The sequence below is a fragment of the Streptomyces sp. NPDC004284 genome (assembly GCF_042874035.1).
In the GTDB taxonomy this organism is placed as follows: Bacteria; Actinomycetota; Actinomycetes; order Streptomycetales; family Streptomycetaceae; genus Streptomyces.
Map to the genome: position 1 here is coordinate 418,128 of NZ_JBIAMJ010000003.1, position 57,357 is coordinate 475,484.

Here is a 57,357-nt window from a genome sequence, read left to right on the forward strand (position 1 = left end):
GGTTGGGCCGGCCGGGGCCGCGGGCCGCCGGCGGGGGCGCCCCCCGGGGGGGGGCCCCCCCCCCCGCCGGGCCGGGGGGGCACGGGCCCCTCTCTCCTGTGCGCTGTGGCTCCTACCGCTGCTTCTCGAAGGGGCTCGGCACCGGGAAGTACGCCTCCAGGAAGGGGGTGATCAGGTCCTTCTGCTCGGTCACGTCCTGCCCGGTCGAGACCGTGTCGTTGACGCAGAAGACCGCCCTGTCGCGGTTGGCGAGCAGCCGGCCCAGCCGGGTCTCCGTCCACGGGTGCGTCAGGTCCAGGTAGGCGTAGGGCAGCTGGGACGGCACCGCGCGGCGGGTGTGGAAGGCGTAGTAGTGGTGCAGCGAGGACGCGATGGAGATGTCGTCGATGCTGCGGAAACGACTCGCCTCCGTGTGGCGGTACTCGCTTTCGAACTCGGTCTCGATCTCCGTCAGCACGCTGCGGCGCAGTGCGTGAGGCATGTGCTTCATCTTCTGGACGAGGACCGCGCCGTAGCGTTCCTCGATCAGCCGGCGGTTGTTCTTGCCGGCCGCGGCCACCGGCGGGTCGTCGACGGTCTTCTCGCCGAGCGGCACCAGGGCCGGGGAGGGGAAGTACTTGGTGAGGCCGCTGGAGTGGAAGAAGTCGTTCGGCGTCACCTCGTTGCCGAGCATCACGTCGTCGTTGAAGTAGAGGAAGTGCTCGGAGAGGCCCTCGATGTGGTGCAGCTGGGACTCGATGGCATGCGAGTTGAAGGTGGGCAGCAGTTCGGGGGAGCGGAAGATCTCCTCGTGGGAGACCACCTTGATCCCGGGTGCCTCGGTGTCCAGCCAGTCGGGGGTCTGGTCGGCGGTGACCAGGTAGATGTTGCGCACCCACGGCGCGTACATGTGCAGGGAGCGCAGCGAGTAGCGCAGTTCGTCGCGGCTGAGGTAGCGGGCGGCGTTGGCCGCCTCCGCGTGGTAGCCCTCGCCGGAGTGCTCGGCGCGGCGCCGCAGCCAGGAGGGGTCGGCGCCGTCCACCCACGTGTAGACGACGTCGATGGGGAAGGTGACATCGCCGGTGGCCACCACGGCGGCCTCGGCGCGGGCGGGCACGCGGGGCGCATCGGCCGACTCGCGGGGCGCGAGGCTGGTGAAGTACGACTCCGGCACCGTGACGGTCTCGCCCCGGAGCGGCAGGGCCGTGGCGATCCTGCCGGACCGCGGGGCCGTCAGCTCGCCGTCCTCCTCCTGCCAGAACTCGACGTCACAGCCGTACCGGCCGTCCAGCTTCAGCAGGTGGGTGGGGTCGGTGCGGTACCAGGTGAGGCGCAGGATCCGGGTCTTCTGGAAGCGCTGCCAGGTGGCCGCCTCGAAGCCCGGCAGGGAATCCTTCTGCACGGGGCCGTTCCCGCTGACCGGGGTGACGTAGCCGGGCAGTCGGCGGCAGGCGTCGGCGAGCGCGGTGAGGACGGCGGCGCGGTCCTCCTCGCGTACGGCCACGGCGGCGGCGGTGTCCGACTGGCTCCGTATGCAGAAGTGCTCGATCCCCGCCCCCGCCAGGGCCTCGAGTACGACGTCCAGGTTCTCGCGGCGGGCCCGCAGCGGGGTGATCCCCTCGGAGACCAGGGCGACCTTCGGCTCCCTGCCGATGTTGATCACCGTGCGGTCGGGGCCGGTGGTGAGCGTCTCGTAGCGCCTGGCGACCCGGCCGCTGCGCAGGCGCTCGGCGGTGGCCGTGCCGTTGGCTATGCGCATCTTGAGGCGCCGGCGGACGTCGGCGTCGACCTGCGAAACGATGGCCCGCCTCACGCGTTCCGGTACGGCTCGGCGGTAGACCCCAAGCAGCCGGGGTGCCTCGGGATTTCGCACAGCAGTCGACTCCTTGAACGTGTTCGAACGTAAATGTGAACACGTCCAGTATGCCGGGTGAGGCGGAGGCCATTCGGGTGGCGAAGGTCCCGTAACATCCTCGATGTGAGTAGTGTCACTTCCCAACGAATGGCAGGAAAGCTCGGCGTTGTGGTAATCGCACACAATGACGAGGTACTGGTGGGCGAAGCCATTCGGTCCGTGCTCGCCCAGGGTCCCGTGGTCGCGGAGGTCGTGGCCGTCGACGACGGATCGAGCGACGGCACGGCCCGGGTCCTGGACGAACTGGCCGCCGTCCACCCCCGGCTGCGCGTCCTGCACCGCACCGAGAACAGCGGCGGCTGCGGCACTCCCCGCAACGACGGCGTCCGGGCCGTCACCGCCCCCGTCGTGATATTCCTCGACAGCGACGACGTGCTGCCCGAGGGCGCCGCCGAGGCCCTGGTCACGGCGGCCGAGCGGCACGGGGCCCCCGTCGCGGTCGGCGCCTGCGTACGGCGCGAACTGCCCGAAGGCCGCGACGTGCGATGGCAGCCGACGCTCTATCAGGAGCCGGCCCTCCTGGAGACGGCGGCGGACCTCATGCCCCTGGTGCACGACACGCTCTGCGTCAACAAGGTCTACGACCGGGCCTTTCTCGCCGAGCACGGCATCCGGTTCCCCGACGGCCGCTGCGTCTACGAGGACTTCCTCTTCACCGCGCGCGTCCTGGCCGCCGCGCCCCGCGTCGCGGTCGTCCCCGACACCGTCTACATCTGGAACGTGCGCCGGGCCACCGCACACCTCTCGATCTCCCTCGACCGGGACGGCATCGCCAACTGGCAGGCGCGGATCGCCGCCCACCGCATGGCCGTGGAGACCTTCGAGGCGGCCGGCCGCAAGGAGCTGGCCACCGCCTGCCGCACCAAGTTCCTCGAACACGACCTGCGCCTGTACGCCCGCGAGCTGAGGCTGCGCGACCCCGCCTACCGGAGCGCGTGGTGGGCGCTGGCCCGGGAGCACATCGGGACCTTCGGGGAAGGCGCGATCGCCGCCGCGGCCGCCCCCGCCCGCTGGGCCGCCCGCTTCGTCCTGGCCGCCGAGGAGCCCCGGGACCTGGAGCGGCTCTCCCGGCTCGCCGCCGCCCCCGCCCGGCTGCTCCCGCCCTTCGCCCGCAGCGGGGGAGCGGCCGTCTGGTCCGAGGACCTGCCCGTCGAGCTGGACGGCATGGACGGTCTGCCCCTCGCGGACCTCCCGCTGCTCGTCGACGGCGAGCTGCGCACGGGGGCGGGCGGCGGCGAACTGCGGTTCACGGTGCGGGACCTGTACGGACGGCTGCGCGGGGCCCTGCCCCGTACCGCCGTGATCGACGTCCTGCCCAGGGGCGGCGACACGCCCGTCCGCACCGAGCGGTCCGAGCTGTCCGAGGTGGCCGGCGGCTGGTCCGGACGGGTCCCGGCGCGGCTCACCGGCCTGGCCCGCGAGGGCCGCCGCAGGGGCGCCCGGGGCGTGCAGCTCTGGGACGTCCGGGCCACGGTGACATGCGCGGACGGCAGCACGTTCACGACGGCGCTCCGGCTGCCGGAGGACCGGCAGCGACGCTCGGTCGTACCGAGCAGCCGGTACGGTGTACTGCTGGCGCGGCAGTACACGACGGCGAACGGCTCGCTGGCGGTACGGCTCGCACCCGGTGCCCGCGACGGGCTCCAGGCGGTCGGAGCCAGGCTCCACAGGCTCGCCCGTAGATCACAGCGAAAGGGGTTTGGGGCATGACTTACCTGATCACCGGCGGTGCCGGCTACATCGGCTCCCATGTGGTCCGTGCCATGACGCAGGCGGGCGAGCGGGTCGTCGTCCTCGACGACCTGTCCACGGGATACGAGTCGCGGGTCCCCGAGGGCGTGCCCCTGGTGGTCGGCTCCACCCTCGACCGCGAGGTCCTGGACCGCACGATCGCCGAGCACGGGGTGACGGGCGTCGTCCACCTCGCCGCGAAGAAGCAGGTCGGCGAGTCCGTCGAGCTGCCGCTGCACTACTACCGCGAGAACGTCATCGGCCTCACCGTCCTCCTGGAGGCCGTCGCCGCCGCCGGTGTGCGCAACTTCCTCTTCTCCTCCTCCGCCGCCGTCTACGGCATGCCGGACGTCGACCTCGTCACCGAGGAGACCCCCTGCCTGCCGATGAGCCCGTACGGCGAGACCAAGCTCGCCGGCGAGTGGCTGGTCCGCGCCGCGGGCGCGGCGCACGGCATCTCGACGGCCTGCCTGCGCTACTTCAACGTGGCCGGCGCGGCGACCCCCGAGCTGGCCGACACCGGGGTCTTCAACCTGGTCCCGATGGTCTTCGAGCGCCTCGACGCGGGGGAGTCCCCGCGGGTCTTCGGCGACGACTACGACACGCCCGACGGCACCTGCATCCGCGACTACATCCACGTCGAGGACCTGGCCGACGCGCACCTCGTCGCCGCGCGCAAGCTCACGGAGTGGGCCGAGGCGGGCGAGCCGCGCGACCTGACGGTCAACATCGGCCGTGGCGAGGGCGTCTCCGTCACCGAGATGGTCCGGCTGATCAACGAGGTCACCGGCCACACCACCGAGCCCCTGGTCACCCCGCGCCGCGCCGGCGACCCCGCCCGGGTCGTCGCCGCCGCCGACCGCATCGAGGCGGAGCTGGGCTGGAAGGCCCGTCACGACGTGCGCGACATGATCGAGTCGGCCTGGGCCGGCTGGGTCGCCCGCCGGGGCGCGACCGTCTGACCGTCCAGGAGACACGAGGAGGGCCGGGGAGCACGACTCCCCGGCCCTCCCTTCGTGTGTCCCTCAGCGCTCCAGGAAGGCGAAGAGCGCCTCCCAGCGGTCGGTGATCTCGTCGGCCGCGTACCGCTTCACGTTCTCGAAGGCCGCGTCGCCCATCCGGTTCCGCAGCTCCGCGTCGGTGATGAGGGCGCTGATGTGGCCGCCGAGCTCGACGGTGTTGCCGAGCCGGGCGAGCAGTCCGTCCTCGCCGTCCCGGATGATCTCCCGTACCCCCGGCGCGCAGTCGAAGGCCGCGCACGGCAGGCCCGCGGCCATCGCTTCGAGCAGGGTGATCGGGAAGCCCTCGGCGCGTGAGGCCTGGGCGAAGACCGAGGCCCCGGAGAGCGCCCCGAGGACGTCGCCGGTGCGGCCCATCCACTCCACGGACCCGTCGAGACCGAGCTCGGTCGTCCGGGCGCGCAGCCGCTGCTCCTCGTCCCCGGTGCCGTAGATCCGCAGCTTCCAGTCGGGGTGGCGGGAGGTGGTCTCGGCCCAGCTGTCGAGCAGCATGTCCACGCCCTTCTCGTGCGAGAGGCGGCCGATGGAGACGACGACCTTCTCGTCGCGGGGCGCCGGGACCTCGGGCATGAACGGCAGGGCGTTGGGCATGTGGCCGACGTTGTCCATGCCGGCCCGGATCCAGCGGTCCGCGTCGCCGGGGGTGAGGGTGAGCAGCCGGTCGACGTCCTTGTAGTGCCGCTTCGCCCGGGTGAGCCGGGAGGTGGCGGCGCTGGCGGCGTACGACTCGTGGCTCATGCCGATGACGAGGAGCCCCTGGGTGTCGGCGAGGGCCACCCACTCCATCGCCCACACCTGGGTGACGATCAGGACGGCGCCGGGCCGGGCGGCGGCGAACAGCGCCGTCATCCGGTCCGCCCGCCTGCGCATGCCGGCGGCGCGGGCCGCGTGCCGTCGGCGTTCGACGGCGTTCAGCCTGCCCTTGATGCCGCGCAGCGGCCGTACCTGCGGGGGATGCTCGTCGTACAGGGTGGTGGTGGCGTACGGCAGCGGCTCGGGGAACTCGTGCTCACGGCCCGCGGGGGCGGGGGTGATGCCGATGACGTGGACGCGGTGGCCCCGGTCGGTGAACTCCCGGGCCATCTGGTGCGTCCAGGTGGTCACGCCGCCCATCTCGTCCACGCTGTTGGAGACGATGAAGATGTCGCGGCCGCCGGACGGGGTGGTCTGCTCGGTCACTTTCCGCTCCTCGTGCAGCAGCTCGGTCACTTCCCGCCCCCGGTGAAGAACGTGGCGACGATCCGACGGGCCGCGTCGCCCCGGTCGTACTCGCTGAACTCGGCGTTGAACCGCTGGCGGGCCGCCGCGTACTTGACGTCGGCCTCGTCCCGGAAGTTGTCGATCACCCCGAAGAACTCCTCCTCCGTGGCCACGACGGGACCGGGGGCGCGTTCCTTCAGGTCGAAGTAGGTGCCCCGGTTCTCCCTGGCGTACTCCTCGTAGTCGTACGTGAGGAAGACCATCGGGCGGTCGAGGAGCCCGTAGTCGAACATCACGGAGGAGTAGTCGGTGATCAGCCCGTCCGCGAGCGCGAGGAGCGGGGTGACGTCGTGGCGGCGGGAGACGTCGACGACCCGGCCCCGGACCGACGGCGGGAGCGACACGCTGTTCAGGTAGTGCGTCCTGATCAGCAGGGTGTGGGTGTCGCCGAAGCGGTCCGCGAACTCCTCGACGTCGAAGGGGAGTTGGAAGGGGCGCACCTTGCCGCCGGGGGAGGAGCGGAAGGTCGGCGCGTACAGCAGCACCGTCTTCTCCGGGTCGATGCCCAGTTCGGCCGCGAGCGGACCGCGCTCCCGCCGGCCGGTCGCGGCCTCCTGCCGCTGCGCCGCGACGAGTCCGTCGTTGCGCGGGTAGCCGACGGGCAGCAGCACCTCCTCGCGGAGCCGGAAGGCCTTCGCCAGGGTGCGCCGGTCGTGCTCGCCGCGGATCAGGAAGTGGTCGAAGCGGTCCAGCGCCTTCTGGAAGGTCTGCTGGGCGGCCAGGCCGCGGGACTTGGTGTGGGGCTCGTCGAAGCCCATGCGCTTGAGCGCCGTGCCGTGCCAGGTCTGGATGTAGGTGGTGCCGGGGCGTTTGGTGAGGCGCAGCGGGAAGCCCTGGTTGTCGATCCAGAACTCGGCCTGGGCGAGCGCCCGGAGGTACTGCCGGCTCCAGCGCTTGACGAGGACGGCGTCCTCGGGGAAGCCGGTCGGCCTGGCCCCGGCGTAGGACCAGACGCCCTCGAAGGCGATGCCCTGGCGGCGCATCTCCTCGTAGATGGCCTTCGGGCTGTCGCTGTACTGCTTGCCGAGGTGGCTCTCGAAGACGACGAGCCCCTTGCGGATCGGCAGCCTGCTGTAGAGCCGGTGGTAGAGGCGGACCTTGGTCTCGCCGGAGTTCAGATTGCGTTTGGCGTGCAGCAGCCGCTTGAGGCCGGTCTTCGCGAGGCCGGCGGCGTGCCCGTGCATGGCGCCCTCGATCATCGCCGAGGTGCGCACGGCCGCCCTGCCCTCGGCCGCGAGGACGTACGAGAGGTTGCCCTTCCTGGTGACCTCCGGGAGGAAGCGGTCGGAGACCAGGCGGGTCAGCCGGGGGCGGATGCGGACGGGGGCGGCCTCGTCGATGGGGGTGCCGCCGACGGAGACCCGGGTCCTGAGCTTCTGGCCGTCGGCGGTGAGGACCAGCCGGACGTCCCAGACCGCGTCGATGACGCCGAGCGGGCGGACGGCACGGGCGATGTCCACCCGGGCCTTCCACTCGATCCAGGCGCCGGCGTGCCGGACCGAGGTGACCGGGACGCGCGCGGCCCCGCCGCTGACGCTGCGGCGGGCCGAGATCTCCAGGACGGCGCCGAGCTCCGCGTCGGGTCCGATCCGGCCCAGCGGGTTGACGACGCGGCCGGCCAGTTCGACGACGCCGCCGGAGCCCGCGTACGAGGTCAGCCGGTTGCCCAGGGCGAGCGAGGTGAGCGGGCGGGTGTCGTAGCCGGCGGCGGTGACGTCCAGGATGCGGCGGCCCTGCTCGGTGTCCAGGTGCTCGGCGCACCAGTAGACGTGCCCGTCCCGCTCGGCGAGCGGGACGGTGAGGCGGCCGGGGTTGGTGAGCGCGTCGGTGGCCGGGAGGAGGTGGGGCCAGTCCTCCTTGCTCAGCAGGTAGGCGCAGAGGGCGTGCAGGGGCTGCACCTCCTCGTACGCCCGGGGGTCGATGTCGGCGAGGTAGCCGTTGGCCAGCTCGGCGAACTCGCGCCGGTAGTCGTCGCCGAGCAGCGGCAGGTCGCGCAGGTGGAGGACGAGGTCGTGCTTGAGGAACTTGATGTCCTTGCGGTACTTGAGCTCGTCGTAGCCCTTGCTCTCGAGGAGCGCGTCCACGCGGCGGTGGATCTCCATGCGGTGGACGAAGTTGGCGATCTCGTGGCGCCGGTTGCTGATCGACTTGGCCGACGCCTTCTCCTGCACGTTCCAGTAGTAGACGTGGTTCGGGATGAGGGTGATGCGGCGCGCGGCGACATAGGCCTGGGCGGAGAAGAGCAGGTCCTCGTAGTGGATGCCGACGGGGAACTCGAGGCCCTGTTCGAGGAGGAACGCGCGCCGGTAGCACTTGTTCGTCGACAGCGTGTCGAAGACCAGCAGGTCGGACAGCTCGGTGATCGAGTCGATCGTCCGGGTCCCGGAGTAGAGCCAGGGGTACCACTCGGTGGTCTTCTTCCTGCGGCTGTCCAGGTGGACGCGGACGCACAGGCCGGAGACGAGGTCGGAGCCGGTGCTCTCGGCGGCGGCGAGCATGTTGCGGCAGGCGTTGCGCTCCAGCACGTCGTCGCTGTCGAGGAACATGACGTACGTGCCGGTGGCCTGCTGGATGCCGAAGTTGCGGGGCGCGCCGCAGCCGCCGCTGTTCCGCGGCAGCTGGAACGCCTTGACCCGGTCCGGGTGTGCGGCGGCGAGCGCCTGGGCGACCGCGAAGGTGTCGTCCTTGCTGCAGTCGTCGACGATCACGACGTCGACGGAGCGCAGGGTCTGCTCCAGGACCGATCGAACGGCCGTGGGCAGACGTTCTGCGTCGTTGTAGGCGATGACGACCACGGAGACGTCAGGCACGTGCACCTCGATTCACTTGTCTTTGCTGCACCTGTCTTTGCTGCATCCGGAACTCAAACACCCTGGCGTTCACCATCCGTTACGGCCTGTCACCCTTCGCAGAGATGTACGAATCAAGGGCGGCTCAGTCGGTCCACGCCGTAGTACCTCGCGGCGCACTGGGCCGCCCAGTCCCGCGCGTACACCGTCGTGAAGAAGGGCTCCGCGAGGTTGCCGATGTGCAGGGGGCGGTACGTCACGTCCGTGCGGCCGGCCGCCGCCTCCGCACGGATCCGGGCGTCCTGTCGGTCCCAGGCCAGGCTGCGCGCCACCGTGCTCGTGGTCAGCGCCCGCGTCGGGGTCACCAGGGCCGCCGTACCCGCCACGGCGACGACCCCCGCGACCCCCGCCGCGAGCGCCGTGAGGAAGGACCGGAAGCCGAGCCGCCGCCCGATCCGGTGGCCGAGCCAGACCCCGTAACCGCAGAGCGCGATCAGGAACGGCACGAGGAAGCTGGTCCACGTGCGCGCGTACGTCCAGCCGCCCGCCCCGTAACCGCTGCGCAGCCCGTACGTGGCCACCAGGCTCCCCAGTGCGATCAGCGGGACCGGCAGGACGCTGATGGCGAGGAGGGTGCCGCGCGCCGGACGGGAGGTCCGGGGGGCCGGGTCCGAGGGGCGGTGGCGGGCCCCGAGCGTCACCGCCAGGCCGAGGAGCACCCCGGCGGCGAGGGCGCCCGCGTACGCCCACTGGCCGCCGATCGTCTCCCAGACCCGGGACCAGTCCTGGAACGTCGCCCCGATCTCCGACAGGGACAGCGGCCGCTTCGGCTGCTGGGCCCGCCGCCAGCGGGCCCCGGGGGACGTGGTCAGCAGGACCGTGCCGATCAGGAGGCCCAGGCACCAGGCGGCGCACCACGTCGACGCGAAGCGGTCGCGGGCGAGGCCCAGCCGGGGCAGACAGAGCACCCCGGCCGCCGCGGCGATCAGCCCCGACATCGCGACGAACGGCTCGCTGAGGGTGCCGACCGCCGTGCCGAGCAGCACCGCCGAGCCGACGGCGACGGGCCGGGCCCAGGGCCGCCGGCCGCGGGCCGCCCACACCGCGGAGAGGACCGCCCAGACGCCGATGACGCTCGGGAGCGTGTGGGAGAGGGTGGCCGGCGCCCAGAGCAGCACCTGGTACGAGCGGGTCCCCGCGAGGAACAGCAGCGCTTCGAGCATCAGCACCGCCGTCGCGGTCGCCACCACCGGGAACGGCAGGCGCAGGGCGCGCAGCACCTCCCGGGCGAGGAGGAAGAGGCCCGCGCCCAGCGCGAGGACCAGGAAGGCGGGCAGCAGCTTCGGCCCCCGCATGCCGTCGGAGTAGAGGACGCCGGTGAGGAAGGCGTTCGTGATCCGCCCGTTCTGGGTGCGGTAGAAGTCCGAGGTGATCCCCATGACCCCCAGGTCGCGGGCCTTCCAGAGGGCGCACCAGTCGTCGGACGTGGGGCGTACGTAGACGCCGAGGAAGGCGCCGACCGAGAGCAGCGCCCCGGCGCCGCCGGCGACGAGGAGCGCGGTCCAGGTCAGCGCCCGCCCGAGGCCCTCCCGGACCCCGGTCCCGTCCTTCGTCGTGCCGGCCTCCGCCGTGTCGGTGCCGGTCCCTGCCGTGTCGGTGCCGTCCGTGTCCTTCCCGTCCTGCCCGCCGTTCCCCCTGCGCGCGTCATCGTTCTCCGTGATGGTCGTCCCGCTCACCGGTCATCGCTCCAACTGGCCGAGTTCCGTGGCGTGTCGCCCCTACGAGTGACAAACGGGCGAAAACACCACGTACACCAATATCTTCCTCACATGCTTTGCCCCGTGGACGACATGCCGACCGAGGGCGGTCACTCGCACGACGCCGGGCGGTCACCGCCACGCCGTACCGTGGCCGCGCTGCTCGAAGGAGAGTCCGGTGGCGGTCCTTCCAGTCCTTCAGGACGCAAACTCGCCCATCCCTCTGGAGTGACCGTTCCATGACCAGGCTTTCCGTCGTCGTCCCCTGCTTCAACGAGGAGGACGTCATCGAGCGGTTCGACACGCGAATGCGACACGTGCTCGACGCGCTCCCGGTCGGATACGAGATCTGCTACGTGGACGACGGAAGCTCCGACGGAACCCTCGGCAAACTGCGCGAGCTCGCCGCCCGGCACCCCCAGCACACCCAGTACGCCTCCTTCAGCCGCAACTTCGGCAAGGAGGCCGCCATGCTCGCCGGCCTGCGCAAATCCACCGGCGACGCCGTGGTCATCATGGACGCCGACCTCCAGCACCCGCCCGAGCTCCTCGCGCGCATGCTCGACCTCTACCACCAGGGCCACGACCAGGTGATGGCGCGGCGCACCCGCGAAGGCGACAAGAAGGTCCGTACGGCACTCAGCCGTGTGTACTACCGGGCCGTCAACCGTTGGGTCGACGTCGAACTCACGGACGGGGTCGGCGACTTCCGTCTGCTCTCCCGCCCCGCCGTCGACGCGCTCCTCTCGCTGCCCGAGTACAACCGCTTCTCCAAGGGCCTCTTCTCCTGGATCGGCTTCGACACCGTCACCTTCGACTACCAGAACGCCGCGCGCGAGGGCGGCGAGACGAAGTGGAAGTTCAGCTCCCTGCTCAACTACGGCATGGACGGGCTGATCTCCTTCAACAACCGCCCGCTGCGCATCGCCCTCTGGCTCGGCATGACGCTCACCGGCCTCGCCGCCCTCTACGCGGTGTGGGTGACCGTCGCCGCGATCACCCACGGCGTCACCGCCCCCGGTTACGTCACCCTGGTCGCGATCATCGTGGGGCTCGGGGGGGTCCAGATGGTGATGCTGGGACTGATCGGCGAGTACATCGGCCGCATCTACTACGAGACCAAGCGCCGCCCGCACTTCCTCGTCAAGGAGACCCACCGCTCCTTCGGCCGCGCGGCCGCCGAACGCGCCGCCGCCGAACGCATCCGCATCGTGACCGCCGAGCGGGAGCGCTGATGGGGCCGGAGGGCGGCCGGGGCTCAGGGGGCGGCCGGGGTTCATCAGGGGGTGGCCGGGGTCCAGAAGGCGGCCGGGGTCCATCAGAGGGTGGCCGGGGTTCAGAGAGCGGCCAGGGCTCAGGGGGCGGCCAGGGGCCAGAGGGCGGTCAGGGCTCAGGCGGCGGCCGGGGCTCGCGGCGGGCGCGGCTCGCCGAGATCTTCCGCTTCGCGCTGGTCGGCGGCGTCAACACCGGTACCTTCTTCGGCTGTTACCTGCTCCTGCACCCGTGGATGCCCTACTTCGCCGCGTACTCCCTCGCCTTCCTCCTCAGCATGATCGGCTCCTTCTTCCTCAACACCTACTTCACCTACCGCACCCGGCCGACGTGGAAGAAGTTCGCCCTCTTCCCGCTCACCAACGTCACCAACTACCTGGTGCAGAGCGTCGGTCTCTACGCGCTCGTCACCTGGGCCGGAATGGACGACAGAATCGCGCCACTCGTCGCGGCCGTCGTCGCGATCCCGTTCACCTACCTGATCTCCCAGCGGATCCTGGTGCCCCGCGGCACCGGCCGGCCCTCCGGCGACCCCGGTCCGTCCGATCCGCCCGGTCCGTCCGGTCCAGGGAGCGAAACGGACGAGCGGCACCCCTCCCGGCTCGCGTAGATTGCCTGGCAGCCGCGGCGGGGAGCGCGCGGCGCGCAGCACAGCCGAGTGAGGACGACGCAGGTGACGACGCAGGTGACCGGAGAGACGGACGTGGCAAGGCAGTACGTGACGGAGGCCCGCAGGATCGTCGTCAAGGTCGGCTCCTCCTCGCTCACCACCGCCTCCGGAGGCCTCGACGCCGACCGCGTCGACGCCCTCGTCGACGTGCTCGCCAAGGTCCGCAGCGGCGGCGAGAAGGAGATCGTCCTCGTCTCCTCCGGCGCCATCGCCGCGGGACTCGCACCGCTCGGCCTCACCCGCCGCCCCAAGGACCTCGCCCGCCAGCAGGCCGCCGCCAGCGTCGGCCAGGGCCTCCTCGTCGCCCGCTACACCGCCTCCTTCGCCCGCTACGGCGTCCGCGTCGGCCAGGTCCTCCTCACCACCGACGACACCAGCCGGCGCGCCCACTACCGCAACGCGTACCGCACCCTGGACCAGCTCCTCGCCATGGGCGCGATGCCCGTCGTCAACGAGAACGACACGGTCGCCACGGACGAGATCCGCTTCGGCGACAACGACCGGCTCGCCGCCCTCGTCGCCCACCTCGTCCGCGCCGACCTGCTCGTGCTGCTCTCCGACGTCGACGGGCTGTACGACGGCGACCCGTCCAAGCCCGGCACCTCCCGGATCGCGCAGGTCGCAGGACCCGCGGACATCGCCCACGTCGAGATCGGCTCGGCCGGCAAGGCGGGCGTCGGCACCGGCGGCATGGTCACCAAGGTCGAGGCCGCCCGGATCGCCGCCGCCGCGGGCATCCCCGTGGTCCTCACCTCCGCGAGCCGAGCCGCCGACGCCCTCGCCGGCCGGGACACCGGCACCTACTTCCACCGCACCGGCCGCCGCTCCGCCGACCGGCTGCTCTGGCTCGCCCACGCCTCCACCCCGCAGGGCCACCTCAGCCTCGACGACGGAGCCGTACGAGCCGTCGTCGAGGGCAAGAAGTCCCTGCTCGCGGCCGGTGTCGCGGCCGTCGAGGGCGACTTCGTGGCCGGCGACCCCGTCGAGCTCCGCGACGCCTCCGGCCGTGCCGTCGCCCGCGGCCTCGTCAACTTCGACGCCAAGGAGCTGCCCCGGATGCTCGGCCGGTCCACCCCCGAGCTCGCCAGGGAGCTCGGACCCGAGTACGAGCGCGAGGTCGTCCACCGCGACGACCTGGTCGTCATCCGCTGACGCCCCGACGCCGAAACGGCTGAAACTCTGGCCATCCGGAAGGGACGTTTACCAAAACCGCCCCATGTCCCGCCTCGGACTGGTCAACTTTCTCTCGGGGGTAAGACAAGGCGGGGTACAGCACCACACGCATCACACAGGAGGCCGCCGGTGAGACGAGCGCGCCCAGGGGCACCGCCCCGCGGGACTGCCGAACGCGCCCTGACCAGTGTCGAGGCCGGAGCCGACTTCGACGAGGCACGGGACAGGTCGGACAGGTCGGACCTGCCCACGGACAGGAAGACCGAGACCACCACCGAGACACGTGAGGAACGGCCGGTGTCCAAGCTCTGGCACATCACTCTCAGTGTGTCGGGCGTGGAGTCACCGCTGAAGGAGGTGCGACGCGGGCTCGAACAGCTGGCCCACGACCACCCCTTCCTGCTGACCAGCCGCTACGCCAACGACCACGCCGAGATCCGGTACTGGGAGGAGGCCCGCGACCTGCACGACGCGGCGGCCGTGGCCCTGCGCCTGTGGGGCGAGCACCGGCAGACCGCCAAGCTGCCGCCCTGGGAGATCGTGGGTCTCGAGGTCATCGACCGCGAGACCTACCACCAGCGGATCGCGGAGGGCTACGGCCCACCGCCCGCCGCCCCGGTCGGCGTCCACCCCTACTGACGACCGGATCTCCACCCGGGGGCACGTAACGGGGCCGGGATGGATCTCCGCCCGGCGATACGTCTCGGGGCGGCGCGGGCTCCCGCCCAGGGACACGGCTGGGGGGGCGGGGCAGGCTCCCGTTCAGAGACACGTCTCGGGGGCGGGGCGGGCTCCCGCCCAGGGATACGTCTCGGGGGCGGGGCGGGCTCCCGCCCAGGGATACGTCTCGGAGTGCGGGATACGTGAGGGATGTCCGCAGGGGTGCCAGTACCCTGCGGGCATGACCTCGCTCACGCCCCTCGACAACCTCTCCCCGGTCACCCGGGCCGCCTACCGGGCCCGTGGCGCCGCCGCCGAAATCGCGCCACTCCCGCGCGCGGCCAAGGACGACGCGCTCCTCGCGATCGCGGACGCCCTCGAAGTCCGCACCGCCGAGATCGTCGAAGCCAACGCCGTGGACATCGCCAAGGCCCGCGAAGCCGGGACCAGCGAGGCCATCATCGACCGCCTGACCCTCACCCCCGAGCGCGTCCGGGCCATCGCCGCCGACGTCCGTGCCGTCGCCGCGCTGCCCGACCCCGTCGGCGAGGTCGTCCGCGGCCAGACCCTCCCCAACGGCATCGACCTGCGCCAGATCCGCGTCCCGCTCGGCGTCGTCGGCATCATCTACGAGGCCCGCCCCAACGTCACGGTCGACGCCGCCGCCCTCTGCCTCAAGTCCGGCAACGCCGTCCTGCTCCGCGGCTCCTCCTCCGCGTACGCCTCCAACACCGCCCTGGTGACCGTCCTGCGCGACGCCGTCGGCGGCGCCGGACTGCCCGCCGACGCGATCCAGCTCGTCCCCGGCGAGTCCCGCGAATCGGTCCGCGAGCTGATGCGCGCCCGCGGCCTCGTCGACGTCCTCATCCCGCGCGGCGGCGCCTCCCTGATCAAGACCGTCGTCGAGGAGTCCACCGTCCCGGTCATCGAGACCGGCACCGGCAACTGCCACGTCTACGTCGACGCCCAGACCGACCTCGACATGGCCGTCGACATCCTGATCAACTCCAAGGCCCAGCGGGTCAGCGTCTGCAACTCCGCCGAGACCCTCCTCGTCCACCAGGACGTCGCCGAGGCCTTCCTGCCCAAGGCCCTCGCCGCCCTCGCCGAGGCCGGCGTCACCGTCCACGCCGACGAGCGGGTCCTCGCCCTCGCCGAGGGCTCCAAGGCCACCGTCGTCCCGGCCACGCCCGAGGACTGGGAGACCGAGTACCTCTCGTACGACATCGCCGCCGCCGTCGTCGACTCCCTCGACAAGGCCGTCGAGCACATCCGGATGTGGTCCTCCGGCCACACCGAGGCGATCGTCACCACCTCGCAGGCCGCGGCCCGCCGTTTCACCCAGCTGGTCGACTCCACCACGGTCGCCGTGAACGCCTCCACCCGGTTCACGGACGGCGGAGAGTTCGGCTTCGGCGCCGAGATCGGCATCTCCACCCAGAAGCTCCACGCCCGGGGCCCCATGGGCCTCCCCGAGCTGACCTCGACCAAGTACATCGTCACCGGTGACGGTCACGTGCGCTAACACCTCCTTTCGGTACGGGGAGGGACGGGCAGGGAGGCTTCGCACTCTCCCTGCCCAAAACCCCCTTCCGGGTCTACTCTGAATCCGTGCCGGACGACGTGGGGGGCAGGCCGTTCCAGGACGGCGGGGACCCCGAGGAATCTGTCGACCGCGGAGGCGCCGACGAGGTCTACGCCGACGTGGTCTTCGACGAGGACTTCGTCAGGGCCGCCACCATCCACGAGCCCACCGCGGTCGAGCGCCTCCTCGCAGCCGCCCAGGCCCGTGCCGAGGCGGAGGCGGCCCGCGCCCGCGCAGGCGGCGGATCCGTCGAGGACGACCCCTACGAGGACGGCCACGACCCCGTCGGCCTCACCTACGAGCCCGACGACATCGGCGACGACGCCAGCCCCTACGGCCGCCACGGCGGGGCCCTGCGCCCCTACCGGGGCCGGGCCCGCTGGCTCCGGCCCGTCGCCTGGGTCCTCGCCCTCGTCATGGGCGTCGGCATGGTCGCCCTCGCCTTCAGCGCCGTCTACCGGGGCGCGTCCGCCAACCACGAGGACCAGGTCCCGCCACCGGCCACCACCGGCGTCGACACCCCCAACCCGAACCCCGCCCCACCGGCCGCCCAGGCCCCCACCCCCGCCCCCGCGGCCGGGTCGGCCGCCGGACCGGCATCACCCCGCTAGCCGCCCCGTCGCCGGGCCGGCGTGACCCCGCTAGCCGCCCCGTCGTCAGGTCGGCGGCGTCCCGTCGGGAGCTTCGTCACGGCGTCGCCGTCGCCCCGCCAGCCGCCCCGTCTCCCGGCCGGTGTCACCCCAGCGGGGGAGCCCTGTAGCCGCGTCCCCGTCGCCCTGTCGGGAGCCCCGTCGCCGGGCCGGTGTCACTCTGTCGGCCGCCCCGTCGCCCGGTTGGCGTCGCCCCGGCGGGAGTCCCGCGCGCCCCGGCACACCCTGACGGCGGAATTCTTCCGAACTTGTCGTGTACCTGGGCGTTTACCGAAGCCCCCGCAGACCTACCCTGAAGGTATGGCAGGGCGTGGCGACCCGCCTGAGGGGACGTCCGAGGGGTTCCCCGGCGGTGGTGAGGACGAGTACCGATCCGTCGTCTTCGACGAGGCGTTCATCCGTGCTGCCCACCTCCAGGAGTTCTCGGCCCGGGAACGGATGGGCGAGCACGCCCTGGCCGTCCGCAGCCGCTCCTCCTGGGAGAGCCGCAGCGGCGCCCGCCAGGCGATCCTGCTCGTGCTGCTGATCCTCCTCGCCTTCGGTACCGCCATCTATCTGGGCGTACGCAACCCGTACCCGACCCCCGCCGACCAGCGGGCCGAGCCGCTGCGGACCACCGTGGTCCCGCTGGCCCCCCAGGGCCGCGTCCCTGGCGGCACGCCCACCCAGCTCTTCTCCCACAGCCCCGCCGCCGAGTACCGCACCGGAGCCGCCGGCATCAACCTGCCCATCGCCGGGCGCACCACCAACTTCGCCGAGAGCCAGGTCGTCGCCGGACTCAGCATCGCCAAGGAGTACCTGGTGGCCTCCTCCCTGGAGCCCGACGTCCTGTCCGGGGCGACCGTCCGGCCCGTACGCCTGCTGATCGATCCGGACCAGCTGGAGCAGTTCGACCAGAGCGCGGCATCCCCCGCCGACGACGGCCGGCACGCCCTCGCGGGCTGGCTCGTCCGCTTCGACCCCCGACAGGTGGTCCTCGCGGAGCCCGCCGCCCGCGTGCAGGGCACCCTCCGCTTCGAGGAGACCGGCCCCGACACGCTGGACGTCACCGCGGACCACACGTACACCTACGCCCTCCGCCCGGCCGTCCAGGGCGCGGGACCGGCCGCCGCGGCGTCCCTCTTCACGGTCCACCGCGTGGTGCACTTCCGCTTCGACCGCGAGGACCTGCGCATGCACCGCGCGGAGCTGCTGACCAGCACCGTGGAGGCCGGCCCGCAGGCGTGCGGCGCCGACACCACGGGCTCCCTGAAGCCGCTCCTGGCGGGAGCGCGGGCCTCCGACGCGGGCGTCGGTCCGGCGGTCACCGACCCGTACGCCACCGCCCGGCCCGCCGCCCCCGCACTGTGCGGAGTGCTGGCGCCGAGCGCTCAGCCCTCGCTCTGACCGCTCCCGGTCCCGTCGCCCGACCCGCTGTCGGTCTGGTCGTTCCCGCCCGGGGCTCCGGCGCCCTTGCCGTCGTCGGCCGGGCCGCCGTCCGCCTTCTGGCCGCCCCCGAACCGGTTGCGCAGCCGTCCGCCCAGGTCGCCCGCCAGGTCACCGGCGCCGCCGGCTATGTCCCCGACCAGCTTCAGCAGCGGATCCTTGCTGGTCCGCACCGTGTCGGCGTAGTGCCCTGCGGACTCGCGGAAGGAGTCCGTGACCGAGGTGTCCTTGTCCTCCGAGCGCTTCGGGTAGTGACCGTCCATGATCCGCTGGAAGTCGCGGCTCTCCGACCACTTCTTCAGCTCCGCCGCCCGGACGGTGGTGAAGGGGTGCGAGCGCGGCAGCACGTTGAGGATCTTCAGGACCGAGTCCCGCAGGTCCCCGGCCTTCTCGTACTCGTCGGCCTGGGCGAGGAACGCGTCCACGTTCATCTCGTGCAGGTGGTTGCCGCCGGCGATCTTCATCAGGCCGCGCATCGAGGCCCGCACGTCCTGGCCGACGAGGAGCCCGGCCCGGTCGGCGGAGAGCTCGGACTTGCGGAACCACTCGCGCAGCGCGGTCACGATGGCCGTGATCGCGACCGTCCCCAGCGGGATCCAGGCGACCTTGAGCGCGAGGTTCGTGAGGAACAGCAGGATCGTGCGGTAGACGGAGTGCCCGGACAGGGCGTGCCCCACCTCGTGGCCGATGACCGCCCGCATCTCCTCCTCGTCGAGGAGCTCCACCAGGCCGGTGGTGAGCACGATGATCGGCTCGTCCAGGCCGATGCACATCGCGTTGGGCTTCGGGTCCTGGACGACGTACATCGGCGGGACCTTCTCCAGGTCCAGGATGTAACAGGCGTCCCTCAGCATGTCGTTGAGGTGGATGAACTGCGCGTCGCTCACCCGGACGGAGTCCGAGAGGTAGAGGAGCCGCAGGCTGCGCTCCGGCAGCAGCGCGCTGAGCGCCTTGAAGGCCGTGTCGAAGCCGCTGAGCTTTCGCAGCGCCACCAGGGCCGAGCGGTCGGCCGGATGCTCGTAGGCCCGCGAGGAGATGCCGGGGAACCGCTTCCGCTGCCTGCTCGGCACGTTCCCCTGGTCGTTCTCGGTCATGGATGCCCCCTGTTCGTACGAGTCGGTGCTCGTCCCCCTGACTGAACCCACACTAGGCGCTGGCGCTACCGTGTGCCGGGGGCCCTGTGGATAACTGGGGCGCCGAGGACGACCGAAGGGCACGACCGACATGCCGGACACCGCCGACGCCGCAGCCGCGCTGCTCGCGGCCACCGCACAGCAGGGGCCGGGCGACACGCTCCGGATCCTGCTGCTCGTCTCGATGGTGGGCGGGGCCCTGCTCGCCTGGTTCCTGCTGCGCGGGTACCGCGGCGGCGACACGGCCGGCGACGAGACGGCCGCCGGCGGCACGGACACCGACAAGGGCCGCGACGCCAACGCCTGAGTCGGCGTGAGCGCGCCGCGACCGCCCGCATACGATGTGCGCGAAGTCTCCGCTCCCATCCCCGATCGATAGGTCTGTCGAAGATGAGCCTCCACAGCACCGCCGTCCACCTGGTCACCCTCGCCGAGGGTGCCGAGCACGGCGGCAACCACGAAAGCCTCAACCCCTACCTGACCGGCTTCGGTGCCTTCGGCACCCTGCTCCTGCTGCTGTGGATCACCACCCGCTTCAACCGCGACCGCTGAACCGGAGACCGCTGATCAGGCGTCCGCCGCCGTGCCAGTAGGCTCTGCACGCATGGGAGAGCAGGAAGTGCCTACTGGCGGGCGCGGGAAGCGCCGACTCGGCGTGATGGGCGGAACCTTCGACCCGATCCACCACGGACACCTGGTGGCGGCCAGCGAGGTCGCCGCCCTGTTCCACCTGGACGAGGTGGTGTTCGTACCGACCGGGGAGCCGTGGCAGAAGAGCCACAAGGCCGTCTCGTCGCCCGAGGACCGCTATCTGATGACGGTCATCGCCACGGCGTCCAACCCGCAGTTCTCCGTGAGCCGGATCGACATCGACCGCGGCGGCGCGACCTACACCATCGACACCCTGCGGGACCTGCGGTCTCTCAACAGCGACTCGGACCTGTTCTTCATCACCGGGGCCGACGCGCTGTCGCAGATCCTCACCTGGCGCGACGCCGAGGAGCTCTTCTCGCTCGCCCACTTCATCGGCGTCACCCGACCGGGCCACGACCTCACCGACGACGGACTGCCCAAGGGCGGGGTCTCGCTCGTCGAGGTGCCCGCGCTCGCCATCTCCTCCACCGACTGCAGGGCGAGGGTCGCGCAGGGCGATCCCGTCTGGTATCTGGTCCCGGACGGCGTGGTGCGCTACATCGACAAGCGCCAGCTGTACCGCGGCGAGTGACCTTCGGGGAGGGGCACCGGTGACCGATCAGCAGCACCCGTACGACCCGTACTATCCGCAGCCGCAGATCATCGGCTACGACGCGTACGGGCAGCCGGTGTACCAGCAGCCGCAGGCGCAGCAGCAGCCCGCGCAGCACTACGACCCGTACTCCGGTGCAAGCACCGGCTCCACCGGAACGGCTTACGCCGCGCCCTACGACGCGCAGCAGCCGCAGCAGGCCTACGACTACGACCCGTACGCCCAGCAGCCGCAGGCCCAGGAGCCGGTCCAGCCCCCGCAGTACGACCAGTACGACCCGTACGGGCAGCAGGGCTACGCCGCCTACCCGTCCTACGACACCGGACAGCAGTGGGCCGCCCAGGCCGAGCCCGCCCCTGCCCCCGTCCAGGCGCCCGTCCAGGCCGCGCCGGCGGCCCCCGCGGCGCCGGCCTCCCCGGTCGCGGCGCCGGCCGGAGTGCCCGGCCAGCGCCCCGCGTCCGAGCGGTCCGCCACGCCCCGGCCGGACGAGGACGACCGTGCGTACCGCACCGAGCAGTTCTCGTTCATCGAGGAGCCCGACGAGGACTCCGAGGACGTCATCGACTGGCTCAAGTTCACCGAGAGCCGCTCGGAGCGGCGCGAGGAGGCCAGGCGGCGCGGCCGCAACCGGGTCGTCGCGCTCGTCGTCGTCCTCGTGCTCGCCGTCGCCGGCGGCGTCGGCTACCTCTGGTCCGCGGGCCTGCTCCCCGGCTCGTCCGACCCGGAGCAGAAGGGCGGGAACACGGCGACCGGCCCGCAGCAGCGCGACACGATCGTCGTCCACCTCCACGACCTCAAGAACGGCACCACCTCCACCGCCCTGCTCGTGGACAACACGACCACCCGCCAGGGCACCACGGTCCTCCTCCCCAACTCCGTCGTCGTCGCCGACGCCGAGGGCTCCGCGACCACCCTGGGGAAGTCCGTCGAGGACGACGGCTCCAGCGGCACCCGGGAGGCGATCGGCAACCTGCTCGGCGCGAAGATCACCGGCACCTGGCGGCTGGACACCCCGTACCTGGAGAACCTCGTCGAGTCCGTCAGCGGCATCGAGATCGACACCGACGCGACGGTGCCCGACACCAAGAAGGGCGCCGACCCGCTGGTCAGGCAGGGCGAGAAGCAGACGCTGAACGGCCGCGCCGCCGTCGCCTACGCCACCTACCGGGCGCCCGGCGAGGCCGAGGCCAAGCAGCTCCAGCGCTTCGGCCAGGTCATGTACGGGGTGCTGCGCAAGATCTCCAGCGACCCCGAGGCGGCCACGCTCACCATCGAGACCCTCCAGCAGATCCTCGACCCCTCGCTCCCGGAGAAGGACCTCGGCGCCTCCCTGGCCAAGCTCGCCGAGCACGCCAAGATCGGCGACTACAAGACGGCCCTGCTCCCGGTGGGGCAGGACGGCGCGCTGACCGAGGGCGCGAGCGGCAGTGTGGTGAAGGACATCCTGGGCGGCAAGGTCACCGCCCCCGAGGCGGGCGAGGTGCCCCGGGTCTCGGTGCGGGACGGTTCAGGCAAGAAGGCGACCGAGGCGGCGCGGGTCGCCCTGGTCAACGGCGGCTTCTCCTTCGTGGGCGGTGCCGACGCGGAGACCCGGGCGGAATCGCAGGTCCTGTACGGCGACGACACCCAGAAGGCGACGGCCACCGAGGTGGCCAAGACGCTGGGGCTGCCCGCCGGCTCGGTCGCGAAGGGCAAGCCCTCGGGAATCATCGCGGTCACCGTGATCCTGGGCCAGGACTACAAGGCCCGGACGCCCCGGTAAGGGGCGCCCGGGAAAACGCCGACAGGGCCGTCGGCGGTCCGTGAGACCCTGGAGGGGTACTGGACCGCCGACGAAAGCCTGCTTGTGACCGCCACGGACCGTTCCATCGAGCTCGTCAAGACCGCCGCCCAGGCGGCAGCCGACCGGCTCGCGCACGACATCATCGCGTACGACGTCAGCGACGTGCTGTCGATCACCGACGCCTTCCTGCTCGCCTCCGCGCCCAACGACCGCCAGGTCAAGTCGATCGTCGACGAGATCGAGGAGCGGCTGCAGAAGGAGCTCGGCGCCAAGCCGGTCCGCCGTGAGGGCGACCGCGACGCGCGCTGGATCCTCCTGGACTACGTCGACATCGTCATCCACGTCCAGCACAGCGAGGAGCGGGTCTTCTACGCCCTGGAGCGGCTGTGGAAGGACTGCCCCGAGCTCGACCTGCCCGAGGACGCCCTGAAGACCCGCGGCAAGGCCGCCGAGCACGCCGCGCTGACCGGCGCCGACATCGAGGCCGGCTCCGGCCTTCCCGAGGGACCGGACGGTGAGCTGAGCTGAGCACCACCAAGGGCGGCAGCGGCCGCCGGATCGTCCTCTGGCGCCACGGACAGACCTCCTGGAACCTGGAGCGCCGCTTCCAGGGCTCGACCGACATCGAGCTGACGGAGACCGGTGTCGCCCAGGCCCGCCGGGCCGCACGGCTGCTCGCCGCGCTCAAGCCGGACGCCATCGTGGCCTCCGACCTGAAGCGGGCGGCGGCCACCGCCGCCGAGCTCTCCGCTCTCACCGGCCACGCCGTCGCCCACGACTCCGCCCTGCGCGAGACGTACGCGGGGGAGTGGCAGGGCCTGACCCACGACGAGATCGTCGCGCGGTACGGCGAGCAGTACGCCGCCTGGAAGCGCGGCGAGCCCGTGCGCCGGGGCGGCGGCGAGCTCGAGACCGAGGTGGCCGACCGGGCCGCCCCGGTGGTCCTGGAGCACGCCGACAAGCTTCCCGAGGACGGCACGCTCGTCGTGGTCAGCCACGGCGGCACCATCCGCACCACCATCGGCCGGCTCCTGGGCCTGGAGGCCCGGCACTGGGAGAGCCTGGGCGGGCTCTCCAACTGCTGCTGGTCGGTGCTCGGCGAGGGCGCCCGCGGCTGGCGCCTCCTCGAGCACAACGCCGGGACGCTGCCCGAGCCGGTCCTCGGCGACGACGACTGAGCCCCACGACCGGCCTGCCGGACCCGGATTTCACTTTCCGGCAGGTCACAGGCTAAAGTTCTTCTTGTTCGCAGCGCGGAGCGCGAAGAACACGAGGGGCTATAGCTCAGTTGGTAGAGCGCCTGCATGGCATGCAGGAGGTCAGGAGTTCAATTCTCCTTAGCTCCACAGTCACCGGATCCCGTCCCCATCAGGGGGCGGGATTCGTCGTTCCCTCACCTTGTCTCCCCGCGCAGGGCCTCTATCCTGTCGCGGCTCTCCTCGTCGCACGGCGTGTACGTCACGATCCGGCACTCCGGCATCCCGTTGACCGAGAGGGAGACCGAGGTCAGCCGGATCTCGCCCACCAGCTCGTGCCGGAAGGTCTTCACCCGCGTCCCCGGGGGCACCACGTCACCGCTGCGCCAGAGCCGGGCGAACTCCGGGCTGGCCTCCGCGAGACGCCGTACGAACTCCTCCCAGCCGGGCTCGCCCACATGGCGGCCGTACGCGCCCCGCAGCTGGGCCACCATCAGCGGCAGCTCCCGCTTCCGGTCGACCACGGGGCACTTGGACCCCGGCACGCTGAAGAGCGCCCACAGCACGTTGCGTATGCCGAACGGGCCGGTGTCCAGGCCCGGTCCGTCCTGCATCAGGAGCCGCTCGTACAGGACGTTGGTCGCCAGCACGTCGTACCGCGCGTTGTAGAGCACCGCCGGGAGCGGGTCCAGGGCGTCGAGGATCCCCTGGATCTCCTGGCTGACCTCCGGGACGTCCGCGGCGGACCGGTCGGGGGCGTACGGCACTTCGGCCAGGTGGTAGAGGTGCTCGCGCTCCGGCCGGTCGAGCCGGAGGGTGCGGGCCACCGCGTCGAGGACCTGCGCGGAGGCGTTGATCGGCCGGCCCTGCTCCAGCCAGGTGTACCAGGTGACGCCGACACCGGAGAGCTGGGCGACCTCCTCGCGGCGCAGCCCCGGCGTGCGCCGGCGGAGCCCCGGCGGCATGCCCACGTCCTCCGGGGTCACCCTGGCCCGGCGGCTGCGCAGGAACGCGGCCAGCTCCGGTCGTCGCCGACGCTGCGTCGGTAGTGCTGCCACGATCGTCACGCCCCCATGGTCGAGTCCCCGTGCCGCCGCTGCCAGGTGCTGTCGGTACCAGCATCGGCGGGCTCTCATCACCCGTATCCGATCGCGGTCACGCTCGTCGCATGACCTCGACCGCAACACGTCCCGTACTCAGTAAAGACGGTGCCACCGACAACCGCCCCGGACTGCTGCTCGGCGTGGTCCTCGCCGCCCAGTTCATGGCACTCCTCGACGTCTTCATCGTCAATGTCGCCGCCCCCGCCATCCGGACCGGACTCTCCGCGTCCGGAGGCGCGCTGCAGCTCGTCATCGCCGGATACACCATCGCCTACGCGGTGTTGCTGATCACCGGAGCCCGCCTCGGCGATCTGCTCGGCCACCGCCGGGCCTACCTCGGCGGCCTCGCCCTGTTCACCGCGGCCTCCCTCGCCTGCGGACTCGCCGCGGGAGCCGGCCAGTTGATCGCCTTCCGGATGGTGCAGGGCGCGGGCTCGGCGCTGATGATCCCTCAGGTGCTCAGCCTCATCCAGCGCAACTTCACGGGCGAACACCGGGTCCGCGCCCTCAGCGCCTACTCCGCGGTCCTGGCCACCGGCGCGGCCGCCGGGCAGGTCGTCGGCGGCGTCCTGGTGAGCGCCGACCTCTTCGGCACCGGCTGGCGGCCCGTCTTCCTGGTCAACGTCCCCGTGGGGATCGCCCTGCTCGCCCTCGGCGCCCGGGTGCTGCCCCGTGGTGCCCACGCCGGGTCCACGCGCGCGCGTGCTCTCGACCTGCCGGGGCTGCTGCTCCTCGCCGCCGCCGTGTCCCTGCTGACCGTCCCCCTGGTCCTCGGTCAGGAGCAGGACTGGCCGCTGTGGTCCTGGCTCTCCCTCGGCGGCTCGTTGGTGCTCGCCGTCGTCTTCGGCGCGTACGAGTCCCGGCTCGCCCGGCGCGGCGGCGCCCCGCTGATCGCCCCGCGCGTGCTGCGCGTCCCCGGGATGGGCCGGGCCGTCCTGTGGATCTCCGTGGCGATGGGCGTCAACGCCGGCCTCCTGTTCACCCTCACCCTGCATCTCCAGGGCGGGCTCGGCCACAGCGCCCTGCGCGCCGGACTCACGTTCGGGCCCGCCGCCGTCGTCTTCGGGGCCGTCGGGCTGACCTGGCGGCGCTGGCCGGCCCGGCTGCACCGCACGCTGGTCCCGGCCGGATTCCTGCTCGCGGCCGCGGCGGTCCTCGCCCTCGGCGGGCTGCTCGGGGACGGCGGCACCGGCGGCTGGGGGCTCTACCCGGCCCTGGGAGCCTTCGGCGCGGGGATCTCGCTGGCCTTCAGCCCGGCCCTGACCGGGGCATTGGCCACGGTGCGTCCCGAGGACGCGGCCGACGCCAGTGGATTGCTCGCGACCGTCACACAGCTCGGCCAGCTCGTCGGCGTCGCCACGTTCGGCACCCTCTTCCTCGGCCGGTACGCGGGTTCCGGAGCCCAGGACTCCGCCGACGCCCTGTGGGTGACCGCCCTGGCCCTGGGCGCCGCCTCCCTCGTGGGCGCCGTGGCGGGACTGCCGCGACGATCGCGCTGACCCTCTTGCGGGGCCATGGCAGAATCGGACGGCCGGAGGGGGACGAGGATCCGGACGGGAGGGTGACCCAAGTGCTCGGCGACAACGGCAGGGTGTCCTATGGGTGCACGGCCTGCGGCCACAGCTGGAGCTGATTCATGGGTGCACACAGGCGGAAATGCGACTGGTGCGGCAGCGGGACGCCCATCGTGCGCGACATGGACCCCGTCAACACCGGGTTCCAGTACTGGTGCGAGGAGTGCGCGCGGGCGCTGATCATAAAAGGCGACCCGATCGAGACCTACCGCGAGCTGGAGGGTGAGCCGATCTACGGCCGGCTCCTCGACGAGCACTGCACCCTCAAGCGGTTCTACTCCTTCGCCACGGCCTGACGCCGCAAGGTCAGCGCGTACCCGACGAACAGTGCCGTCGCCGTCAGCGGATAGACCGCCGACAGCAGCATCTGCCCCGCGTTCTGGTTCAGTTCGGGGCGGCCCGGGTCGTGCGGGACCCACCACAGCGCGAACGAGGCGAAGACCAGCGCCACCGCTCCCGTCACCGGCCACGCGCGCGTGGCGCGGTCCGCGAGCAGGATCAGCAGGGTCACGCACCAGACCCAGTGGTGGGACCAGGAGATCGGGCTGATCATCAGCGCCGTGAACGCGCAGACGACCACGGCCACCGCCTTGTCGCCGCGCACCGCCGCCCGTACCGCGAGCACCATCGCCGCGCCGCCCAGGACGGCCGCGGTCACCGCCCACCACATGCCCGGGTCGTCCGTGTGCATCAGCCGGGCCAGGACCCCGCGGATCGACTGGTTGGCGGTCTCCTCGGCGAAGCCGACCCGGCCGGTCTCGAACAGGGTCTCCGTCCAGAACCGCTTCGAGTCCGCGGGCAGGGCGAGCGCCACGGCCAGCGTCGTCCCGAGGAACACCCCGGTCGCGGTCAGCGCCGTGCGCAGCCACTGGTTCATGCCCCGGTCCCGGCGCCACAGCAGCAGGCCCGCGGCGAGCAGCAGGACCACGAAGAGCCCCGGTGTGAGCTTCACCGCGGTCGCCAGGCCGATGCCGAGGCCTGCCCAGCGGCTGCCCTCGCGGCGGGTGAGGTCCCAGAGCACCGCCACGGCTATGAGCAGGTTGATCTGGCCGTACCGCAGTGTCGTCCACACCGGCTCGCACCAGACCACGACGGCGGCGACCCACAGCGTCGTGCGCCACAGGTCCGTACGGGACAGCGAGGGGCGGATCAGCTGGAGCGAGAGCTGCACCAGGGCGACCACCAGGAGCAGGTTCCCGGCCGTGGTGAGCGTCCGCATCAGCGGGACGCCCACCAGGGTCAGCGGGACGAACAGCAGGGCCGCGAAGGGCGGGTAGGTCATGCCGAGGTTCGCCGAGGTCGCCCGCATCGCGTACAGGTCGCCGCCGGCCCGGACCGTCTCGCCCTCGGCCCGGTAGACCATCACGTCGAGCATGTTCACGTGGGCGAGGCGTTGCGCCACCCAGAAGGCCGCGAACGAGAGCAGACAGACCGCCGCGGCGGTGGCCAGGGGCCACGGCCGGGCGCGGGTTTTGGAGAGCACGGAGACGGACACAGTCGGCGACCCTACCCGGCAGGTCAGGGGCGGCCCGAGAATCGATTTGGAGATCTGCCGGGCGGGCCGTTACTGTTCTGTCCGTCGCCGCGAGAGAGAATGAAGCGGGGACGGCACCTCAAGGGGCTATAGCTCAGTTGGTAGAGCGCCTGCATGGCATGCAGGAGGTCAGGAGTTCAATTCTCCTTAGCTCCACAGAACGGAAGTAAGCCATCCGGATCGGATGGCTTGCGCCGATTCTGCGGAAATCTGAATATTCCCGCACGCGGGGCTATAGCTCAGTTGGTAGAGCGCCTGCATGGCATGCAGGAGGTCAGGAGTTCAATTCTCCTTAGCTCCACAGAAGAGAAGCGGGCCACCCTGACCAGGGTGGCCCGCTTCTTCGTGTCACGCCCCCTCTTTCGGTCCGTGGAACGCCGGTGCGGCCCGCTCGGGCCCTGCGGTACCCTGGCGCCATGCGTGCCGTACGCCTCCTGCTTACCGAGCCGCGCTGACCAGTCCCGACGGGCGACAGACATCCCGTCGGAGTCGGCGCGGCATCCCCTCCTGTGCGAGGGGATTTTTCATTTCGGGCAGTTCGTGGCAGTGGGCAGAGACGATCGATGGAGCATCAAGGACCATGACCGAGATCACTACGGCCGCCGAGACGGCGGCCCCTCATCGCTATACGGCGGCCATGGCCGCCGACATCGAGGCACGCTGGCAGGACTTCTGGGACGCCGAGGGAACCTACGAGGCGCCGAACCCCACCGGTGACCTGGCGGGCGACCCCGCGGTCGCCGCCCTGCCCAAGAAGTTCATCATGGACATGTTCCCGTACCCCTCGGGTGCGGGCCTGCACGTCGGCCACCCGCTGGGCTACATCGCCACGGACGTCTTCGCCCGCCACGCGCGCATGACCGGCCACAACGTGCTGCACACCCTGGGCTTCGACGCCTTCGGCCTGCCGGCCGAGCAGTACGCCGTGCAGACGGGCACGCACCCGCGTGTGTCCACCGAGGCCAACATGGAGAACATGAAGGTCCAGCTGCGCCGGCTGGGCCTGGGCCACGACAAGCGCCGGTCGTTCGCCACGATCGACCCGGAGTACTACAAGTGGACCCAGTGGATCTTCCTGCAGATCTTCAACTCCTGGTACGACGACGAGGCCAAGAAGGCCCGGCCGATCGCCGAGCTGATCGAGCAGTTCGAGAACGGCACGCGTGAGGTCCCCGGCACGCGCGCGTGGAGCGAGCTGAGCGCCGCCGAGCGCTCCGACGTCCTGGGCGAGTACCGCCTGGCGTACGCCTCCGACGCGCCCGTGAACTGGTGCCCCGGCCTGGGCACCGTCCTGGCCAACGAGGAGGTCACCGCCGACGGCCGCTCCGAGCGCGGCAACTTCCCCGTCTTCAAGGCCAAGCTGCGCCAGTGGAACATGCGGATCACCGCCTACGCGGACCGCCTGCTGGACGACCTGGACGCGCTGGACTGGCCCGAGGCCATCAAGCTGCAGCAGCGGAACTGGATCGGCCGCTCCGAGGGCGCCCGCGTCGACTTCCAGGTCGGCGACACCGGCGCCATCACCGTCTTCACCACCCGCCAGGACACCCTGTTCGGCGCCACCTACATGGTCCTGGCGCCCGAGCACGACCTGGTCGAGAAGATCGTCCCGGCCGCCTGGCCCGAGGGCACCCACGAGGTGTGGACCGGCGGCCACGCCACCCCCTCCGAGGCCGTCGACGCCTACCGCAAGCAGGCCGCCTCCAAGTCCGACGTCGAGCGCCAGGCCGAGGCCAAGGACAAGACCGGCGTCTTCACCGGCGCGTACGCGACCAACCCGGTCAGCGGCGCCCGGGTCCCCGTCTTCATCGCCGACTACGTCCTCATGGGCTACGGCACCGGCGCGATCATGGCCGTCCCGGCGCACGACAGCCGCGACTTCGCCTTCGCGCGCGCCTTCGAGCTGCCGATGCGCTGCGTCGTCGAGCCGAGCGACGACCGCGGCACCGACCCGTCGACCTGGGACGACGCCTTCTCCTCGTACGAGGCGAAGCTGGTCAACTCCGCCAGCGACGAGATCTCCCTGGACGGCCTGGGCGTCGTCGACGCCAAGGCGAAGATCACCGCCTGGCTGGCCGACCGCGGCATCGGCGAGGGCACCGTCAACTTCCGCCTGCGCGACTGGCTGTTCAGCCGCCAGCGGTACTGGGGCGAGCCCTTCCCGATCGTCTACGACGAGGACGGCGTCGCCCACTCGCTGCCCGAGTCGATGCTGCCCCTGGAGCTGCCGGAGGTCGAGGACTACTCGCCGCGCACCTTCGACCCCGACGACGCGGACACCCAGCCGGAGACCCCGCTGTCCCGCAACGAGGACTGGGTCAACGTCACCCTGGACCTGGGCGACGGCCGCGGTCCGCGCCGCTACCGGCGCGAGACCAACACCATGCCCAACTGGGCCGGCTCCTGCTGGTACGAGCTGCGCTACCTGGACCCGCACAACGCCGAGAAGCTGGTCGACCCCGCCGTCGAGCAGTACTGGATGGGCCCCCGTGAGGGCATGCCGACCGGTGGCGTCGACCTGTACGTCGGTGGCGCCGAGCACGCCGTGCTGCACCTGCTGTACGCGCGCTTCTGGTCCAAGATGCTGTTCGACCTGGGCCACATCTCCTCGGCCGAGCCCTTCCACAAGCTGTACAACCAGGGCATGATCCAGGCCTTCGTCTACCGGGACGCGCGCGGGATCGCCGTGCCGGCCGCCGAGGTCGAGGAGCGGGACGGCGCGTTCTACTACCAGGGCGAGAAGGTCAGCCGCGTCCTGGGCAAGATGGGCAAGTCCCTGAAGAACGCGGTCACGCCGGACGAGATCTGCTCCGAGTACGGCGCCGACACCCTGCGCCTCTACGAGATGGCGATGGGCCCGCTGGACGTGTCCCGCCCCTGGGACACGCGCGCGGTGGTCGGCCAGTACCGACTGCTCCAGCGGCTGTGGCGCAACATCGTCGACGAGGCGACCGGCGAGGTCACGGTCGTCGACACCGCGCCCGACGAGGACACGCTGCGTGCCCTGCACAAGGCGATCGACGGTGTCGCGCAGGACATGACCGCGATGCGCTTCAACACCGCCATCGCCAAGATCACCGAGCTGAACAACCACCTGACCAAGTCCGGTGGCGCGATCTCCCGGACGGTCGCCGAGCAGCTGGTGCTGCTGGTCGCCCCACTGGCCCCGCACATCGCCGAGGAGCTGTGGCGCAGGCTGGGCCACACCGACTCGGTCGTCCACCAGGACTTCCCGGTCGCCGACCCGGCGTACGTCGTCGACGAGACCGTGACCTGCGTCGTGCAGATCAAGGGCAAGGTCAGGGCCCGCCTGGAGGTCCCGCCGTCGATCACCGACGCGGAGCTGGAGACGCTGGCGCTGGCCGACCCGCACGTGGTCGCGGCGCTGGGTGACGCGCAGATCCGCAAGGTCATCGTGCGCGCGCCGAAGCTGGTCAACATCGTCGCCGGCTGACGGCGCACGGCCACCGGCCGACGGCACATAGGGGTTTCCCCTACGGGCAGGTTGGGGGTTCCGATGGAACCCCTGGCCTGCCCTTTCCGTTTACCGTGGAGGAACCACAGCCGTGGGGATCCGACGGACGCGGAGGGGCGCACATGGAAGCCACGATTATCACGATCATGGCGCTGCTCTTCTTGTCCTTCGTGGCGCTCGGGGTGTTCGTCACCGTGAAGGTCGCGAAGGCCGCCAAGCGAGGCGTGGACCGCACCCTCGACCAGGCCCGGCGCACGGTCGAGGACACCACGCTGCGGGCCAAGAGCCTCGGCCAGGCCGGAGTCGCCGGCGAGATCGCCCGGCTGCGGCTCTCGCTGCGCACCTCGATGCGCGCCACACAGGAGGCGCTCCAGGCGGGCGTCGGCGAGGACGCCTCGCTGAAGGAGTCGCTCGACCTGTTCCACCGGCTCAGCGCCCACGGGCTCGAACTGGACGCGGACCTCAAGCGCCTGGAGCGGGAGCCCGACCGGGCCTGGGTGACCGGCCAGCTGCACGAACTCGCCGCCCGCACCGAGCGGATCACGGGCTCGGCCGACGCGCTGCGGCACGCCGCCCGGGACCGGGCGCTGAAGTTCGCGGAGGACGACCTGTCGGTGCTCAGCGCGCAGATCGACGTCGAGGCGGGCGCCCTGCGCCACTGGGCAGGCCCGGAGAGCACACCGAGGACGGCCCGCACGGCCGGGACGGGGGCCGGGGCGCCGGACGCGGCGCCGGTCGACGGACGGGGACGGCCCACCGGGTCCGCGGGGCGGGCCGGTCCGAGGGCCGGCGGAGAGCCTTCCGCGATCGCGGCGCCCGACCCCCGGCGGACCGCCCACCCCTGGGAGAAGTCGGCCCGGCCGGAGACCACCACCTGACGGATCGGCCCGTGCGAAACCGTGACGGGGCACGGACAGGTGTCCGGTGGGGGGCCGGGCTGCCGTGCGGCAGCCTCGGCGGGTAACCTCCCGCTCATGTCCCGGCATGTCGCGATCCTCACCGATTCCACGGCCTACCTGCCACGCCAGACGAGGGAGCGGCACGCGATCACCACGGTCCCGCTGACCGTCGTCATCGGCGACCGCGCCCTTGAGGAGGGCACGGAGATCTCGGCGAAGGCCCTTGCCGAGGCCCTGCAGAAGCGCCGGCCCGTCACCACCTCGCGACCGAGCCCCGAGGTCTTCGCCGAGGCCTACCGTGAGGCCGCCGCTGCGGGCGCCCAGGGCGTCGTCTCGCTCCATCTGTCCGCCGAGGTCTCCGGGACCTACGACGCCGCCGTGCTCGCGGCGAAGGACGCCCCCCTGCCCGTACGAGTGGTGGACACCCGCATGATGGGCATGGCGCTGGGCTTCTGCGCCCTCGCGGCGGCGGAGGTCGCGGAGGCCGGCGGTTCCCTGGACGAGGCGGTCGCGGCGGCCGAGAAGCGCGCCGCCGGCACCTCCGCCTACTTCTACGTCGACACCCTGGACTATCTGCGCAGGGGCGGCCGCATCGGGGCCGCGCAGGCACTCCTCGGTTCCGCGCTCGCCGTGAAACCGCTCCTCGAACTCGACGGCGGGCGGATCGAACTGCGGGAGAAGGTGCGCACCGCCTCGAAGGCCATCGCGCGCCTGGAGGAGATCGCCGTGGAACGGGCCGGCTCCGGCCCCGTCGACATCGCCGTCCACCACCTCTCCGCACCGGAGCGGGCCGCCGCGCTCGCGGACCGGCTCGGGGAACGCGTACCGGGAATCGAGGAACTCCAGGTCAGCGAGGTGGGCGCGGTCATCGGCGCCCACACGGGCCCCGGCCTCCTGGCGGTCGTCGTCTCGCCGCGCTGAGCCCCTCCGTCCCTCTTCTGTCCCCCACAAGGGTGAGCGAGTTTTCCACAGCGGAGCACCTGTCCCCGGAAGACGGCTGAGCTCCGCACGGGCCTTCCGTGATCTCTACCGTCACGGACATGACTCTTCGTACACCCATCGCATCGACCACCCCCAGGACCCCGGGCACGACGGGTGCCCCGACGAGCGGGCCCGGAAGGGCACCCGGTTCGGAGGGGCGCGGGCGCCCCGGAGGGCGCGGCTCGCCTCCCGGGCGGGCCCTGCGGCGCGCCCGGGTGGGCCGGGCCCCCGCCGTGCCCGACGATGCCGTACGACGGCGGGGCGAGGACCTGTTTTCGGCAGCCGTGCCTCCGGTGCCGGTGCCGGTGCCGTCGGTGCCGGTGTGGGCACCGCTTCCGGCGCTCGCACCGGAGGCTCGGGAGGTGCCGGAGGCGCCGGAGCGTGGTTCCCCGCCGGGGGGGCGGGAGCGGCTGGCCGCCGTGCTCCGCGACCGGACCCCGGTGTGGGTGCAGACCAGGTGTGGGCTCGAACCGAGGGCGCTCGCCGCGCTGGCGGTGGTCCTGCTCGTGGCCGCGGGTCTCGCCGGCGCGTACTTCTGGACCGGGCGGCCGGAGCCGGTGCGGGCTCCCGCACTCGTCCGCGCCGCCGCCCCCATGGCGGCCGTGCCCGCGTCGAAAGCCGGCCAAGGGAAGGCGGGATGGCCCGAGGCGGGGCAGGTATCGGGCTCTTCGGTGCCGGGAACGGGAACGGGAACGGGAACGGGAACGGGAACGGGGGCGGTGCCGGGAGCCGGGGCTTCGGGAGCTTTGGGAGTCTCGGGGGCTTCCGGGGCGAGGGTCGTCGTCGACATCGGCGGCAAGGTGCGCAGGCCCGGGGTGCTGACCCTGCCGGCCGGCTCACGGGTGGCGGACGCTCTGCGGGCGGCGGGCGGGGCGGAGCCCGGCGCGGATCTCACCGGGGTCAACCAGGCCCGTGTCCTGTTCGACGGCGAGCAGGTCCTGGTCGGTCTGCCGGGGACGCCGGCGGGCGGCTCCGGTCCGGGCGGCGGCGCCGGGGGAGGCGCACCGGAGGTGCCGTTGAGCCTCAACACGGCCACGGCGGAACAGCTCGACGGCCTCCCGGGTGTGGGACCCGTACTCGCCCAGCACATCGTCGACCACCGGACGGAGCACGGAGGCTTCCGGTCGGTGGGGGAGCTGCGGGACGTCGACGGAATCGGTGAGCGGCGGTTCGCCGACCTCGAACCGCTGGTCCGGCCGTGAAGCGCGACGGGGTGACCGGCGGCCGCGTGACCGACGGCCGTGCGGAGGACGCCGGTGTGACGGGCGATGCCGTGACGGGTGACGCCGTGGGCGGCGCCGGTGTGGCTGGAGTCGGTGTGACCGGCGGGGAGCTCGGCGTGCGGGAGCCGGTGGTGGGGCGGGAGGGGCCGATCGATCTTCGGCTCGTTCCCCTCGCGGGGGCGACCTGGGCGGCGGCGGCCTGGGCCGTGGGGACCACCGGGTGGTGGACGGTGGTCGGCGTCATGGTCTGCCTGGTGGGAGCCCTGGTCCTGCTGACGCGAGGCCCGGCACGGCGGCGTGGCGGCCCGGGCGCGGGTCGTGGATCGCCCTCACCAGGGGCCACGCCCGGGTGGCGGTTACGGGCGACCGCGTGGGCCGGGGTCCTGCTCTGCGCGGCGGCCGGGGCCACCTCGGCGGGGCTGCACGCGGCGGACCTCCGGCGGGGCCCCGTGCCGGAACTGGCGCGGGAGTACGCGCGGGCGCGGCTGGAGGTGGTGGTGACCTCGGATCCACGGCTCACCCGGCCCAAGGTCCGGGGCAACGCGATGGTGCCGGTCTCGGTCGTCCTGGACGGCGAGGTGACCCGGGTCGAGCGGTCGGACGGCTCGGTCCACCGGACCCGGGCGCCGGTCCTGTTGATCGTGCCGTCGGGGGAGGGGCGGGAGGAATGGCTGCGGCTCCTCCCCAGTACCCGGCTGCGGGTCGGCGCCCGGCTCGCACCGCCGCTGCTCCCAGGCGAGCCCTTCGCGGCGGTGCTCAAGGTCGACGGGGCCGGGCCGCCGCGGATCGTCGGCCCGCCGAGCGCCCTGCAGCGCACGGCGGGGGATCTGCGGGCCGGGCTGCGGAAAGCGACCGAGGGGCTCGATCCGGACGCGCGGGCCCTGTTGCCCGGACTGGTCGTCGGGGACACCTCCAGGGTCGCCCCCGAGCTGCGGGACGCGTTCGAGGCGACCGACCTCACCCACCTCCTGGCGGTTTCCGGCAGCAACCTCACGATCGTGCTGCTCCTGCTGATCGGGCGGCCCGGGCGGGCTCACCAGGTGGAGCGGGGTGGGCTCGCGCCGCGGATCGGACTGTCGCTGCGGGTCACGGCGTTGGCCGGGGGAGGGCTGACGCTCGCGTTCGTGATCGTCTGCCGGCCCGATCCGAGCGTGCTGCGCGCCGCGGCCTGCGGGCTCGTCGCACTGCTCGCGATCGGGACCGGACGCCGGAGATCGCTCATCCCCGCGCTGGCCGCGGCCGTCCTCGTCCTCGTGCTTTACGATCCCTGGCTCGCGCGGAGTTACGGCTTCCTGCTCTCGGTCCTGGCCACCGGGGCGCTGCTGACGATCGCCCCGCGCTGGAGCGAGGCGCTGCGGCGGCGCCGGGTGCCCGGCCGGTTGGCGGAGGCGCTGGGCGCGGCCCTGGCGGCGCAGGCGGTGTGCGCGCCGGTCGTGGTGGTGTTCGCCGCCCGGATGAGTCTGGTCGCCGTCCCGGCGAACCTCGTCTCCGAACTCGCGGTGGCACCGGCGACGGTGTGCGGGTTCGCCACGCTCGCCCTGGCGGCGGTATGGATGCCGGCCGCGGAGGCGGTGGCGTGGGTGGCGGGATGGCCGGCCGGGTGGATCGCGTGGGTGGCCCGTACGGGCGCGGCGCTGCCGGGGGCCGAGCTGGACTGGCCCGGCGGGTGGTGGGGCGGCCTCGCGCTGGCGCTGCTCACGGCGCTGGTGGTCCTCGGGGCGCGCAGGCTGCCGTACCGGGGTGTGGTCGGCGTGATCGTCGCCGCGCTGCTCCTGCTCGTGGTGGTGCGGCCGGTGTCGCTGGACCGGTGGGTCACGGGGTGGCCGCCGCCGGGCTGGGTGTTCGCGATGTGCGCCGCGTTCCCTATTGAATCGGCGTGTTGCAGCTGATCTGAGAGGGTGGCCTGATGGGCAAGTGGCGTGTGTTCTGGGTGCCGGCGATGGCGAAGGCGGGGTCTCCTGGACCGGTGCTGGCAGGGTGGGCTGATCTCACGGAGCGTGAGGAGTCTGTGGGGGTTCGCCCCGGAGATCCGATTTTCCTGGCACCGGACTATCGAGTGGATGAGCTCCTCAGTCTTTACGTGGCCAGCAGCCCCTTCAGGGGATACACGACGGAGACGAAGCGGAACTACTCCACTGATGGTTGCCTGTTCTTCAACTTCCTCTGGCAACGCGGGAAGATATGGACGCAGGCAATGGAATCCGATGTGAACGACTTTCAGTACTGGCGCCAGGAGTCGCTGGACAACCCCGTCCGCATCGGAGGGAACAAGTGGAACCGCGAGATGGCGGCGCTGATGAGCCTCTATACGTGGGCGGCAAAGCCGGGAAACGCATTCGTGCCACGGAATCCCATTCCAACGCACCAAGTAGCCAGTCGATACGGGCAGATCGTTGAAGTCCCGGACGACAGGGCCAAGAATGCCAAGGCAAGCAACGTGCACTGGCTGACCCCACGTACGTTCCGGCTCTGGGTGGATGTCGGGCTGCGGGGACGTGGAGCCGATGGGCTCCGCACCCCGGGCTGGGTGGGGCGGCTGGAAGACCGCAACGTCGCGTTTGTGCGTTTGCTGACCTCGTCCGGACTACGGCGACTCGAAGGAGCCTCGCTGCTGACGTTCGAGGTTCCCTCACTCCAGCTGGAAGGCGGGCGCTACTACACGGGGCGGCTGGCGGCCGCGGTCACGCGATCAAAGAAGGCCCGCACCTACTACGTCGAGGCGGGAGTGGTCGGCGACATTGAGAGCTACATCGACTCCTCGCGGGCCGAGGCAATCCGCAAGGCCCAGGCGAAGGGCCGCTACGACGATGTGAAGGTGATGCGGCTGGTCACGCGGGTGACTCGAGGACCCAAGCCGATCGTGCACTGGCATGACCGCGACGGTGTCACAGGCCGCGTTGCGCTGACGGACGCGCTCGCGGAGGAGCGGATGACTTGGTACACCGAGGGGCCGGCCGGCCCCGAGCCGCTGTGGTTGTGGCTGAGCGAAACGGGCTTGCCCTTTCAGCCGCACTCGTGGGAGAACGTCTTCACTTCAGCCAATCAGCGGTGCCAGGCCGTCCTGGACCCGGAACCGGAGCGCCGGCTGGACCCGCACCGCAGCCAGGCCCCGTACGCGACACCACACTCCTGTCGGCACAGCTTCGCGCTCTACATGCTGGTGATCTTGCACCACCTACTGGACCAGCGGATGGGACTGACACCCGAGGAACGGCGGGATTACCGCCTTCTCTACGGAGATCCATGGCGGATGGTTCAGGACCTGTTGGGCCACAAGCACATCGAGACCACCCGAGAGCGGTACCTCGCCCCTGTCGCCGACCTGCAACTGAGGTCCCTGCTGGCCACCGCCCCGGTGGCAGGGCAGGGACAGCAGGCAGAGCAGGAGATGGACGATGTGTTCGCGCGCCTAGCGCGCGAAGCCGAGGGCATCCAGGACATCGACGCGAAGATGCAGGTCTCTTCAAGGGCGGCGGCATGAGCCGGCGCGGACGGAAAGCATCGCAGCCGACAGCTCCCCAGCACAGGCCACCGGTTCTGGTCGGCGACGGGCTCGTCGTCGAGCACCGTGACGGCGGGGGACATGTCGCGGTCTACGACTTCCGGGCCTTGCCGGTCTCCGATGCCATGCGCCGGTCACTGGCCCGGCTGTTCGCCGACCGCTGCGTTCCGAGCCGGTGGGCCTCTCACCTCACCAGCAGACACCACTGGGTCCATTTGGAGAGTTTCACCGAGTACCTTTCCGAGCTCGAGGAGCCGGTCGCGGACCTCGATGTCTTGACTGCAGCGGTTTGGAAGCAGTGGGCACTCAGCCGCAGGAACACACAGGCGATCGGCTACAAGGAACTCACAGTAGTGAGAGGCCTGTTGTTGGGCGATCCTCGACTGACGGCCGAGACACGCGAAGCTCTCTCCAAGCGGATTTCCCCGCCAAAGGTGACGGAGACGTCCTTCGAGGACGGAGAGTTCGCCGAGATCACGTCCCGGGCGCGACGAACATTCCGATCGGCACACCTAAGGATCACGGAGAATGCCCAGCACCTGGCCGAATGGCAGTCGGGTGCCTTCCCTCGGGGCAGCGACGAATGGCTGCTGGGCGAGGCACTGGACTGCATCGCCCGCACCGGTGACGCACCTGGCTACATGTCCGAGAACAAGGGCTGGCGAATCACCCACCGCTACAAGAGGGTTCTGGGCGGGGAAAGTTCACTGCACACTTGGCAACGACTCTTCCTCACCCGCATGGAAGCAGTCGCGCTCGGAGTGCTGCTGATGGCCGAGCACGGGTGGAATCTCTCGGTGATCAGCCGTCTCGCGGTGCCCCGGGCGACGCCGGATGCCGGCCCCGACGGCAAGCGGATCTACCGGGTCGAGCTCGAGAAACGAAAGCGCGGCGGCGGCCGCTACTTCGAGACCCGCAACCTCACCGATTACGGAGCGGACACCCCGGGCCGGCTGATCACCCAGGCTTTGGAAGCCACCGTATTCGCACGGGCAGCCCTCCACGAGCTCCGCCCCGGCACGGATCACTTCGTGGTCTGGCGCACTACCAGGCCCGACAAGGAAGGCGCTCCCGAGAAGAGCAATGGCATGGGCCTGTTCCGGTTCGGGATCACAGGAGCTACCGCGAAACAGTGGTCGATGGCGGAGGGGTTCGCGTCCTCGCCGTTCCGCCGGGGGCGCCGGACCGTGAACGTGGTGCACCGCCGGGAGCCCGGACAGAACAGTCAGGACACTCACGACAGCACCTACGTCCTGAACGACCCCCAGGCCCAGGCGGCCGCGGCCCCGGTCATCGCTGCGGCGGCCGAGTCGGTTGTCGCCAAGGCCCGTGAGGTGACGTTCGGCGCCGAATTGCGCGAGACGGCCGATCCGGCAGACCAGCCCACAGCCACCGCAGACTGCCACGACTACGAGAACAGCCCCTTCCCCAGTCCCGACGGTGGCTGCGGGGCCTCGTTCCTCATGTGTCTGGCCTGCCCGAACGCCCGTGTTCATCCCGCACACCACAGTCGGCTCGCCCATCTTCACCATGCACTGGCCAACCTGCGGTCCGTCATGGATCCCGGTCAGTGGCAGAGCGACTGGGCGGACGCGTACGCCCGCCTGGAACACCTCAAAAGACTCCTCGGAGCCGACTGGGACAAGGCCCTGACACAGGTCACCACGGCCGACCGCGAACTCATCGACTGCCTGCTCAACGGAGACCTCGACCAGTGACGGCCACTGCACCCCTTCAGCTTCCCTCCCTCCCCGGACCGGACACACCCGTCATCCCCGCCCACCGGATCATCGACGGCTACTCGGGACCGATCGCGTGCTACGGGTCACCGTCCTGGCCCTTGATCCCCATGAACGGCAATCCAGGCGTCACCCAGAACACCATCCACATGGCGTCGTTCCCCGAAGTACTCCGTGAGGAAATGCGTCTGCTGGTCTGGATGCTGATCAACACCGAGCTGTCGTCCGTCTTCCTGCGTGGACGCAGCCCGTCCTGGCGGTCCCAGCAGGGCCCAGAGGCGACCAGTAAGACCGCCGGAGTCTGGGCCCGGCTGACCGATTGGCTCGCCGAACGCGGCATCACCGAGCTCAGCGACTGCACCTCGAACCTGCTGGGCGAGTACGGCTACAAGCTGCGTGACAGCGGGGTAACTCGCATCACCGTGCACTACATGCTGGCTTCCCTGACAAGACTCTGGGCCCTTGACCAGCTCAGCAGCCGGCCCAGCGGAATCGGCTGCCCGCCCTGGGAGACCGAAGGAGCAGACGACTATCTGCCGCCGGCCACCGCTACGGGAGAGAACACCACCGAGGCGATCACCGAGCAGACCATGGGCCCTCTGCTGATCTGGGCCATCCGCACGGTCGAGGACTTCAGCGACGACATCCTCGCATCCTGGGCCGAAACGAACAGACTCCGCTCTATCGCCGCCAACAACACCTCCACGCCCGCCTCGCTAGCCTCGCTCAAAGCCTTCATGAACCCGCTTCTTGCCGATGGGCTCCCCATCCCGGCGACGGAAGCGCGCGGAGGGCCGGCACTCGCACGCACCTACATCGCCGCGATCACCGGGGCCTCACACAACCAGGTCACCTCGACCTCCCAACGACTGGGCTGGCGGCAGGCGGCCCTTCAGCGACCGGGCCCCTGCCCCCTGAACATCCCCGTCACCGGCATGCTCAGCGGCAAGCCGTGGAGAGAAGCCCTCGACTATCACGAAAACCCCTCTTTGATGCGCCAGCTGGGCACAGCATGCTTCATCGTCATCGCCTATCTGACAGGCATGCGCCCTGGCGAGGTCCTCGGTCTTCGCAGCGGATGCTGCCCTGATCCCGAGCCTGACAGCGAAGGGAAAACGGGACGACACTTGATCACAGGTGCCGTCTATAAAACCGCACGGGACGAGAACGGCAACCACCGATCCGAAGGCGTGATCCGCGATGTTCCCTGGGTAGCCATCGCCCCAGTGGTGAACGCGATTCGAGTCCTGGAGCGCATGGTCCAGGCCGGCGAGCTGCTCTTCGCCCACGATGCCCATGACACCCGTTCCGGCACAGGGGCACTCACCGTCTCGACGATGGCAGACCGAGTGGAGGACTTCGTCGCCTGGGCCAACAAGGAGGCGGCCGTTCACGAGCTGCCCAAGGAAGCCATACCCCCGGACCCGCACGGCCACATCGGCACAGCGCGATTCCGCCGCAGCCTCGCCTGGCACATCGCCCGCCGCCCGGGCGGGCTGGTCGCTCTGGCAATTCAGTACGGTCACCTGCGAACGTCCATATCCGTCGGATACGCCTCCCGTAGCCGTGACGGGATCCACGACCTCCTCGACGTCGAGACCGCGCGGGCGACCATCGACACCGTCGCTGACCTGCACGACGACCTCGAAAACGGCATCGGCATCTCGGGACCTGCCGCCCGGCGAGCGATCAATGCCGCCACCACCGCAGCCCAGTACACCGGCACCGTCATCAACCTGCGCCAGGCCCGCCAGGTCCTCGCCAACCCGCAGCTGGCCGTCTACGACAACCCCAACACCCTGCTGATGTGTGTCTACAAACGCGAGAAGGCTCTTTGCCACCGGGGAATCAAGGACACACCCAGCCTCGATCGATGCGTCACCACCTGCGGAAACATCGCCCGGACCGACCAGCACATCACCAAGATCCTTGACCGCGCGGACTTCCTCGAGAAGCAAGCGGCTCACGTCCCCGGCCCGCTCAGTGACCGCCTCCGCGGCAACGCCATCCGTTTGCGCGAACTTGCCGATGTCCACGACCGCACCCGAATCACTCTCCAGGACGGCGTCGCATGAGCCCCGCACACGACGAACGCGACCGCATCCACGCCGCCATGGACCGCATCTTGAACGGCACCCCTCAGAACTCCAACGGGGCGCTGACCATCGTCGCCCTAGCCCAAGAAGCCGGAGTTCCCCGGAATGCGCTCACCCAGCGCCATCTGGACCTGAAGAACGAGTTCTACGCCAAAGTCAAAGAACGAGGTCAGCCGACGGATGTCGAAGTTCGCCTGCGCAAGCAGATTGTGAAGCTCAAGGAGCTTCGCGCAACCGACCAGGCCGAACTAGCGGAACTGCGTGACGACCGGGAAGCCCTCGTCAGAGTTGTCAACCAACTGACCCTGGAAAACAGACAGCTTCGTCACCAGCTGACAGCACCAGACTCAATCGTCCGAGTGCTGCCTACCCAGCCGCGGCCGCCTGCTCGCTGATCGAAGTCAGCAGAGTGGGGGACAGGTGCCGGGGTACCAGCCAACTGCACCACTTCGTGCGGGTGGCTGCGTACCAGAGTTGACGCTGGGACGGGCTGCGGTCCGCGACGGAGCCCCAGAGCACATGCCGCAGCCCACTGAACGGACCATCGGGCCCCACCCGCTTGGGTGGGGCCCGATAGCTCAGCCCATTTCGGCAGCCTCCGACTCCGGGTCGAACTGGTACGTGCCGGGGATCTGGAAGCGCCGCTTACCGTTCCCGATGGACTCGAACCGCAGCCCGTACGTAACGCCGCTGCTCAGCCGGCCGTCCTTGGCCCGTGCGTTCAGCCCGCACGCCTCGAAGAACTCGTGCTCGCTGAAGTTCGGGTCGTTGTAGGCCAGGACCTGGGCCACAACCCAAGCCGCGTTCATGGTGACCATCTCGGTCTGCTTCGGGTCCAACTGCGTGGACGTCGCCTGGCGCCCGTCCATCTCCCGGTTGTGCCCGGCCTTGTCCGCCCGATACGGGGCGTCCGACCAGTCGTGCTGCTTGATTTCCGCCGCGAACTGGGCGGCGATACGGCTCAGCATTACCCCACACTCCCTACGAGTTGCGGTGGACTCATGCCCCCCTACGGGGCGTCCACCGGGTCCGATCAGACTACCCCCTCCTGCGGACAGAAGCAGTACCCCGCTTCCCTGAGGGGTGGGATTGGTCCTGCCAGCATCCAACTCGGGGCAGCCGATATCGCGGCCTGGAGTACGGCACCCGGTGCACATTCGCGTGTACCTGGTGGTGTGCCTGATGTGAACGCCGACCACAGGAGGATTAGCCACCACAAGTGGACGGCTGCCCTCCTCCGTGAGCAAGCCACGTCAGGCTGCGGTTTCGAGCGAGTCCGGGCTGATGGTGAGGGGCCCGGAGTCGGGCGGCCAGGCCGCTGGGGCCGAGGTGGGCCAGGGCCCACAGGGCGGTGACGCGGCGGGCGGAGGCCCAGATCCCGTTGGCCGGAGGCAGGAACGGGGCGATGGCGATTCCGCGGGCGGTGAACGGGGCCGGGTCGAGATACGTCATCCCGCCGGTCCCGCACAGATATGTGCCGGCCCCGGCGGCGGCGGTGAGGTCGGCGAGCCGTTCGGATCGCTCGGGCCGGGCAGGCAGCCCGCTCGCGGTCAGGACGTGTCCGTTCCAGCCGAGGAGGTCCAGCAGGACGCGGGTGGAGGTCTCGGCGACGGCGGCGGTCCGGCCGGTGTCGAACGCGGCCCAGACCGGTTCCAGAGCCGTCTGGAGGGCGGGCCAGTGGGGGCTGGTCCGGTATTCCTGCCGGATCACCGCCTCGGTCCGGCGTCGGGCCGAGGCGGGATAGGCGATCAGAGCGTCCTTGATGATGGTCTGGCGGCCCTGGGGCAGGTGGGTGGGGATGGACAGCCACCGGGTCCGGTCCGGGTCCGTCAGGGCCGCGAGGCGGGTGCGGTGCTGGTAGTCGCGGCGGGTGAACTGGACGTCGTCGAGGACGATCCAGGTGTCCGCCGCGAACAGCTTGGCCAGGGTGGTCAGCCTCGGGAACAGGTTGGGCTGATGCACGGCACACAGCCCGCGCGGGCCGGGCCGGTCAGGAGATGAGGCGGCTGGTGAAGCCGTCGCGGATGAGGGACTCGTATGCGGCATGCACGTCCTCCGGGACATCCTGGGCGATGGCGAAGCCCTGCTTCGGATACTCGATCACCCGCTGGAGATCGCCGATGAGCATGTCCACCACGAGCTTCTCGTCGCCGATGGACTTGAAGTAGTCGTCCAGTTCCAGGGGCTCCGACGCGCACACGATCTCGACGTCGGGCCACAGCTTGCGGGCGGTGGCGAACGATCGCCTCTCCATATAGGGCTTGGAGACCAGCAGCACCGTCGCCGGGGCGATGCCGGACTTGGCCAGCAGGTCGCGGGTGAGGGTGATGTTCTGGCCGGTGTTCGCGGCGTTCGGCTCGACGAGGATCGCCTCGTCCGGAACGCCGAGTTCGAGAGCGTGCTCGCGGAAGTGGACGGCCTCGCCGCGGGGGAAGCGGGCCTTCGTGGTGGGGCTGTTGCCGCCGGTGAACACCAGCGTCGGGAACAGGCCGCGGTGATAGAGGTCGGCGGCGGCCGCGGCGACGCCGAGGTCGTGGCTGCCCAGGCCGATCGCCACGTCGGCGGGCCGCAGCTGGTGGCCCATGAGGTGGTAGTCCCAGATCAGCTTGGTCCGGCGCCACTGGTCCTCGGTGATGGTCTGCTGGTTGTCGCCCACGCTCGTTGTCTCCCTGGTCACCGGCTGGCGGGGCCGTCCGGCCCCGTGCTCATGGCCTTGATGTTCTCGATGCTGGCCAGCTGGTGGGACAGCCCGAAGCGGGCGGCCATGGTCGCGGCCTTGTCGAGGACGTGAAGGCCATCATCGCGGGTCGCGGGGTCGCTCAGCAGGATGTGTCCGTGGGCGGTGTCCAGGCGGACCTTCTGCATGGGGGCGTCGGTGGTGGCGGTGCCGCGGGCGACCGTGATGAAGTGCAGGGCGGAGGAAAGGTCGCCGGCGCCGCGGTGGGCCAGGGCGATTTTCTGGTGGGCGACCGACCAGTCCTCCGGTTCGGCGAGGTCCTCGAAGTCGCGGGTCGCGGACAGCATCACGCGGGTCGCATAGTCGTGCTGTCCGTCCTTGCTCAGCGCGGTCCCCACCCACAGCCGGGATCTGGCCCGGTCGCGGCGGGAGAGCCGGTCGTCGACCGCGAGGTGTTCGTACTGGCGGGCGGCGATGTCCAGCTTCCCGGACATCTCGGCGACCACGGCGAGGGACAGGTCGAGCTGGGCGATCCGGCGGGGGATGTCGAGCTGGGTGAACAACGACTTGGCGGTCACATACGAACGCTGGGCGGACAGCGGTCCGACCACGCTGCCCTGGTCACGCTGAAGGTCGCCGAGGAGGGCGGTCGAACGGGCGAAGAGATACAGGCCCCGGTCATCGAGCCTGAGCGGGGTGAAGCGGCTGGTCCACCGGCTGATGAGGCTCTCGGCGAAGGTGAAGTCCTGCCGGGACAAGGCGACCACGGCCCGGTCGAGGTCGTCGGTCCACGACTCGTACTCCCAGGCCAGCGGACCGGCCGGTGTCACCCGCCGGCTGGACGCTTCCGCCCCGGGGCGTCCGGCCTCGGAGAGAAACGTCTCGAACCGCAGATGGGTGGCCGCGTCCGCGCGGGCCAGGGCCGTGTCGAGGATCGCCTGGGTGTCCGGACGGGGCTCGGTTAACGCCTGGAGCTTCTCCCACTTGGAGACGGTCCCCACGCCGACACCGAGGTGCTCGGCGAACGCGCGGACGCTCAGCCGCAGCGCCTTCCGCAGGGCCTTGGCCTCCAGTCCGGTCCAGTGGTGCACGGTCGCCACACGTCGCTCCCTTCCCGCCGTCATCGAAGCACGTCGGACCAGGGCGGGGGGACGCAAGTGCAACGGAAGTGCAACAGGCGGTCATTCCCCGGTGGTTGGGTCCGGGCCAGGCTGACCGGTGACACCAGTTACCGGACTTCCTTGGATGGTTGCGAACGATGGAGCCCCTCACCGAGCATCGCGGCGTCAGCGGCCCGGTCGTCTATGGCTTCCTGAGGCTGGTGCGGGTCTCCCGGGCCCGTCAGGACGCTCTGCACGACGCTCTGGCCGAGTACTGCCGCCGGCACGAGCTCGACCTGCACGGGGTCTTCACCGAGCGGTCGGCGGGCACCGAGCGGTCGGCCGCGTTCACCGGTCTGCTGGACGTCCTGGACCTGCACGGCACCTACGGCGTTGTCCTGCCCGCCTTCTCGCACCTGGGGCCGAAGGCGATAGCCACCCCCCGTCAAGCCCGGATCACCGCCTCCGGCGCCCGGCTGCTGCTGGTCCGCGGCCCCCACACCCCCCGGCCAGCCGCCCCCGGACCCGCTGGGACCCCGTCTGAACGGGGCCGCCGCCGCAGTTCCGGCCCCGCCCCCGCTCTGGACCACGACACGTGAGGCCCCCATGCCTGAAGCGACTCAGAGGTTCTTCGAACACCGGCCCGAATCGGTCAAAGCGGCACGTGACTTCACCACCCGGACGCTGAGGGACTGGGGCCTGGACGACACCGGCGACATCCGCCTGGTCGTCTCGGAACTCGCCACCAACGCGCTCGCCCACGGCAGCGACCGCGACCACGGCTTCCTCGTCCGCCTGGAGGCCCAGACCGACGGCGTCCGCCTGGAAGTCCACGACAGCCGCGACCCCCACCGGCCCCTTCCCGAACCCGCCGAACCGGACCCGGCGGCCGAGACCGGCCGGGGACTGGTGATCGCCGCCGCCTTCGCCGCCCGCTGGGGCGTCACTCCCCGCCAGCCGCGCGGGAAGATCGTCTGGTCCCACTTCCCCACCGTCTTGCCGGCCGCTCCCGTCCAGGTCGGCCAGGAGGTCCGGACGTGCTGACCCGCACCGCCCCTACCACCGGCCCGGACACAGGGCTGTTGGCCTCGCTGGGCGCCTGGACCTGGCCCGGCACCACCTCGGACGGACAGCAGGTCGCTCATCTCCTGCTGGCCCACCGGCTCGGCCGCACCAGCCACGACACCCCCGACGTGATCGAGGCCCGAATGCGGCACCTCGCCGAGACCCTGGGCGGTCTCGCCCGGGCCGAGGACCCGGCCCCCGAGACCCTCGGAACCCTGGTGACCGTCGGCTCGCACATCCTGCTGCGATTCCCCGGCGCCCGCTGGGGCCTGAAACTGCCCAGCCACCCGCAGTGGACCCGCCTGGTCCACGACAGCGGCAGGACCGCCCTGATCCTCGGCTTGGACCCGCTCGCCCAGTGGGCCGACGCACCCCGCGTCGACGCCTACCTCGACGCCGCCCTCGCCCGCGGCCGGCTGCTGTTCGGCTTCGCCTGCCGCACCTCCCGCACGACCTGAACCACCCAGCCCCCATGCACCGCCCGACTCACCTTCTGGAGAGGGAACTGCCATGGAAATCTTCGAGCGCGCCAGGCTGGACGCCTACTTCACCAAGATCGCCACGACCTTCGCCCCCGACGAGAAGGCCGCGGGCTTCCTGATCACGCACCTGCTGCCCGAGCGGCCCTCTTTCGTCCGCGCGATCGCGGCGATGACCGACCTGAAGGCGGTGTTGCCCAAGCCGAAGTCCATCAGCCCCGCCGCCCGGCGCGAGGTCGAGCACACCACGGTCGTCGACACGCTCACCCGCGAGCTGTTCACCGACCCCGACGCCGCCCTGGACTACCTCGAGTCCCGGGCCGCCGGGGAGACGACCTGCCTGCTGGACGTCGGCGGCTACTTCGCCCCCACCCTCGAGACGGTCCACAGCCGTTTCACCGGCCGGCTCGCCGGGGTGATCGAGGACACCGAGAACGGCCACCGCCGCTACGAGGACCTCGACAAGCTGCCCTGCCCCGTCATCTCGGTCGCGCGGTCCCCGCTGAAGGACCCGGAGGACTTCCTCGTCGGCCAGTCGGTTGTGTTCTCCACCGAGGCCGTCATGCGCGGACGCGGTGACATCCTCCACGGCCGGCCCGCCCTGGTGATCGGCTTCGGCAAGCTCGGCTCCTCCATCGCCCGCCTGCTGCACGCCAAGGGCGTCCAGGTCACGGTCTTCGACATCGACCCCGTCCGCCGCACCCAGGCCCTCTCCCAGGGCTTCAACGTCGCCCGCGACCGCGAGGCCGCCCTGACCGGCGCCGGCCTCGTCCTCTGCGCGACCGGAGCGGTCTCCCTGCGGAGCGAGGACTTCGCCCACCTCCGCAACGGCACCTACATCGCCACCGTCACCTCCGGCGAGGACGAACTCGACCTCGCCGGACTCCCCGACGTCTACACCCGCACCCAGGTCGGCGACCACGTCACCCGCTACCAGACCACCGGCCACTACTTCTATCTGGCGAACGGCGGCAACGCCGTCAACTTCATCCACGGCGCCAGCGTTGGGCCGTTCATCTTCCTGGTCCAGGCCGAGATCCTCGCCGCGATCAGGATGCTCACCCGCGAAGACCTCGCCCCCGGCATCCACGAGGTCCCCGCGGCCGACCGCGCCGCCATCGCGGCGACCTGGCTCAACTACTTCAACAGGTGATCACCATGACCATCACGGCAGACCACATCCGCACCACCCTGACCGACTACCTCGACCAGCACCCCGAGGCCAAGACCGAGCTCGGCGTCGTCCTCGGCCTCCTGGACGACGGCGACGACCTCACCAGCCGCAAGACCCTCCCCGGGCACGTCACCGCCGGCGCGATCCTCATCGGTCCTGACGGCCGCATCCTGCACATTCTTCATAACGCCACCCAGAAGTGGCTGCTGCCGGGCGGCCACCTCGAAGCCTCCGACGGCACCCTTCTCCAGGCCGCCGGCCGCGAGCTCACCGAGGAGACCGGCATCCCGCCGCATGTCGTCACCCCGCACAGCCAGACCCCTCTCCACATCGACGTCCACCCCATCGGCGCCAACCCCGCCAAGGACGAGCCCGCCCACCAGCACTTCGACTTCCGCTTCCTCTTCCGCACCACCGCCGACGTCGGCGAACTCCAGACCGAAGAGGTCTCCGACGCCGCCTGGCGCGACATCGACGAGGTCACCGACCCGACCCTGCGGCACCTCATCGCGGCAGCCCTCCTCGACGCAGACAGCGACGCTGCGATGAACGGCCAGCTCCCCCTCGGCGGCCCCTGGTCTCTCGCAGGCGAGTGAGGGACTGACGGGACCGACGATCGGGGATCGGTGGCCGAGAGGTCTTCCGGTCATCCACTGACTGGCGCCGATCAGCGAACGGCCGACACCACGAGATTTATGGTGTCGGCCGACGGCGTGTGCTCTCGGATCACCAGGAAAACTGGGGAGTCGACTTCGGCGAGGGGCTTCAGATGCTTACTGATCAGCCGGTCGGTGGTCGTGGATCCACTCCACGGCGGCTTCCTCCTCGGCCGGCAGCAGTGCGTCGACCGCAGGGCCGAGCCAGCGGAACCACTCACGCTGGTCCGGAGTGAGCGGTCCTTCTGGCCTACGCCAGTCGCTCACGAACGCAAGGAGACGGGCTGCGAGGACGTCGGGGTCGAAGCCACCTTCAGGCTCCGCCTCCCACGGTCCGACGCCTGTCACCGTGAACGGCAACCCTCCGCTGAACGGCTCGGCAATGACAACGCCGCCCGAAGCCTGCCGGGCCTGCGTTCGCAAGATGTACTTCCAGCTGGTTTCCGGACGACTGGAGGACCCATCGCCCGCCTGAACGCTACCCCAGGACGGGCTCGGCTCGGCCGTCAATCTCAGCAGCACAGTCCCGCTGGGCTCCGCACCCTCCGCTGACTCAGCCGGAACCGGAATCTCATACACGTACTCGCGAAGAGCTCCCTTGGCACGGTGGTCATCCCTGATCGTGCGGTCGAGCCAATCACTCATGGAGCCCCCAACTTGGCGTCACTTCGGTGGTGTTGTGATGCTTTGCCAGGGTGCCACACACCGCTGACACACGTGGTTGCCACCGAGATACCGGCGATTCCCATGGAAGGCTCGCGAATCCGGGCCGAGTGGACACTGAGTGGTTTCGGCAAGCCCCTCCCGGAAAATCACGGAACACCCCCGGCTCAGCTTGCTGTCGATCGCCTCCACTGCTTCGCCAGCATCGGCATCCGCGACCGGGCTCGCCAGGCACACTGTCGAACATGTCGACGCCCACAAACCTGTCCACCTCGGTCATTACTAAGCTCCGCCGTTTCCTCAACCAGGGCCGGGAACGGCTGGAGGCGATCGACGCCCTCATGCGGCGCCTGGGAGCGGACAGCCTCAGCACCGCCGACCTGATGGCCGGCGACAGCCTGAAGGCCGTCTTCGACGAGGGCCAGCACCATGCCGTCGAGAAGGCCCAGAAGTGGGTCGCCGACCTCGACGAGTACGCCAGGGGCTACCTCCCCGAAGCAATGCGCCACCGCGTCATCCGCCACCCCAACGGCAAGGGAGCCGAGGAACTGCCGACGCTCATCGACAACGCCAGGATCGCGATCCGCAGTCGCCTGGAAACCGTGAAGCAGCTGATCGGCGAGGCCGCCCCCACTCCAGCCGGGGCGGAGCGCGACGCGGCAGGCGGCTGGCCCCATCTCCGCGAGCTCGGACTCATCGAGGACGCTGTCCTCGACGGCTACCTCAGCACCATGCGCACCCGCCGGACCGTCGCCCAGCGCCGGGCAGCGATCGGTGCCGCGAAGGAACTCGTCGAAGCGGCGATGAAGGGCGCGATCCACTACGCCGACCCAACGGCCACCGGCTTCGAAAAGGACGAGATGCCGCAGCTCTGGAAGCGGCTGCGGACACTCATTCAGGAGGACCCCGCCGCAGACCTTGCACTCGGCGGGAAGGACATCGGCATCGCCAAGACCCTCAATGCCATGAGCACCGTCATCACCGGCATCGCCGAAACCCGAAACAAGGTCGGCACCGGCCATGGCAACCCTGCCGCCCCAAAGAAGCTCCAGGAGAGCCACGTCCTGCTGGTCATCGACTCCGCCCACACCATGACCCGGTTCATCACGAGCCGACTGAGCGAACTCTTCGCGTGATCACCCACGGGTCGATCCGACCGACAGGAGAGGCCCGGGTTCTCCCAGTCATCAGGGGGCTTCGGCGAGCACCATCGCGCCTTGGCCCGCCAGCTGGGCCATGATTGACCCAAAAGAGCGAGTTTACCCCCACTCGCACCGTCTTCTGTCGCCCAGCATTTGGATCGCGATCTTGAGTTCATCCGTTTAAGCAGGTGAAGCCATGCGCCTGGAGTCCGCCCGGGACCTGAAGCAGGAGATCCTCGCAAGCGAGCATCACGACAAGCTGCTGCACCACCGTCGCGAACGGTGGATGGCGAACGTGACCCACGGGCTCGCGAGCGCAAGCTCTGAGCCTCGAACCAGCGGAATCGCCGTCGGCATCTGCAGGAACGGAGAGAAGGGCTATGCGATCGCCCTACGGCTGCAGACCACGGCCTCAGAAGCACAGATGGAGGTCGAAAGGATCAGCGCCGCCGCATGTCACGAGGTGGATGTCAGCTTCTTGGGGCGGGTTCAGGCACAGCACAGCCCTCTGACGAGCGGATCCTCCGTCGCTCATCGCCGCGTGGGGGCCGGCACGCTCGGCGCGTTTGTCGTTGTCGAAGACAATCCCCTTCTGCACTTCCTCTCCAACAACCACGTCCTAGCGGACTGCAACCAAGCCAGCATCGACGACGAGATACTGCACCCGAGCCCGATTGATGGGGGGCAGATCGGCACGGACCGCGTTGGGGCCCTGGCCGCTTTCGTCGAGCTCCTTCCGGCCGACCAGCTGAACACCGTGGACGCCGCACTCTGCCGCGTCGATGAGGACATTCCCTCTGATCCACGCATAGGCGGCGTCCTTCCGGGCGGCCCGATCGATCCGGAACCTGATGAGCCCGTCGAGAAGACGGGGCGAACAACCGGGCGAACAACCGGCCGCATCACCGTGATCGAAAGCGACAATCTGGAGATCGACTACGGCCCCCTGGGCCGCCTCGTCTTCCACGGCCAGATCCAGGTGGGAACCGAAGACGGAACACGGTTCAGCGACGAAGGAGATAGCGGCTCACTCGTCTCCACCATCGGGTCCAGGGAGGCCATTGGCCTGCTGTTCGCAGGCGCCCGTAGTCCAGGGAGCAAAGGGTATGAGACAGTCGTCAACCCACTCACGATGGTCCTTGACCGTCTTGGCGCGAGACTCGTCGCCTGAGCCGGAGGGAGGAAGCATGGCTGACCTCAAGGTTGTCCAGGCCGCGAAGCGAACGCTCGCCCACAGGCTGGCCGCCGACCCACGAGTCAACGGGGTCGGAATCGGCGGCAACAGGACTCGCTACGTCATCCGAGTCAACCTCGTTGATGGCGACGATCGCCCTGACCTGCCGTCCGAAGTCGATGGAGTTCCTGTTGAGGCTGTGGTTGTCGGGCGGATAGAAGCGCAACCCGCACACTGAGTGAGGCTTCGCTTACAGATGTCACGTCTGGCCAGATTGCCGAGGTGATGGACGGCCCAGAGGCGGTTACTACCTGGCGGTCGCCTCGAATCCTCCTTCCAGGCTGCAGGGGTTCGCCACGGAGACCCCACCTTGGCTTCACGGGTTGCCAGCAACTAGTCACACAATGCACTCATAAGGCAGACCTCATGCCGACGGTCGACGCTCTTCGGGCAACGAGACCTGCGCAAGACCCTGCACAGCAAGCTGATGGGCATGCAGAAAGATGCTCTCGGCCGGGACCACTGGGACCTTCGAGGACATCGCCGGCCGCACCAGTCCGGGCCTTGCAAGCTTCGAGCCGCCCGGATGGCCAGTTGTCCCGAACCCATGAAGCGTTCGGGACAACTACCTGCGGGCACCCGATCTATGTGTCCTCGTCCAGTTCGCCCTCAGGCGGGAGCTGGGACAGCTGGCCAGCCACTTCGACGAGCCGATACCGACGCTGGCTGCGCTTGCCTGCAGCTGATCGCAGCACGAAGCGCTCAAGCGCTACGTCCACCTGCTCGTCGAGATGCTGTTTCACCACGTTGACCAGGGACTCGTCCACAAACCCATGGATCTCGGCCCCGGCCGGGGTCTCGAGATAGAAGATTTGCCTGCGCGTTCGAAGGCCGTCGAGACGTCCTCGCATCCGAATGATCTCGCGCTCTTCCCTGATGATGTTCAGGCGATCACGGAGCGAAGCTGCCTGACCTGCCGAAAGACCGGAGGCGAGCCGTTCACCCGTTCCTCGCTGCACAGACAGACCGATTTCGAGGTTCGGGTTCGGCAAGTCGGAGATCAGGTCAGCTACTGCACGACGCAAAACGGGCGAAGCGCTGAACAGCGAGTCCATGGAGGCTTCGTCTTCGGGGCCTTCTGGCAGAGCGCGAACCAGCTCTACCGCGCCAATCTCGGCCCACGAGACGCCGCCAGGGGGGAGCTCGTCCCGCCCGTCTTCATCAACGGGCACATGGGGCCTCAGGTCAACGATGACAGAGCCCGCTCCCGAGGAGGCAACGTCCAGCCGGGCAAGTTCGAAGTCCAGCGGCAGCAGCTTGACGACATCTGCCATGCGAGCGCGCCTCGCCTTGGCCAGTCGTGCCACAGCCTTCTGAACGCGCTGAAGGAAGTCGCCGACCTCGTTGGCCGCAATGAGACCACCATGCCCCGTGTCCGCGAGCCGAAAGTTGAGGCCTGGGCTGGCAGCCACGTCATGCAGCCCAAGGCCACTGAACTTTGCCGCTGAGGTCTGCAGGCTGGCCCGGGCGAGCCGAGAAAGGGGGTCACTGCCCTCGGCCGTCTGGAGGGCGCGAGCGTACTTGTCGCGAAGATCGTTGCTCACCAGCTCACCTCCAGATATCCCTTGACCGCCCCAGGGATCAGCTGCCCATCGGGGCCCTTCACCTTGGACCAGGTCTCATGCCAATACTCCTCCTGCGCGGCAACGCCAGCCATCACGGCGAAGCTGTCGATCAGGCCACCCATGGGCTGGACACGGTCGGCCCACCCCTGCGGCATGCCCCACTGCACTTCCTGGAGCGTGAAAAGCGGAACCAGCCGCTCATGATCCTTATCCGTCAGCGGCAGGGCTGGGTCGATCAGAACGGCAAGGTCTATGTCTTCAGGAGGAGCCGACTTATGGGAACAGAACCCACCATCCACCCAAAACGTGCCTCGCTCAAGAACATCGCCGATTACTTCGGCATACAACTCAAAGGCACGGAAGATCCGACGCCGACGATCGACGTTAGGGGCTTGCTCAACAAAAAAATCTTTGATCTCCGCCATGGTTGCGGGGTGACGACCAGGCGGCAAAAGGCCACTCTGGGTGAGCGCTGGAATCACAGTCCCCCCTTGCATCGACTCTCGCCGACTGCCCCTCGCTTCGAGCCGCCACACTATCGGCAGCCCGGCCGCTGGAACATAGGATCCGTCCTTCGCGCGGAGGACACTCGAAAGAAGGACTCCCGGACCGCCTGGCACGTGAGCCAAGCGGGCTCGGCGCCGACACGCAGAACTTGACAGGGAACAGGTGGGGCAGGGGGACGCGACGGTGCTCGCGGCGGGCGGGGACTCCGCCGTGGTGGTGGACGCCGGCCCGGACCCCGTGCCGGTGGACCGCTGTCTGCGGGAACTCGGGGTGCGGCGGGTGCCGTTGCTGGTACTCACCCACTTCCACGCGGACCATGTGGCCGGGCTTCCGGGGGTGCTGCGGGGGAGGTCGGTGGGGGCGATCCAGACCACCGGGCTCGCAGCGCCTCCCGGCCAGGCGGCGTTCGTGCGGCGGACGGCGGCCGCTGCCGGGGTGCCGCTGATCCGCGCGGTGCCGGGGGAGCGGCGGAGGATCGGGGCGCTGGAGTGGAGGGTGCTCTGGCCGTGGGGAGGGGGTGGGGAGTCGGTGCCCTCCGGACTGCCCCGGATCTCAAGGGAGTCCATGGTGGCCGGGCAGCCCGTGGTGACCCGGCAGTCCATGGTGGCCGGGCAGCCCGTGGTGACCCGGGAGGCCGTGGTGGCCGGGCAGCCCGTGGTGGCCCGGGAGTCGGCGGTGGTCAGGGAGTCTGTGGCGGCCGAAGTCGGGGGCGGGGCCAATGACGCCAGTGTCACGTTGCTCGTCCGTACCGCTGGAGGGGTGAGCCTGCTGCTTCTCGGGGACCTCGAACCGCCGGCCCAGCGGGCGTTGTCGAGGCTCCATCCGGGGCTTGGGCCGGTGGACGTGCTCAAGGTGGCCCATCACGGTTCCGCGTACCAGGACCCGGGGCTGATGAGGGCGGTGCGGCCGAGGCTCGCGCTGGTGTCGACGGGGCGGGACAACCCGTACGGGCATCCCTCGGCCCGGACGCTGGAGGCGCTGAGGGCGGGTGGCGCGCGGGTGCTGCGGACCGATCGGGACGGGGCCATCGCGGTGGTGGGGACGGGGCGCGGGCTCGTGGCCGTGCCGGGGGGAGGGTGAGGCCGTGCCCCGGGCGCCGGTGGGGGAGCGCTCGTGAGGGAGCGCTTGTAAAGAGATCCTTGTAAAGGAGTCTTTCTAAAGATACCTTTTCATCATGTCGGAGATCCGTGACCCGCAGTCCGGGGGCGAGCAGCCCCGCAGCATCCGACTCACCGACCCGCGCGCCCTGCGGGCCTATGCCCATCCGCTGCGGATGTCGTTGGTGGGGCTGCTGCGGAGCAGTGGGCCCTTCACCGCCACCCGGGCCGCCGAGCTGACCGGTGAATCCGTGGCCAGCTGCTCCTACCACCTGCGGATACTCGCCAAGTACGGGCTGGTGGAGGAGGCGCCCGGCGGGCGGGGGAGGGAGAAGCCCTGGCGGGCCACGGCCCGGTACACGGAGTGGCCGGAGTACAGCGAGGACGCGATGGTCGCCGACGCGGCCGACGCGCTGAGCGTCGCCGTCGCCGAGCGCTACTTCGAGCGGGTCACCCGGGCCATCGAGAACCGGCACCGGTTGCCGAAGGAGTGGCGGGAGGCCGAGGAGTTCGGCGACTCCCTGCTCCACCTCACCCCCGGAGAACTGGCCGACCTCAGTGAGCGGATCGGCGAACTGCTCCGGCCCTACGAGGCGCGCTCGTCCGACCCGTCCCTCAGGCCCGAGGGCGCCCGGCCCGTCAGCATCCTGCGGATCGCCTACCTGGACCAGGACATCCCCGACGACGAAGAGGAGTGATCGAGATGGCCCTCGTGGAACGCGTACCGGCACTACTGCGCGAGCGGACCTTCCGCCGCTACTGGACCGGGCAGACCGTGTCCCTCGTCGGGGACCAGATCTCGCTCATCGCGATCCCGCTCGCGGCCGTCTTGATCCTCGGCGCCGACGCCACGGCGATGGGCCTGCTCAAGACCGCCGAACTCCTGCCCGCCCTCCTGCTCAACCTGCCGCTCGGTGCCTGGGCCGACCGGCGGACCAGCCGCAGACGCGCCATGATCGCGGCCGACCTCGGGCGGGCGGCGCTGGTGCTGACCCTCCCCGTCGCCTACGCGCTGGACGCGCTGACGCTCGGCCAGCTGTACGCGGTGGCCTTCGGGATCGGCGCGCTCACCGTGCTCTTCGAGGTCTGCAACGTCACGCTGTTCGTCGCGCTCGTCCCCACCGAGCGCTACGTCCAGGCGAACGCGCTGGTCAACGGCAGCCGTTCGATGGCCTGGCTCGCGGGGCCCGGTGCCGGGGGCCTGCTCGTGCAGGTCTTCACCGCGCCCTTCGCGCTGGTCGCGGACGCCCTCACCTATCTGGCGTCGGCCGGGTACCTGGCCCGGATCGAACCGGTCGAACCCGCACCGGCGCCCGTGGCCAAGGGGCACTTCACCGAGGGGCTGCGCTGGGTGCTGCGGGAGCGTTCGATGCGGGCGCTCTTCGCGGCCTCCGGCACGGTCCAGTTCTTCAACTTCATGTTCTCCACCCTCTTCGTGCTCTACGCGACCACCGAACTCGGCATCGGCGCGGGACTGCTCGGCCTCGTGCTCGCGGCCGGAGCCGTGGGCGGCCTCCTCGGGGCGGTGTGGGCCGGAGCGGTCGTCCGCCGGATCGGCCTCGGCGCCGCGCTCGTCGCGGGCTTCCTCGGATTCACCGTCCCCCTGCTCCTGGTCCCCCTGGCCGACGGGCCGCTCCCGCTGGTGGCGGGCGTGCTGTTCGTCGCGGAGTTCCTCTCCTGCGTCGGCGTGATGCTCGCCGACATCGCCGGGGGCTCGCTCCAGATGGCGCTGATACCCGACGCCGTGCGGGCCAGGGTCATGGGCGCCTACCGGACCCTCAACCACGGCTTCCGCCCGCTCGGCGCACTCGCCGGTGGCCTGCTCGGCACCGCGATCGGGCTGCGCCCCACGCTGTGGATCGCCACCGCCGGGGCCGCCCTCGCCGTGCTCTGGCTGCTGCCCTCGCCGCTGTCGAGGATGCGGGAACTGCCCGCGAGGGAAGGGGAATCGGTGCCCGTCGGGTGAAGGGCCGATTGAGAAGTGGATCATCGAGCGGGCAGACTGCCGGCATGACCACAGACGAACCTGCCGCCGTCGACGCCTATCTGCGCCGCATCGGCGCGGAGCGGCCGGCGCGCGCGGACGCCGCCGCGCTGCGCGAGCTGCATCTGCTCCACCTGCGGACCGTGCCCTTCGAGAACCTCTCCCTTCATCTCGGCGAGCCCGTCGTCCTGGACGAGAAGGCGCTCCTCGACAAGGTGGTGGGCGCCCGCAGGGGCGGGTTCTGCTACGAGGTCAACACGGCGTTCGCCGTCTTGCTGCGGGGGCTCGGGTACGAGGTCGCGCTGCTCCAGGCGCGGGTGATCGGGCCGGACGGGAAGCCGGGTATCCCGTACGACCACATGGCGCTGCTCGTGGAGACGGCGGAGGGGGAGCGGTGGCTGGCCGACGTCGGGTTCGGCGACCACAGCCACTACCCGCTGGCCTTCGAGGCGCGCGACGACCAGGAGGACCCGGGCGGGACCTTCCGGATCGTGGAGACCGAGGACGGCGACCTGGACGTGCTGCGGGACGGGACGCCCAAGTACCGGCTGGAGCGGCGGCCGCGGGAGCTCGCCGACTTCACGGCCGGCGCCTGGTACCACCAGACCTCGCCGGACTCGCACTTCCCCCGGGCGCTCATCTGCT

50 protein-coding genes, 3 tRNA genes and 2 pseudogenes (1 of these 55 cut by a window edge) are annotated in these 57,357 nt (G+C 70.6%); 41 read left to right on the forward strand and 14 right to left on the reverse strand.

Translation table 11 applies throughout. The annotated features are described in order from the left end of the window. Window positions 1-112 precede the first annotated feature (112 nt). Entirely contained in the window at window positions 113-1,852 is a 1,740-nt protein-coding gene (locus ACFYUS_RS11460) for a stealth family protein (RefSeq protein ID WP_388848704.1), read from the reverse strand. Window positions 1,853-1,981: 129 nt separating this feature from the next. Here ACFYUS_RS11460 and ACFYUS_RS11465 point away from each other — a divergent pair, with 129 nt between their 5' ends. Further along, complete coding sequence (locus ACFYUS_RS11465; RefSeq protein WP_388848707.1) at window positions 1,982-3,604, forward strand: glycosyltransferase family 2 protein; 1,623 nt, start codon at window positions 1,982-1,984, stop codon at window positions 3,602-3,604. Beyond that, the gene (gene galE, locus ACFYUS_RS11470) at window positions 3,601-4,587 is read left to right on the forward strand and encodes a UDP-glucose 4-epimerase GalE (RefSeq protein ID WP_388848710.1); all 987 of its coding nucleotides are present in this window, start codon (window positions 3,601-3,603) and stop codon (window positions 4,585-4,587) included. The genes ACFYUS_RS11465 and galE overlap by 4 nt, the downstream gene beginning before the upstream one ends. Window positions 4,588-4,650: 63 nt before the next feature. On the opposite strand, the gene ACFYUS_RS11475 is transcribed toward galE, so the two are convergent. From ACFYUS_RS11475 to ACFYUS_RS11485, 3 genes are all read right to left on the reverse strand, one after another. Then, complete coding sequence (locus ACFYUS_RS11475; RefSeq protein ID WP_388849170.1) at window positions 4,651-5,757, reverse strand: glycosyltransferase; 1,107 nt, start codon at window positions 5,755-5,757, stop codon at window positions 4,651-4,653. Window positions 5,758-5,849: 92 nt separating this feature from the next. After that, window positions 5,850-8,720, reverse strand: coding sequence for a CDP-glycerol glycerophosphotransferase family protein (locus tag ACFYUS_RS11480; RefSeq protein WP_388848713.1), 2,871 nt, complete (start codon window positions 8,718-8,720; stop codon window positions 5,850-5,852). Between the two features lie 107 nt (window positions 8,721-8,827). Continuing rightward, window positions 8,828-10,429: a DUF6056 family protein gene (locus ACFYUS_RS11485; protein ID WP_388848716.1), complete on the reverse strand. Its 1,602-nt coding sequence runs from the start codon at window positions 10,427-10,429 to the stop codon at window positions 8,828-8,830. Between the two features lie 260 nt (window positions 10,430-10,689). Here ACFYUS_RS11485 and ACFYUS_RS11490 point away from each other — a divergent pair, with 260 nt between their 5' ends. From ACFYUS_RS11490 to ACFYUS_RS11520, 7 genes are all read left to right on the forward strand, one after another. Then, the gene (locus ACFYUS_RS11490; RefSeq protein ID WP_388848720.1) at window positions 10,690-11,685 is read left to right on the forward strand and encodes a glycosyltransferase family 2 protein; all 996 of its coding nucleotides are present in this window, start codon (window positions 10,690-10,692) and stop codon (window positions 11,683-11,685) included. Between the two features lie 197 nt (window positions 11,686-11,882). Further along, window positions 11,883-12,332, forward strand: a complete 450-nt coding sequence (locus tag ACFYUS_RS11495) for a GtrA family protein (RefSeq protein ID WP_388849173.1) — start codon at window positions 11,883-11,885, stop codon at window positions 12,330-12,332. A 108-nt stretch (window positions 12,333-12,440) separates the two neighbouring features. Continuing rightward, a complete protein-coding gene (gene proB, locus ACFYUS_RS11500; RefSeq protein ID WP_388849176.1) occupies window positions 12,441-13,544 on the forward strand; it encodes a glutamate 5-kinase in 1,104 nt (367 codons plus the stop codon). 150 nt (window positions 13,545-13,694) lie between these two features. Then, window positions 13,695-14,204, forward strand: coding sequence for a hypothetical protein (locus ACFYUS_RS11505; protein WP_116161030.1), 510 nt, complete (start codon window positions 13,695-13,697; stop codon window positions 14,202-14,204). 262 nt (window positions 14,205-14,466) lie between these two features. Beyond that, window positions 14,467-15,750, forward strand: coding sequence for a glutamate-5-semialdehyde dehydrogenase (locus ACFYUS_RS11510; RefSeq protein ID WP_388848724.1), 1,284 nt, complete (start codon window positions 14,467-14,469; stop codon window positions 15,748-15,750). Between the two features lie 86 nt (window positions 15,751-15,836). After that, window positions 15,837-16,421 carry a hypothetical protein gene (locus tag ACFYUS_RS11515; RefSeq protein WP_388848727.1) on the forward strand — a complete coding sequence of 195 codons (585 nt, stop codon included), beginning with the start codon at window positions 15,837-15,839 and terminating at the stop codon, window positions 16,419-16,421. Between the two features lie 339 nt (window positions 16,422-16,760). Beyond that, window positions 16,761-17,846: a hypothetical protein gene (locus ACFYUS_RS11520; protein WP_388848730.1), complete on the forward strand. Its 1,086-nt coding sequence runs from the start codon at window positions 16,761-16,763 to the stop codon at window positions 17,844-17,846. On the opposite strand, the gene ACFYUS_RS11525 is transcribed toward ACFYUS_RS11520, so the two are convergent. Continuing rightward, complete coding sequence (locus ACFYUS_RS11525) at window positions 17,831-18,979, reverse strand: M48 family metallopeptidase (protein ID WP_388848733.1); 1,149 nt, start codon at window positions 18,977-18,979, stop codon at window positions 17,831-17,833. The genes ACFYUS_RS11520 and ACFYUS_RS11525 overlap by 16 nt on opposite strands. A 130-nt stretch (window positions 18,980-19,109) precedes the next feature. Here ACFYUS_RS11525 and ACFYUS_RS11530 point away from each other — a divergent pair, with 130 nt between their 5' ends. The 7 genes from ACFYUS_RS11530 (at window position 19,110) to ACFYUS_RS11560 (ending at window position 23,393) form a co-directional block, all read left to right on the forward strand. Beyond that, window positions 19,110-19,325, forward strand: a complete 216-nt coding sequence (locus ACFYUS_RS11530) for a hypothetical protein (protein WP_388849201.1) — start codon at window positions 19,110-19,112, stop codon at window positions 19,323-19,325. An 83-nt stretch (window positions 19,326-19,408) separates the two neighbouring features. Next, window positions 19,409-19,570, forward strand: coding sequence for a hypothetical protein (locus tag ACFYUS_RS11535; protein WP_388848736.1), 162 nt, complete (start codon window positions 19,409-19,411; stop codon window positions 19,568-19,570). A 52-nt stretch (window positions 19,571-19,622) separates the two neighbouring features. Beyond that, complete coding sequence (gene nadD, locus ACFYUS_RS11540; RefSeq protein WP_388848739.1) at window positions 19,623-20,243, forward strand: nicotinate-nucleotide adenylyltransferase; 621 nt, start codon at window positions 19,623-19,625, stop codon at window positions 20,241-20,243. Window positions 20,244-20,262: 19 nt separating this feature from the next. Next, entirely contained in the window at window positions 20,263-22,026 is a 1,764-nt protein-coding gene (locus tag ACFYUS_RS11545) for an LCP family protein (RefSeq protein ID WP_388848742.1), read from the forward strand. An 84-nt stretch (window positions 22,027-22,110) separates the two neighbouring features. Beyond that, window positions 22,111-22,575, forward strand: coding sequence for a ribosome silencing factor (gene rsfS, locus ACFYUS_RS11550; protein WP_388848745.1), 465 nt, complete (start codon window positions 22,111-22,113; stop codon window positions 22,573-22,575). Further along, window positions 22,572-23,225, forward strand: a complete 654-nt coding sequence (locus ACFYUS_RS11555; protein WP_388849180.1) for a histidine phosphatase family protein — start codon at window positions 22,572-22,574, stop codon at window positions 23,223-23,225. Before rsfS ends, ACFYUS_RS11555 begins: the two co-directional genes overlap by 4 nt. Window positions 23,226-23,320: 95 nt before the next feature. Then, a tRNA-Ala gene (locus tag ACFYUS_RS11560) sits at window positions 23,321-23,393 on the forward strand. Window positions 23,394-23,440: 47 nt separating this feature from the next. Here the strand turns inward: ACFYUS_RS11560 and ACFYUS_RS11565 are convergent. Beyond that, window positions 23,441-24,310 (reverse strand): helix-turn-helix transcriptional regulator, encoded by an 870-nt coding sequence (locus ACFYUS_RS11565; RefSeq protein WP_388848748.1) that lies wholly within the window; start codon window positions 24,308-24,310, stop codon window positions 23,441-23,443. A 101-nt stretch (window positions 24,311-24,411) separates the two neighbouring features. Here ACFYUS_RS11565 and ACFYUS_RS11570 point away from each other — a divergent pair, with 101 nt between their 5' ends. Continuing rightward, complete coding sequence (locus ACFYUS_RS11570) at window positions 24,412-25,845, forward strand: MFS transporter (RefSeq protein WP_388848752.1); 1,434 nt, start codon at window positions 24,412-24,414, stop codon at window positions 25,843-25,845. Window positions 25,846-25,982: 137 nt separating this feature from the next. Next, window positions 25,983-26,216: a hypothetical protein gene (locus ACFYUS_RS11575; protein WP_017239283.1), complete on the forward strand. Its 234-nt coding sequence runs from the start codon at window positions 25,983-25,985 to the stop codon at window positions 26,214-26,216. Here the strand turns inward: ACFYUS_RS11575 and ACFYUS_RS11580 are convergent. Continuing rightward, window positions 26,195-27,415, reverse strand: coding sequence for a glycosyltransferase 87 family protein (locus ACFYUS_RS11580; protein WP_388848755.1), 1,221 nt, complete (start codon window positions 27,413-27,415; stop codon window positions 26,195-26,197). The genes ACFYUS_RS11575 and ACFYUS_RS11580 overlap by 22 nt on opposite strands. Before the next feature lie 122 nt (window positions 27,416-27,537). Between ACFYUS_RS11580 and ACFYUS_RS11585 the strand changes: the two genes are divergently transcribed. From ACFYUS_RS11585 to ACFYUS_RS11635, 11 genes and pseudogenes are all read left to right on the forward strand, one after another. Then, a tRNA-Ala gene (locus ACFYUS_RS11585) sits at window positions 27,538-27,610 on the forward strand. A gap of 72 nt (window positions 27,611-27,682) precedes the next feature. Next, window positions 27,683-27,755, forward strand: a tRNA-Ala gene (locus ACFYUS_RS11590). A gap of 279 nt (window positions 27,756-28,034) precedes the next feature. Further along, window positions 28,035-30,908 carry a leucine--tRNA ligase gene (leuS, locus tag ACFYUS_RS11595; RefSeq protein ID WP_388848758.1) on the forward strand — a complete coding sequence of 958 codons (2,874 nt, stop codon included), beginning with the start codon at window positions 28,035-28,037 and terminating at the stop codon, window positions 30,906-30,908. A gap of 143 nt (window positions 30,909-31,051) precedes the next feature. Next, window positions 31,052-31,807, forward strand: coding sequence for a hypothetical protein (locus ACFYUS_RS11600; RefSeq protein ID WP_388848762.1), 756 nt, complete (start codon window positions 31,052-31,054; stop codon window positions 31,805-31,807). A 96-nt stretch (window positions 31,808-31,903) separates the two neighbouring features. Beyond that, window positions 31,904-32,749 carry a DegV family protein gene (locus ACFYUS_RS11605; protein WP_388848765.1) on the forward strand — a complete coding sequence of 282 codons (846 nt, stop codon included), beginning with the start codon at window positions 31,904-31,906 and terminating at the stop codon, window positions 32,747-32,749. 422 nt (window positions 32,750-33,171) lie between these two features. Beyond that, on the forward strand, window positions 33,172-34,011 hold the full coding sequence (locus tag ACFYUS_RS11610) for a helix-hairpin-helix domain-containing protein (protein ID WP_388848768.1): 840 nt from the start codon (window positions 33,172-33,174) through the stop codon (window positions 34,009-34,011). A 263-nt stretch (window positions 34,012-34,274) separates the two neighbouring features. Further along, window positions 34,275-35,885: pseudogene (locus ACFYUS_RS11615) on the forward strand (ComEC/Rec2 family competence protein); the annotation flags it as partial. Between the two features lie 53 nt (window positions 35,886-35,938). Continuing rightward, entirely contained in the window at window positions 35,939-37,513 is a 1,575-nt protein-coding gene (locus ACFYUS_RS11620; protein ID WP_388848772.1) for an integrase, read from the forward strand. Next, a complete protein-coding gene (locus ACFYUS_RS11625) occupies window positions 37,510-39,252 on the forward strand; it encodes a hypothetical protein (RefSeq protein WP_388848775.1) in 1,743 nt (580 codons plus the stop codon). Before ACFYUS_RS11620 ends, ACFYUS_RS11625 begins: the two co-directional genes overlap by 4 nt. 131 nt (window positions 39,253-39,383) lie before the next feature. Next, entirely contained in the window at window positions 39,384-41,348 is a 1,965-nt protein-coding gene (locus ACFYUS_RS11630) for an integrase (protein ID WP_388848778.1), read from the forward strand. Continuing rightward, window positions 41,345-41,764: a hypothetical protein gene (locus tag ACFYUS_RS11635; RefSeq protein WP_388848781.1), complete on the forward strand. Its 420-nt coding sequence runs from the start codon at window positions 41,345-41,347 to the stop codon at window positions 41,762-41,764. The genes ACFYUS_RS11630 and ACFYUS_RS11635 overlap by 4 nt, the downstream gene beginning before the upstream one ends. 183 nt (window positions 41,765-41,947) lie before the next feature. On the opposite strand, the gene ACFYUS_RS11640 is transcribed toward ACFYUS_RS11635, so the two are convergent. The 4 genes from ACFYUS_RS11640 to ACFYUS_RS11655 all read right to left on the reverse strand — a co-directional run bounded on the left by ACFYUS_RS11640 (window position 41,948) and on the right by ACFYUS_RS11655 (window position 45,146). Continuing rightward, window positions 41,948-42,337: a hypothetical protein gene (locus tag ACFYUS_RS11640; RefSeq protein WP_388848784.1), complete on the reverse strand. Its 390-nt coding sequence runs from the start codon at window positions 42,335-42,337 to the stop codon at window positions 41,948-41,950. Window positions 42,338-42,575: 238 nt separating this feature from the next. Then, a complete protein-coding gene (locus ACFYUS_RS11645; RefSeq protein ID WP_388849183.1) occupies window positions 42,576-43,340 on the reverse strand; it encodes a WbqC family protein in 765 nt (254 codons plus the stop codon). 19 nt (window positions 43,341-43,359) lie between these two features. After that, entirely contained in the window at window positions 43,360-44,025 is a 666-nt protein-coding gene (locus ACFYUS_RS11650; RefSeq protein ID WP_388848787.1) for a YdcF family protein, read from the reverse strand. A gap of 17 nt (window positions 44,026-44,042) precedes the next feature. Beyond that, window positions 44,043-45,146, reverse strand: a complete 1,104-nt coding sequence (locus ACFYUS_RS11655; protein WP_388848789.1) for a helix-turn-helix domain-containing protein — start codon at window positions 45,144-45,146, stop codon at window positions 44,043-44,045. Between the two features lie 158 nt (window positions 45,147-45,304). On the opposite strand from ACFYUS_RS11655, the gene ACFYUS_RS11660 reads away from it, so the two are divergent. Genes ACFYUS_RS11660 through ACFYUS_RS11680 form a run of 5 tightly spaced genes read left to right on the forward strand, consistent with a single transcriptional unit; the run spans window position 45,305 to window position 48,460 of the window. Next, window positions 45,305-45,745, forward strand: a complete 441-nt coding sequence (locus ACFYUS_RS11660) for a hypothetical protein (RefSeq protein WP_388848792.1) — start codon at window positions 45,305-45,307, stop codon at window positions 45,743-45,745. 7 nt (window positions 45,746-45,752) lie between these two features. Continuing rightward, complete coding sequence (locus tag ACFYUS_RS11665) at window positions 45,753-46,190, forward strand: ATP-binding protein (protein ID WP_388848795.1); 438 nt, start codon at window positions 45,753-45,755, stop codon at window positions 46,188-46,190. Then, window positions 46,184-46,669, forward strand: a complete 486-nt coding sequence (locus ACFYUS_RS11670) for a hypothetical protein (RefSeq protein WP_388848798.1) — start codon at window positions 46,184-46,186, stop codon at window positions 46,667-46,669. Before ACFYUS_RS11665 ends, ACFYUS_RS11670 begins: the two co-directional genes overlap by 7 nt. 52 nt (window positions 46,670-46,721) lie before the next feature. Then, window positions 46,722-47,843 (forward strand): NAD-binding protein, encoded by a 1,122-nt coding sequence (locus tag ACFYUS_RS11675; protein ID WP_388848801.1) that lies wholly within the window; start codon window positions 46,722-46,724, stop codon window positions 47,841-47,843. A gap of 5 nt (window positions 47,844-47,848) precedes the next feature. Next, on the forward strand, window positions 47,849-48,460 hold the full coding sequence (locus ACFYUS_RS11680; RefSeq protein ID WP_388848805.1) for an NUDIX hydrolase: 612 nt from the start codon (window positions 47,849-47,851) through the stop codon (window positions 48,458-48,460). Between the two features lie 177 nt (window positions 48,461-48,637). On the opposite strand, the gene ACFYUS_RS11685 is transcribed toward ACFYUS_RS11680, so the two are convergent. Continuing rightward, window positions 48,638-49,165 carry a hypothetical protein gene (locus ACFYUS_RS11685; RefSeq protein WP_388848808.1) on the reverse strand — a complete coding sequence of 176 codons (528 nt, stop codon included), beginning with the start codon at window positions 49,163-49,165 and terminating at the stop codon, window positions 48,638-48,640. Between the two features lie 263 nt (window positions 49,166-49,428). Here ACFYUS_RS11685 and ACFYUS_RS11690 point away from each other — a divergent pair, with 263 nt between their 5' ends. From ACFYUS_RS11690 to ACFYUS_RS11700, 3 genes are all read left to right on the forward strand, one after another. Then, complete coding sequence (locus tag ACFYUS_RS11690; protein WP_388848811.1) at window positions 49,429-50,319, forward strand: abortive infection family protein; 891 nt, start codon at window positions 49,429-49,431, stop codon at window positions 50,317-50,319. A 202-nt stretch (window positions 50,320-50,521) separates the two neighbouring features. Next, a complete protein-coding gene (locus ACFYUS_RS11695; RefSeq protein ID WP_388848814.1) occupies window positions 50,522-51,496 on the forward strand; it encodes a hypothetical protein in 975 nt (324 codons plus the stop codon). Between the two features lie 16 nt (window positions 51,497-51,512). Continuing rightward, window positions 51,513-51,737 carry a hypothetical protein gene (locus ACFYUS_RS11700; protein ID WP_388848817.1) on the forward strand — a complete coding sequence of 75 codons (225 nt, stop codon included), beginning with the start codon at window positions 51,513-51,515 and terminating at the stop codon, window positions 51,735-51,737. Between the two features lie 406 nt (window positions 51,738-52,143). On the opposite strand, the gene ACFYUS_RS11705 is transcribed toward ACFYUS_RS11700, so the two are convergent. Further along, entirely contained in the window at window positions 52,144-53,103 is a 960-nt protein-coding gene (locus ACFYUS_RS11705) for a hypothetical protein (protein WP_388848820.1), read from the reverse strand. Then, window positions 53,100-53,621, reverse strand: coding sequence for a DUF6932 family protein (locus ACFYUS_RS11710; RefSeq protein WP_388848823.1), 522 nt, complete (start codon window positions 53,619-53,621; stop codon window positions 53,100-53,102). Before ACFYUS_RS11710 ends, ACFYUS_RS11705 begins: the two co-directional genes overlap by 4 nt. Before the next feature lie 172 nt (window positions 53,622-53,793). Between ACFYUS_RS11710 and ACFYUS_RS11715 the strand changes: the two are divergent. From ACFYUS_RS11715 to ACFYUS_RS11730, 4 genes and pseudogenes are all read left to right on the forward strand, one after another. Beyond that, window positions 53,794-54,711, forward strand: a pseudogene (locus tag ACFYUS_RS11715) (ComEC/Rec2 family competence protein); the annotation flags it as partial. Window positions 54,712-54,805: 94 nt separating this feature from the next. Next, entirely contained in the window at window positions 54,806-55,426 is a 621-nt protein-coding gene (locus tag ACFYUS_RS11720; protein ID WP_388848826.1) for a winged helix-turn-helix domain-containing protein, read from the forward strand. A 5-nt stretch (window positions 55,427-55,431) separates the two neighbouring features. Next, entirely contained in the window at window positions 55,432-56,694 is a 1,263-nt protein-coding gene (locus ACFYUS_RS11725) for an MFS transporter (RefSeq protein ID WP_388848829.1), read from the forward strand. 44 nt (window positions 56,695-56,738) lie between these two features. Beyond that, window positions 56,739-57,357, forward strand: partial view of an arylamine N-acetyltransferase gene (locus tag ACFYUS_RS11730; protein ID WP_388848832.1) — the 5' portion only. Its footprint extends 191 nt past the window's final position; the window shows 619 of its 810 coding nt (coding positions 1-619); it begins with the start codon at window positions 56,739-56,741; the stop codon falls past the right edge of the window.

Bases quoted from the DNA above. Each gene is read 5' to 3' on its own strand.
- ACFYUS_RS11465 (WP_388848707.1), top strand. From the start codon at position 1,982: ATGGCAGGAAAGCTCGGCGTTGTGGTAATCGCACACAATGACGAGGTA.
- galE (WP_388848710.1), top strand. From the start codon at position 3,601: ATGACTTACCTGATCACCGGCGGTGCCGGCTACATCGGCTCCCATGTG.
- ACFYUS_RS11475 (WP_388849170.1), bottom strand. From the start codon at position 5,757: ATGGGCGGCGTGACCACCTGGACGCACCAGATGGCCCGGGAGTTCACC.
- ACFYUS_RS11490 (WP_388848720.1), top strand. From the start codon at position 10,690: ATGACCAGGCTTTCCGTCGTCGTCCCCTGCTTCAACGAGGAGGACGTC.
- ACFYUS_RS11510 (WP_388848724.1), top strand. From the start codon at position 14,467: ATGACCTCGCTCACGCCCCTCGACAACCTCTCCCCGGTCACCCGGGCC.
- ACFYUS_RS11520 (WP_388848730.1), top strand. From the start codon at position 16,761: ATGGCAGGGCGTGGCGACCCGCCTGAGGGGACGTCCGAGGGGTTCCCC.
- ACFYUS_RS11525 (WP_388848733.1), bottom strand. From the start codon at position 18,979: ATGACCGAGAACGACCAGGGGAACGTGCCGAGCAGGCAGCGGAAGCGG.
- ACFYUS_RS11530 (WP_388849201.1), top strand. From the start codon at position 19,110: ATGCCGGACACCGCCGACGCCGCAGCCGCGCTGCTCGCGGCCACCGCA.
- ACFYUS_RS11535 (WP_388848736.1), top strand. From the start codon at position 19,409: ATGAGCCTCCACAGCACCGCCGTCCACCTGGTCACCCTCGCCGAGGGT.
- nadD (WP_388848739.1), top strand. From the start codon at position 19,623: ATGGGAGAGCAGGAAGTGCCTACTGGCGGGCGCGGGAAGCGCCGACTC.
- ACFYUS_RS11570 (WP_388848752.1), top strand. From the start codon at position 24,412: ATGACCTCGACCGCAACACGTCCCGTACTCAGTAAAGACGGTGCCACC.
- ACFYUS_RS11575 (WP_017239283.1), top strand. From the start codon at position 25,983: ATGGGTGCACACAGGCGGAAATGCGACTGGTGCGGCAGCGGGACGCCC.
- leuS (WP_388848758.1), top strand. From the start codon at position 28,035: ATGACCGAGATCACTACGGCCGCCGAGACGGCGGCCCCTCATCGCTAT.
- ACFYUS_RS11600 (WP_388848762.1), top strand. From the start codon at position 31,052: ATGGAAGCCACGATTATCACGATCATGGCGCTGCTCTTCTTGTCCTTC.
- ACFYUS_RS11605 (WP_388848765.1), top strand. From the start codon at position 31,904: ATGTCCCGGCATGTCGCGATCCTCACCGATTCCACGGCCTACCTGCCA.
- ACFYUS_RS11620 (WP_388848772.1), top strand. From the start codon at position 35,939: ATGGGCAAGTGGCGTGTGTTCTGGGTGCCGGCGATGGCGAAGGCGGGG.
- ACFYUS_RS11625 (WP_388848775.1), top strand. From the start codon at position 37,510: ATGAGCCGGCGCGGACGGAAAGCATCGCAGCCGACAGCTCCCCAGCAC.
- ACFYUS_RS11630 (WP_388848778.1), top strand. From the start codon at position 39,384: ATGAACGGCAATCCAGGCGTCACCCAGAACACCATCCACATGGCGTCG.
- ACFYUS_RS11635 (WP_388848781.1), top strand. From the start codon at position 41,345: ATGAGCCCCGCACACGACGAACGCGACCGCATCCACGCCGCCATGGAC.
- ACFYUS_RS11640 (WP_388848784.1), bottom strand. From the start codon at position 42,337: ATGCTGAGCCGTATCGCCGCCCAGTTCGCGGCGGAAATCAAGCAGCAC.
- ACFYUS_RS11660 (WP_388848792.1), top strand. From the start codon at position 45,305: ATGGAGCCCCTCACCGAGCATCGCGGCGTCAGCGGCCCGGTCGTCTAT.
- ACFYUS_RS11665 (WP_388848795.1), top strand. From the start codon at position 45,753: ATGCCTGAAGCGACTCAGAGGTTCTTCGAACACCGGCCCGAATCGGTC.
- ACFYUS_RS11675 (WP_388848801.1), top strand. From the start codon at position 46,722: ATGGAAATCTTCGAGCGCGCCAGGCTGGACGCCTACTTCACCAAGATC.
- ACFYUS_RS11680 (WP_388848805.1), top strand. From the start codon at position 47,849: ATGACCATCACGGCAGACCACATCCGCACCACCCTGACCGACTACCTC.
- ACFYUS_RS11685 (WP_388848808.1), bottom strand. From the start codon at position 49,165: ATGAGTGATTGGCTCGACCGCACGATCAGGGATGACCACCGTGCCAAG.
- ACFYUS_RS11690 (WP_388848811.1), top strand. From the start codon at position 49,429: ATGTCGACGCCCACAAACCTGTCCACCTCGGTCATTACTAAGCTCCGC.
- ACFYUS_RS11695 (WP_388848814.1), top strand. From the start codon at position 50,522: ATGCGCCTGGAGTCCGCCCGGGACCTGAAGCAGGAGATCCTCGCAAGC.
- ACFYUS_RS11700 (WP_388848817.1), top strand. From the start codon at position 51,513: ATGGCTGACCTCAAGGTTGTCCAGGCCGCGAAGCGAACGCTCGCCCAC.
- ACFYUS_RS11710 (WP_388848823.1), bottom strand. From the start codon at position 53,621: ATGCAAGGGGGGACTGTGATTCCAGCGCTCACCCAGAGTGGCCTTTTG.
- ACFYUS_RS11720 (WP_388848826.1), top strand. From the start codon at position 54,806: ATGTCGGAGATCCGTGACCCGCAGTCCGGGGGCGAGCAGCCCCGCAGC.
- ACFYUS_RS11725 (WP_388848829.1), top strand. From the start codon at position 55,432: ATGGCCCTCGTGGAACGCGTACCGGCACTACTGCGCGAGCGGACCTTC.